This window comes from Paenibacillus sp. BAC0078 (assembly GCF_054483875.1).
In genome coordinates, this window is record NZ_JBTLRW010000013.1 from 115,343 (window position 1) to 159,919 (window position 44,577).

The 44,577-nt window shown below is 48.8% G+C and carries 37 protein-coding genes, 12 tRNA genes, 1 rRNA gene and 2 pseudogenes (1 of these 52 running past the window's edge); 4 read left to right on the plus strand and 48 right to left on the minus strand.

The window, feature by feature from the left end; translation table 11 throughout:
* From ACX1DY_RS21985 to ACX1DY_RS22000, 4 genes are all read right to left on the minus strand, one after another.
* A protein-coding gene (locus tag ACX1DY_RS21985) for a carbohydrate ABC transporter permease (protein WP_458966379.1) crosses the window boundary here: on the minus strand, positions 1–357 show its 5' portion. Its footprint begins 510 nt before the window's first position; 357 of the gene's 867 nt are visible here — the first part of the coding sequence; it begins with the start codon at positions 355–357; its stop codon lies off the left edge, out of view.
* Positions 358–489: 132 nt separating this feature from the next.
* Positions 490–1,791, minus strand: a complete 1,302-nt coding sequence (locus ACX1DY_RS21990) for an ABC transporter substrate-binding protein (RefSeq protein WP_458966342.1) — start codon at positions 1,789–1,791, stop codon at positions 490–492.
* 424 nt (positions 1,792–2,215) lie between these two features.
* Entirely contained in the window at positions 2,216–3,979 is a 1,764-nt protein-coding gene (locus ACX1DY_RS21995; protein WP_458966343.1) for a sensor histidine kinase, read from the minus strand.
* A gap of 21 nt (positions 3,980–4,000) precedes the next feature.
* Positions 4,001–5,536, minus strand: coding sequence for a response regulator (locus tag ACX1DY_RS22000; protein WP_458966344.1), 1,536 nt, complete (start codon positions 5,534–5,536; stop codon positions 4,001–4,003).
* A 468-nt stretch (positions 5,537–6,004) separates the two neighbouring features.
* Between ACX1DY_RS22000 and ACX1DY_RS22005 the strand changes: the two genes are divergently transcribed.
* Positions 6,005–6,358, plus strand: coding sequence for a GbsR/MarR family transcriptional regulator (locus ACX1DY_RS22005; protein WP_458966345.1), 354 nt, complete (start codon positions 6,005–6,007; stop codon positions 6,356–6,358).
* Between the two features lie 97 nt (positions 6,359–6,455).
* Here the strand turns inward: ACX1DY_RS22005 and ACX1DY_RS22010 are convergent, their stop codons facing one another.
* Positions 6,456–11,480, minus strand: coding sequence for a carbohydrate binding domain-containing protein (locus ACX1DY_RS22010; RefSeq protein ID WP_458966346.1), 5,025 nt, complete (start codon positions 11,478–11,480; stop codon positions 6,456–6,458).
* Positions 11,481–11,712: 232 nt separating this feature from the next.
* Here ACX1DY_RS22010 and ACX1DY_RS22015 point away from each other — a divergent pair.
* A pseudogene (locus tag ACX1DY_RS22015) lies at positions 11,713–12,654 on the plus strand (LacI family DNA-binding transcriptional regulator).
* A 560-nt stretch (positions 12,655–13,214) separates the two neighbouring features.
* Here the strand turns inward: ACX1DY_RS22015 and ACX1DY_RS22020 are convergent.
* The 30 genes and pseudogenes from ACX1DY_RS22020 to ACX1DY_RS22165 form a co-directional block, all read right to left on the minus strand.
* Positions 13,215–13,685, minus strand: a pseudogene (locus tag ACX1DY_RS22020) (3-oxoacyl-[acyl-carrier-protein] synthase III C-terminal domain-containing protein); the annotation flags it as partial.
* A 713-nt stretch (positions 13,686–14,398) separates the two neighbouring features.
* Positions 14,399–16,231 carry a glutamine--fructose-6-phosphate transaminase (isomerizing) gene (glmS, locus tag ACX1DY_RS22025; protein WP_458966347.1) on the minus strand — a complete coding sequence of 611 codons (1,833 nt, stop codon included), beginning with the start codon at positions 16,229–16,231 and terminating at the stop codon, positions 14,399–14,401.
* 669 nt (positions 16,232–16,900) lie between these two features.
* Positions 16,901–18,241, minus strand: coding sequence for a phosphoglucosamine mutase (glmM, locus tag ACX1DY_RS22030; protein WP_458966348.1), 1,341 nt, complete (start codon positions 18,239–18,241; stop codon positions 16,901–16,903).
* Positions 18,242–18,351: 110 nt separating this feature from the next.
* Positions 18,352–19,812 carry a CdaR family protein gene (locus ACX1DY_RS22035; protein WP_458966349.1) on the minus strand — a complete coding sequence of 487 codons (1,461 nt, stop codon included), beginning with the start codon at positions 19,810–19,812 and terminating at the stop codon, positions 18,352–18,354.
* Entirely contained in the window at positions 19,805–20,635 is an 831-nt protein-coding gene (cdaA, locus tag ACX1DY_RS22040; protein ID WP_458966350.1) for a diadenylate cyclase CdaA, read from the minus strand. Before cdaA ends, ACX1DY_RS22035 begins: the two co-directional genes overlap by 8 nt.
* Before the next feature lie 208 nt (positions 20,636–20,843).
* Positions 20,844–21,458, minus strand: coding sequence for a zf-HC2 domain-containing protein (locus ACX1DY_RS22045; RefSeq protein ID WP_458966351.1), 615 nt, complete (start codon positions 21,456–21,458; stop codon positions 20,844–20,846).
* 122 nt (positions 21,459–21,580) lie between these two features.
* On the minus strand, positions 21,581–22,147 hold the full coding sequence (gene sigW, locus ACX1DY_RS22050; protein ID WP_042239892.1) for an RNA polymerase sigma factor SigW: 567 nt from the start codon (positions 22,145–22,147) through the stop codon (positions 21,581–21,583).
* Between the two features lie 576 nt (positions 22,148–22,723).
* The gene (gene ppc / locus ACX1DY_RS22055) at positions 22,724–25,516 is read right to left on the minus strand and encodes a phosphoenolpyruvate carboxylase (protein ID WP_458966352.1); all 2,793 of its coding nucleotides are present in this window, start codon (positions 25,514–25,516) and stop codon (positions 22,724–22,726) included.
* A gap of 298 nt (positions 25,517–25,814) precedes the next feature.
* Positions 25,815–26,096 carry a holin gene (locus ACX1DY_RS22060; protein ID WP_458966353.1) on the minus strand — a complete coding sequence of 94 codons (282 nt, stop codon included), beginning with the start codon at positions 26,094–26,096 and terminating at the stop codon, positions 25,815–25,817.
* A gap of 75 nt (positions 26,097–26,171) precedes the next feature.
* On the minus strand, positions 26,172–26,903 hold the full coding sequence (locus ACX1DY_RS22065; RefSeq protein WP_458966354.1) for a M15 family metallopeptidase: 732 nt from the start codon (positions 26,901–26,903) through the stop codon (positions 26,172–26,174).
* A complete protein-coding gene (locus ACX1DY_RS22070; RefSeq protein ID WP_458966355.1) occupies positions 26,836–27,228 on the minus strand; it encodes a hypothetical protein in 393 nt (130 codons plus the stop codon). The genes ACX1DY_RS22065 and ACX1DY_RS22070 overlap by 68 nt, the downstream gene beginning before the upstream one ends.
* 185 nt (positions 27,229–27,413) lie before the next feature.
* Complete coding sequence (locus tag ACX1DY_RS22075; protein WP_458966356.1) at positions 27,414–27,722, minus strand: hypothetical protein; 309 nt, start codon at positions 27,720–27,722, stop codon at positions 27,414–27,416.
* A gap of 273 nt (positions 27,723–27,995) precedes the next feature.
* A complete protein-coding gene (locus tag ACX1DY_RS22080; RefSeq protein ID WP_458966357.1) occupies positions 27,996–28,460 on the minus strand; it encodes an XkdW family protein in 465 nt (154 codons plus the stop codon).
* Positions 28,461–28,470: 10 nt separating this feature from the next.
* Positions 28,471–30,060, minus strand: a complete 1,590-nt coding sequence (locus ACX1DY_RS22085) for a hypothetical protein (RefSeq protein WP_458966358.1) — start codon at positions 30,058–30,060, stop codon at positions 28,471–28,473.
* Between the two features lie 11 nt (positions 30,061–30,071).
* Positions 30,072–30,683, minus strand: a complete 612-nt coding sequence (locus ACX1DY_RS22090) for a YmfQ family protein (protein WP_458966359.1) — start codon at positions 30,681–30,683, stop codon at positions 30,072–30,074.
* A 2-nt stretch (positions 30,684–30,685) separates the two neighbouring features.
* Positions 30,686–31,021 carry a hyaluronate lyase N-terminal domain-containing protein gene (locus ACX1DY_RS22095; RefSeq protein WP_458966360.1) on the minus strand — a complete coding sequence of 112 codons (336 nt, stop codon included), beginning with the start codon at positions 31,019–31,021 and terminating at the stop codon, positions 30,686–30,688.
* A gap of 13 nt (positions 31,022–31,034) precedes the next feature.
* Positions 31,035–32,057, minus strand: a complete 1,023-nt coding sequence (locus ACX1DY_RS22100; RefSeq protein ID WP_458966361.1) for a DUF2793 domain-containing protein — start codon at positions 32,055–32,057, stop codon at positions 31,035–31,037.
* Between the two features lies 1 nt (position 32,058).
* The gene (locus ACX1DY_RS22105) at positions 32,059–32,472 is read right to left on the minus strand and encodes a phosphoglucomutase (RefSeq protein ID WP_458966362.1); all 414 of its coding nucleotides are present in this window, start codon (positions 32,470–32,472) and stop codon (positions 32,059–32,061) included.
* Positions 32,473–32,474: 2 nt separating this feature from the next.
* A complete protein-coding gene (locus ACX1DY_RS22110) occupies positions 32,475–33,539 on the minus strand; it encodes a baseplate J/gp47 family protein (RefSeq protein ID WP_458966363.1) in 1,065 nt (354 codons plus the stop codon).
* On the minus strand, positions 33,526–33,957 hold the full coding sequence (locus tag ACX1DY_RS22115; protein WP_458966364.1) for a DUF2634 domain-containing protein: 432 nt from the start codon (positions 33,955–33,957) through the stop codon (positions 33,526–33,528). The genes ACX1DY_RS22110 and ACX1DY_RS22115 overlap by 14 nt, the downstream gene beginning before the upstream one ends.
* The gene (locus ACX1DY_RS22120) at positions 33,954–34,247 is read right to left on the minus strand and encodes a DUF2577 domain-containing protein (protein WP_458966365.1); all 294 of its coding nucleotides are present in this window, start codon (positions 34,245–34,247) and stop codon (positions 33,954–33,956) included. The genes ACX1DY_RS22115 and ACX1DY_RS22120 overlap by 4 nt, the downstream gene beginning before the upstream one ends.
* Positions 34,248–34,253: 6 nt before the next feature.
* Positions 34,254–35,219, minus strand: coding sequence for an XkdQ/YqbQ family protein (locus ACX1DY_RS22125; protein WP_458966366.1), 966 nt, complete (start codon positions 35,217–35,219; stop codon positions 34,254–34,256).
* Positions 35,220–35,228: 9 nt separating this feature from the next.
* Positions 35,229–35,984, minus strand: coding sequence for a LysM peptidoglycan-binding domain-containing protein (locus ACX1DY_RS22130; protein ID WP_458966367.1), 756 nt, complete (start codon positions 35,982–35,984; stop codon positions 35,229–35,231).
* Position 35,985: 1 nt separating this feature from the next.
* Positions 35,986–37,908, minus strand: a complete 1,923-nt coding sequence (locus ACX1DY_RS22135) for a hypothetical protein (protein ID WP_458966368.1) — start codon at positions 37,906–37,908, stop codon at positions 35,986–35,988.
* 192 nt (positions 37,909–38,100) lie between these two features.
* Positions 38,101–38,523 (minus strand): phage tail assembly chaperone, encoded by a 423-nt coding sequence (locus ACX1DY_RS22140; RefSeq protein WP_458966369.1) that lies wholly within the window; start codon positions 38,521–38,523, stop codon positions 38,101–38,103.
* 113 nt (positions 38,524–38,636) lie between these two features.
* Positions 38,637–39,107, minus strand: a complete 471-nt coding sequence (locus ACX1DY_RS22145; RefSeq protein WP_458966370.1) for a phage tail tube protein — start codon at positions 39,105–39,107, stop codon at positions 38,637–38,639.
* A gap of 1 nt (position 39,108) precedes the next feature.
* Positions 39,109–40,431 (minus strand): phage tail sheath family protein, encoded by a 1,323-nt coding sequence (locus tag ACX1DY_RS22150; protein ID WP_458966371.1) that lies wholly within the window; start codon positions 40,429–40,431, stop codon positions 39,109–39,111.
* Complete coding sequence (locus tag ACX1DY_RS22155; RefSeq protein ID WP_458966372.1) at positions 40,431–40,607, minus strand: hypothetical protein; 177 nt, start codon at positions 40,605–40,607, stop codon at positions 40,431–40,433. The genes ACX1DY_RS22150 and ACX1DY_RS22155 overlap by 1 nt, the downstream gene beginning before the upstream one ends.
* Positions 40,604–41,026, minus strand: a complete 423-nt coding sequence (locus ACX1DY_RS22160; RefSeq protein WP_458966373.1) for a phage tail terminator family protein — start codon at positions 41,024–41,026, stop codon at positions 40,604–40,606. Before ACX1DY_RS22160 ends, ACX1DY_RS22155 begins: the two co-directional genes overlap by 4 nt.
* 485 nt (positions 41,027–41,511) lie before the next feature.
* Positions 41,512–42,036 carry an ArpU family phage packaging/lysis transcriptional regulator gene (locus tag ACX1DY_RS22165; protein WP_458966380.1) on the minus strand — a complete coding sequence of 175 codons (525 nt, stop codon included), beginning with the start codon at positions 42,034–42,036 and terminating at the stop codon, positions 41,512–41,514.
* A gap of 308 nt (positions 42,037–42,344) precedes the next feature.
* Between ACX1DY_RS22165 and ACX1DY_RS22170 the strand changes: the two genes are divergently transcribed.
* Positions 42,345–42,794 (plus strand): helix-turn-helix domain-containing protein, encoded by a 450-nt coding sequence (locus tag ACX1DY_RS22170; protein WP_458966374.1) that lies wholly within the window; start codon positions 42,345–42,347, stop codon positions 42,792–42,794.
* 38 nt (positions 42,795–42,832) lie between these two features.
* Positions 42,833–43,246 (plus strand): ImmA/IrrE family metallo-endopeptidase, encoded by a 414-nt coding sequence (locus tag ACX1DY_RS22175; protein WP_458966375.1) that lies wholly within the window; start codon positions 42,833–42,835, stop codon positions 43,244–43,246.
* A gap of 109 nt (positions 43,247–43,355) precedes the next feature.
* Here ACX1DY_RS22175 and ACX1DY_RS22180 read toward each other — a convergent pair.
* From ACX1DY_RS22180 to rrf, 13 genes are all read right to left on the minus strand, one after another.
* Positions 43,356–43,429, minus strand: a tRNA-Pro gene (locus ACX1DY_RS22180).
* Between the two features lie 16 nt (positions 43,430–43,445).
* Positions 43,446–43,519 (minus strand) — tRNA-Gly (locus ACX1DY_RS22185).
* 12 nt (positions 43,520–43,531) lie between these two features.
* A tRNA-Pro gene (locus ACX1DY_RS22190) sits at positions 43,532–43,605 on the minus strand.
* A 22-nt stretch (positions 43,606–43,627) separates the two neighbouring features.
* Positions 43,628–43,704, minus strand: a tRNA-Arg gene (locus tag ACX1DY_RS22195).
* Positions 43,705–43,712: 8 nt separating this feature from the next.
* Positions 43,713–43,787 (minus strand) — tRNA-Gly (locus tag ACX1DY_RS22200).
* 8 nt (positions 43,788–43,795) lie between these two features.
* Positions 43,796–43,879: transfer RNA gene (locus ACX1DY_RS22205), tRNA-Leu, on the minus strand.
* A 15-nt stretch (positions 43,880–43,894) separates the two neighbouring features.
* A tRNA-Lys gene (locus tag ACX1DY_RS22210) sits at positions 43,895–43,967 on the minus strand.
* A 5-nt stretch (positions 43,968–43,972) separates the two neighbouring features.
* Positions 43,973–44,046, minus strand: a tRNA-Gln gene (locus tag ACX1DY_RS22215).
* A 52-nt stretch (positions 44,047–44,098) separates the two neighbouring features.
* A tRNA-Val gene (locus ACX1DY_RS22220) sits at positions 44,099–44,174 on the minus strand.
* Between the two features lie 41 nt (positions 44,175–44,215).
* Positions 44,216–44,290, minus strand: a tRNA-Glu gene (locus tag ACX1DY_RS22225).
* 11 nt (positions 44,291–44,301) lie between these two features.
* A tRNA-Thr gene (locus ACX1DY_RS22230) sits at positions 44,302–44,377 on the minus strand.
* A gap of 1 nt (position 44,378) precedes the next feature.
* Positions 44,379–44,454: transfer RNA gene (locus ACX1DY_RS22235), tRNA-Asn, on the minus strand.
* 5 nt (positions 44,455–44,459) lie between these two features.
* A 5S ribosomal RNA gene (gene rrf / locus ACX1DY_RS22240) occupies positions 44,460–44,576 on the minus strand.
* Position 44,577: the final 1 nt, after the last annotated feature.

Sequence of the window (44,577 nt, forward strand, 5' to 3'; positions counted from 1 at the left end):
TACGACGGAATAGGCTACAAGCGAGGTTACGCAAGGCAAGAAAATCGCAGTACGGAAAAATCCCTTAAAGCGCAGCTTGCTGTCATTAAGCAGTACGGAAATAATCATCGCAAAGATAATCATGAGCGGTACTTGCACAATCAGGAACAGGAAAGTATTCTTGACTGCGGTAAAAAAGGTTTTGTCGCTGAACAGCCGTTTATAATTGCTTAATCCGTCAAAGTGAAGATTTGCTCCCGCGCCCGTTTTGAAGGACAGCAGCAAAGCCTGAATCATCGGATAGAAGTAGAACAGGCAAATCATGAGGACGGCCGCAGCAATAAATAACCACCCGGTAAGCTTTGCGCGGTTGCGCATTGTATGGTTCACAGCTCTCAATCCTTTCTCTATATAGGCGTGAGTCAAAAAAACAGAGAAACTGCCGTCTCCCGCCACGGCGCAACCGGCCGGAACGGGAGGACAGCAGAGCAATCATATGTTACTGGGAACTTACTGGATTTGTGACTCTGCCTGGGACTGGGCGTCGCTAAGTGCTTTATCTACAGACGTGCCGTTCAGGAAGTTCTGCATTTCAACCTTGAGGATATCTTCAATCGCATAAGTGTGCATGCCGTAGTTCACTTTAGGAATTTCTGCAGTCCATTTTGCGAAGTCGGAGATGACCTTTTGTCCGCCGAAGAAGTCGTCTGCAGCAGCATAAGCTTTGCCTGCAGCAGCCGGTTTGTAAGTACCGATAACACCTACGTCAGTCACAAGCTTCTGGTACAGGTCAGTGTTGGAACCAAGGGTTGCCGCCAGGAACTTAATGGCTGCTTCTTTGCCGTCGTTGTTAAGCACATACCAGGAGCTGCCGCCCAGGTTGGATGCATGTACGGAGTTTGCCACATTTTTGAGTTTAGGGAAAGGCACAACCGCCCATTTGCCGGACTGGTCAGCTGCTGATTTCACCGAAGGTGTAATCCAGTTACCGGTCGGAACGGAAGCAACAGCACCGCTGTTGAAGCCAGCCAGGAATGAGCTCCAGTCGGAGTTAATCTTGACGATATTCGCATTCATCAGCTCTTTGTAGGTTTCGAAGGCTGCCTTAAGGACCGTATTGTCCTTCAGGTCAGGTGTTTTACCGTCGCTCTTCAGGTACCAGGAGCCGGCGGACTGGATCATCATCCGGATCAGCCCCAGATCGTTCGGGTCCTGGGTCAGCATATCTTTGCCGGTCTTAGCTTTAACTGCTTTACCGATTTCAATGTACTTCTGCCAGTCGATATCCTGAAGATCGTCAACGGTATAGCCTGCCTCCTTCAGATAATCCGTACGGACATAGAGACCTACAACGCCGGAGTCGAATGGAACACCGTATTGCTTCCCGTTAAAGCTGGTTGGCCCGATCTTGTAGTCAGCAAAATCAGCCGGTTTGATCGCATCACCAAGCTCCTGGAAAGAGTCTGGATACGTTTGCAAGAAGCTTTGTGCACGGTAATCTTCGATCAGAACGATGTTCGGAAGACCGGAAGCTGTACCCGAGTTGAGGCCGGTGTTCAGCTTTTGGATAATATCATCCTGTGCATATTCAATAACGTTGATTTTGGCATCGGGATGGTCTTTCACATAAGCGTCCTTCGCCAGATTCATCGCAGCGATATTGAAATTTTTGTCCCATGCCCAGACCGTAATTTCCTTGGTGGCGCCTGTGTTCCCTTGATTCGCTGTATTTGCCTGGTTATTGGCGTTACTGGAGCAGGCCGTTAGCAGCATAAATCCTGCAAGCAGAAGCGCAGAAGCTGTTTTCTTCATGTTATATATCCCCCTAACGTATATTTGAAAGTGCTTTCTTTTAAAGAATATCATCCGGGTCCTTAATTTCGTTAGAAATTAATTTAGTTAAAATAGTGATATTATTGTCTTTGTATCCGCTTCCAGGGCGAATAAATTAGTACTTATTTTCTCCTTTCGCACTTTTTTTAGGTCAAATCCGTCCAAATCAAACCTCAACGATCAAGTAGAAACGGCTACGCCGTCCTTAAAAGAAGCCTATGCTTCCGAAGCAGCGATACTCTGTATCGCTTTCAGGTATCCGTTTCAGCGAGAAATATAAGGATGATTTATGGGGTAAAACATATCAATCCTTATATTTGCAAAAAACCGGCGCCTTTGATGCGGCGCCGGTTCACAGCGTGCTTAGCTAGTATGCTGCAAAAACAACGGTTCAATCCGTAATTCAGCAGGGAATTTTGATAGAAACTTTCGTCCCCTGGCCCGGTGTGCTGGAAATGGATACGCCATACGGCTCGCCGTACAGCAGTGTCAGCCGGTCATGAACGTTGCGGATGCCGATACCACTGAACAGCTGTCTGCTGACAGAAGAGGCCGGAATCTCCTTCTTGTTATCCAGATCCATCCCGTCCCCCGTATCAACCACCTCGCAATGCAACGTATCGCGGTCCCTCATAATGGTGACATAGATATTACCCGAGTTCTTTATATTAAACGCGTGAAAGAAGGCATTCTCGATAAAAGGCTGAAGAACCAGCTTCGGCACTTTGGCAGACATGCAGTCAGGTGAGACGAAATAATCCACCTTGATGCGGTTGCCGTTGCGGATCTGATTAATATATACATAATGCTTCAGATTGATCAGCTCTTCTTCCACCGTGATCGTCTCATTCACATTGCTGATGGTGTTCTGCAGCAGGGAGATCAGCGCATGAATCGTCTCAGTCGCCTGCTCCTTGCTCCCTCTCTGCACCAGAATATTGACCGACGCCAGCGTGTTATACAGAAAATGGGGATTAATCTGCTGCTGAAGCGCAGCCAGTTCAGCCTTCCGCTGCTCCTTCTGGGTCTCCACCAGCTGGCCGACATAATCATTCAGCTCTTTGAGCATGTAATTATATGCCGTACTCAGCTGCCTTGTTTCATAGGTACCGGTGACCGACATATAGTTATGAAAATTCTTTTTCGTGACATTGGACATTTTTTTGACCAGTGTGCGCAAGGATTGGGTCAGCTTCTTGGTCAGGAAATAGATGACAAGCACCGCTACGGCAGCAATTGCCGAAGCGATCAGAAATATCATCTTCTTGTTCAGCAGCGTGCCGATGGTCTCATTTTTATCAATCAGATTCACCAGATAAAAGTTGTAGGACGGCAAATAATTGGCCAGCACGATAACCTCCCGCCCGCCGATCGTCAGCTCCTCATTGGCGAGATTTGACCCGGCGATATGCTTCGCACTTTCCAGCAGGGCAGGAGACAACTGGCCGATCTGCTCAGTACGGTTGCTGGACACAATCCGGCCCTCAGTATCCAGAAACATTACATCATTGCCCTGGCTCGTAAAGCTGGCGTAGTTCTTGCGGAAATCACTTTCCCGGGTGAACATGTATAGCGTGCCGTAGGGGCTGGCAAGGCCGGGAGCGGTCAGTGCCTTGGCGGCAATCAAATAGCGGTTCTGCGAATTGAACGGGCTGGCATCCATGAAGCTGTAAAAGAGCTTTCCGTTATGCTCCTTTGCGGCTTGGGTAATCGGATTATTCTTCAGCTCCTCCGAGGAGCCCGACCAGTAGGTAGTATCGCTAGTATAGCTTCTTCCGTTCACCCCCAGAATAGAGAGGCCGATACCAGCTCCCATGCCGGATTGAATGCGGTCCATCTGATCACGCATACCGTAATACCGTTTGAAATTCGCCAGCGAATTGACATCCTTCTCGGTCATGAAGCTTTTGATCACACCGCTCTGCCCGACATTGATAGCTGTATTGACAGTTGCGTAATGGGAGTTATCCAGCGCGCTTTTGATCTGGTCGATAATTTTGGAATTCGTAATACTGAAGGTCTGCACGAACAGCTTTTGTGACATTTGCACCGTTACTCCGGTAATCAGAAGCGTTACGAGAATGATGCTGATCACCATGACGACGAATATTTTACTGAACAGGCTCTGATCCCTGAGCTTTCTAAGCCACTTCTCCACTAGTCCCATTTCGGGCGCCTCCCTGCTGCATTATCCTTTCCGGTATTGGCTGGGCGAGATGCCCATCAGCTTACGGAACACTCTGGTGAAATAGCTGTGGTCTGAATAACCCACGAGACTGCTGATATCGGAAATGGACAGACCGGGATTTTCTTTCAGCAGCAGGCATGACTTTTCGATCCGCACCCGGTTTAAATATTCGTTGAAGCCCTCTTTGTTATGTAACGCAAAATAGTTGGACAGATAGGACGGGTTGAAATGAAACTGCTTGGCGACCTCAGTCAGCGTAAGCTGGCCTGAATAATGCTCGTCGATGTACAGCAGAATCTTCTGCATCGCCGGTGTCCCGCTGCGGTTCTTGGTTACACATTCCGTGGCATCCTGCAAAAACTGCTCCAGCCGCGCCTCAGTTTCGCCGATATGCCGGGCTTCATGGATGATGCGGAAATACTCATATTTGCTGTCATCCAAGGTCCGGGCCTCGTAATGGAAATGCAGCAGCATCCCGATGATCTGGAACATGCTGTGGCACAGGAACGATTTGAACTCGAACACTCCCGTATCTCTCCGCCCGGACATCGACGACACATATGAGCTTAAGCGGCCAAAAGCTAAATCGAATTCCTGCCGGTTCAGCTCGGCAGCGAACGCCTCCTGATCAAAAACAAGGCCCGGCCGTTCTCCCTCTCCGTTATCCACCAGCAGACAGCGGTCCGGCAGGAAGAACCGGCGGTCCAGCAGCTTCATTAGATCATCTGTATAAACCGTATGCAGTTCATTCAGCTCCGTGAAGCTCCGGCTGACCGCCAGATTCTGGAACATATTCGCCCGTATGCCAGCCGTGAATACCTGATCCGCAAGCGTAAGCAGCAGCTCCCGCCCGTCAACATCCAGATTAAACAGCAGACGGATATGCCCCTCCAGCGGAGACAGCCGGCGGCAGGCCGCCCAGCCTCCGCTTTGCATCAGGGAGCGGAAGCTGCTCTCCAGCCATTCCTCCTTGCGGCTAATCCCTGCGGCATCGTCGCCAATGTCTGCAAGCAGCAGCACGTAGCACGGAAAGGGGAATATCGCCTGCAGCGCTTCCGCTTCGTACTCCACCGGAAAGCCGGAGACCAGCTTATCCAGAATGTAGTCGGCGGATTGCCGCTTGTCGCCCCGCCAGTCAAACTGAAGCAGCGGAATACGCTGTGCGGTCTTTTTCAGGACGGCCAGCAGGGATGCTGCCTCCAGCTTGGGCTTCAGAATATAGTCGGCCACCCCGTTCTGGAAGGTCGAACGCACATATTCGAATTCACTGAAGCTGCTGAGCACAATCACTTCAATCTCCGGATACATCCCCTTGACGAGCCGGATCAGCTCCTCACCGTCCATCACGGGCATAACGATATCGGTCAGAATAATATGCGGCCGCTGCAGCTCAATCAATTCCAGAGCCTCCCTGCCGTTCGTAGCCTCCCCCGTAATCTGAAACCCTTCCCCTTCCCAGTCCAGCAGATGAATAATCCCCTGCCGCACCAGCATCTCATCGTCCACCACCAATATTTTACAGAGCGTTGTTTCCATGGATTCTCCTTTTTGGAACGAAAATACGCTAAAAAATAAAAATGAACCCCGCTTAATTAAGGGGGCTTCATCTCGCAAATACATGTCTTTCCATCAGAAATGAAACAGCTTTCATAATCTGCTTTAAATTATAGGTATAGGTTGGGGGACTGTCAATTGAGGATCATTTACCTGCAATCGAGTAAGAGAGGGCGGTAAGCCCCCGTCCTCTCGCACCACTCAGGCTCTGTCTCATGAAAAAAGAATCAATACTCTTCATTCAAAACCCCTCCTCTACCGAATTTGTCACTTTGTACGAAATATCACCAATACCGTTTCAGTACAATGGACATCCGAGGAAAAGAGCGAAAAAAAGCCGCCCTGAAATCTCAGGACGGCTTTTGATGTTTGTATTATGATTCCAGACTTTTTTAGGGTCCTGTAACGCTGGACGAGCTTAGCCGGACTATGGGAATGAGCAAGACTTCCATGAGTACAGGAGTGCGCACCCTGCTGGATCTGAAGATGATTGATAAGGTATGGGGAAAAGGCACCCGGAAGGATTTGTTCGAGGTAGTTCCCAATTGGCATCAGAACTTCAGTGATTACTTCTCTATTAAATGGAGAAAAGCCGTTGAAGGAAATATGTCGGCGCTGAGCAAATCACTGAACGAAATCAAACAAATGAAAAGCGACTATGCGGATGAACCGGGAGTGGAACAGCTGCTCAATACTGATGAAGTCAAAATTGAGGAAGCGATTAAATATTACCGCTGGCTCCTGAAGCTGATTGAAGCACTGGAAACCGGCAAAATCTTCGAACTGATTCCTAAAGAATCCTAGAGCTTACTGCACCCGGGATATCCTATTGCCGCAAAAAAAGAAACAGCCGAGATCCTTAACCTAGGACTTCGGCTGTTTATTTTTGTGTGCTGTGCTCTTACGGAGCTTCAGTCAGACTCACGTTATCAATGTAAATATGATTGCCTGCCTGAATCGCGCTGTTCGTGCCTTCGCTGTTGCCCGCAATCAGACCCAGAAGGAAAACAAGATGTGCTCCCGCATCCGTCCCGCTATCCATGGTGAAGGTATAGCTGTAAGTGTTCATGCTGCCCGTCAGCGCTGCCGCTTTTGCCGGTAAATATTTGGTGTAGTCCCCGCCCTTATGCTCCACAGCTACTTCAATCAGACGGTCCACATCGGAGCGGGCTGCAAAAGCCAGCGTATACGTTTTGCCCTGTACAAGCTTCAGATTGGCATAATCCACCTGTGTGCTATAGTTGGCGGTTCCCGTACCTGTCAGTGCCACGGCCAGTTCTCCGTCCTGCGCGGCGGCTGAACCAGTCCCGTCAAAATATTGCGTCCAGCCTGTTAAACCCTTTGCCGGATCGAAGGTTCCATTATCCAGCTTACCGCTGGCCGGTTCCACTGGCGTGCCGCCCCCGCCTTCCACCTCCGTCACCCTAATGTCGTCAAAAGAGAGTGTATGCGGGATTCCATTCGCCGTCTTGTCTTCTCCCATTGCCGCACCGATCAGATAATTCAGCTTCAGCGGATTGCTGTTATCCACGGTAAACCGGGCACTGTAGGTCGCCCAGGTCGCGGTAACCTCGAACTTCGCCTGCGCCGCTGCGGCCGAGGTGCCGCTGTACTCCACGATAATCTGCCTTGGAACGGTCGATTTGGCTTTGAAGCTCAGCTCATACGTCTTTCCAGCCTCCAGCGGGATGCCCTCCTGGTAAAACTGCGTGTGCCAGGCCGCCGTACCGGCAACGTCAATTCTAATCTCCGCCACACCTTCATTCACGTTAAAAGATGACACGCCGCCTTCCCCGGACCAGGTGGACCAGCCCGTTGTACCGCTAACGAACGAACCGTTGACGACCAGATTATTGTCATTGGCCAGAATGGTTTGCGTTACCGTGGCGCTGACAAATCCTTCAGCTTCCACAGTGATCATGTAGCTGCCTTCAGCAGGGAAAGCGGCTGCTTCTATCGTAATTTTGCCTGCTTGGACGGTATACTGCCCTTCGGCAAGTGCTGTGCCGTTGACCTTCACGGCTGTGATGCTGCTCCGCCATGCTGCATTCTCGGTGAATGTCAGTTCTACCGGCTGCGATACCCGGTTGTTCGTACTGTCGCCGAGCAGCTCCTGCGGTTTGGCCGGGGCATTCTTGATCTCAAACCTCACATTGTCGATCACCAGCTCATGCGCCTGGGGTATACTCACACCGTCAACCTTGCCCAGCAGGAACTTCAGCGCCAGGGTATCATTCACACCTTGCCGGAATTCGAATCTGTAATGGTTGGTTTCCGGTGTGATCTTAATGATCTGTGTAAAAGAAGGCTGATACGAAGCATTCTCCGCATTGACGCTGATTCTGCGGGCAACACTTGAACTCGCGTCGAATTCAATAACATAGTCGGTGCCGCCGGCAACCTTCAGCCCATTCTGGAACAGCATTACCGAATAGGGCTGGTTGCCGGTATTGGCAATATTGAAGGTGGCTGCTCCCTCTGTAACCGCAGCGGTGGCCGCGCCGCCCTGCTCTGTCAGCAGCCGCTCCCAGCTATTGAAGCCAAAGCTGAAATCCCCGTTCACCAGCGGGTAATAGACCAGCGAAGGATCATAGTAGAAGCTGGTGCGCAGCAGCAGGAAGTTATCCAACTGGACGATACCCGCTGCATTGCCGAGATGGAGCACAAACCGGCCCAGCGTGTCAGTTGCTCCGGCGAGGTCGGGGAATACCGCCTCCACCTTCTGGGCTCCTGCCTTCAGCAGGACCGTTTCTGAAGCGTAGACGGTGCCGTCCCTGCCTTGCAGCTCGATTACCGCCGTGCGTGGTGACGGGACCTCAACGTCAAAGGCAAGCTTGTAATCCTGGCCCTGAACCAGGAATATTCCATTCTGCAGCAGACGGACATCCGCGCCATCGCCGCCATTCCCGCTGATCTGCAGATTTAACCGGCCGGCAGCGTCAACGCTTGGGCTGACCGCTGCACCTCCGGTGGCTTCGGCATGCCAGTAGCTGAGCCGGTCCGGCTCACCCAGATCAAAGGTGCCGTTATAGAGATGGTTGCCGCTGCCCAGCGGCGTTTTGGCGCTGTCATGGTCAAACGGAATGCTGTCGATCTCTTCGAGCCGTGCATTCCCGAGCCACACCGGCGAAGCATTCGTGCCCAAGTTGAATTCCACCCGGGCCGCAATGTCCGGGTTCTCCTTCATCTGGAACATCGTTTCGTAATGCTTCAGTGTTGAGGTCAATTCCGCCTTGAGCGTCGGAGAATAGGCCTGATACCCGCGGGATTCTCCGCCCGTGAGCCGGACGCCGATATTCCGCGAATGGTCTGTTTTCGCATCGAAGCTCAGCTTGTAAAATCTCCCCTTAGCCAGCGATACAATGGCCTGCGGCTGGATGGAGTACGAGTTCCCCCCAGGGCTGCTGATATTCACCTTGAGGTAATTCCGTCCGCTGATTGGTTCCAGTGATACCGCCGCATCCGCACCGGATTCCTTATACAGCACCCAATGCGCCGTATTCGGGATGCCCATTCCGGCGTCGCCTTCCTTGTGCTCGGTGAAACCGTTGTTGTAGATCAGGTTGCCGTCCGCAAGCGGCGGCAGTGAACCTTCAAGGTAAGGCTCCTTCGTAAGAGTAACCGGCACCGGCTGGCGGTAAGGCTGCCCTGTCAGCTCATAGACTCTGACGTAATCGATTTCCATCGATTGCGGGAACACGGTCTCCGCCGTCGGATTGCCGTCAAAATTACCGCCGACCGCCAGATTCATCAGCAGATGGAACTCCTGGTTGAACGGTGCCGGATAAGCATTGTTCGCCGGCTGTCCATTGCTCAGGCTGTACCAGTCATTTTTAGTTGAGTACAGTACACCGTCAACATACCAGCGAAGCTCTCCAGGCTCCCATTCCAGGGAATAGGTGTGGAACTGTTCAATTGTGGAGTTGCCTGGCAGCACATATTCCTTGCCGGAATACACATTATCCGGCCATTGGGAACCGTAATGGATTGTGCCTGCAACTGTACCCGGACGGCTGCCCCAGCCTTCCATAATGTCAATTTCCCCGGATGCCGCCCATGAACCGTAGACATAATCTTCAGGCAGCATCCAGATAGCTGGCCAATAGCCTTTGCCCGCAGGCGCTTTGGCCCGGATTTCGAATTTGCCATACTTCTTGCTGAACAAATCCTTGGTTTTGATCCGCGAGGAGGTGTATTCCTTGCCGCCCTGCGCCTCTTTGCGGGCGGTGATAATCAGCTTCCCGTCCGTTTCCTTCACATTCTTCTCCTCATTCGTGTACCATTCCAGCTCATTGTTGCCCCAGCCCGGATTCCCGACGGCCGTGCCATCGCCCAGGTCATACGTCCACTTCGCCGGATCAATGGTACCGTCATTGAACTCATCGTTCCACACCAGCGTCCAAGGATCAGCCGGAGACGTTGGCGTCGCCGTGGCTGTTGGCGTCGCCGTGGCTCTCGGCGTGGCCGTGGCCGTCGGCGTCACTGTGGCCGTTGCGGTCGGCGTCGCCGTCGGGGACGTGCCGGAGCCGCCGGCCGGCGCCTGGGTAGCGGCTGGCGGTACGGCCACCGGCCCGCTGCTGCCCGGCTTCAGCGGAACGCCGCTGACGGTGACGCCTTCGGCGTTGTTCACTACCGCGCCGAAGCTGCCGCTGCCCTGAAGGGCCGTGCCCTTGGCAGCCGCGGTAAGCAGCAGCTCCGCGACCTGCGCATGATCTGCAAGCACAACCTGGCCAGGACTGCCCAGGGTAAGCTTGCCGACCTTGCCGGAGAGCGTCAGCTTAACGCTGCCTGTGGCGGATGAAGCTGTGGAGACAGCGGTGAAGCTTCCTTTTAGCACTGCTGCTTTTACAGCGGCTGAGATTTCCACATCTGTGAAGCCCGTACCGGTCAACCCGGTCTCTTCCAGCGTGGCGCCGGAATTCAGCAGCACCGTTCCCACCGAGGTTGTCCCGCTGGCATACATACGGATATCTCCATCCGGCTTGCCCGCCTGGACTCTGCCAATCACACTGTTCTGGAGGCCCACGCCCTGCTCTCCGCCGCCGAGAATGAACGTCGTGCCCGTAACTTTTACTCCTTCAAGTATTATTTTACCCTCTCCAATCCCCTCCGAGAGATACAGATTGCCCTCAACTACAGTATCCTTTAGTGTGATACCGGCATGGTTCAGCACCACGTTTCCTTGTACCTTACCAAGGGTGACCTCCCCTGTAGAGCGCACCAGACCCGGCACCATCCGGTCTAGCGTTTGGGCGAGCTCTGCGCGGGTAATCCGTCCTTGCGGCTTAAATGAGCCGTCAGGATAGCCTTTTACATACCCCGCACCCGAAAGCGCTGCCGCTGCATTCCTAACCTCATTATCTGTCCCGGCCAGATCGCTATAAGCCGCTTGCCCCCCGGTGTCCAGCCGAAAAATCTTCTGCAAAGCCACAGCCGCCTCCGCACGCGTCAACGGAGCAGACGCTTCAATACGGCCGTCTTTGCCTGCGATTAAGTAACCTGCGGCAATGCCTTTGGCAATCTCACTGCTGAACCATGCGGCCGCAGGCACATCGTCAGGGAGGGCAGCCGACTTCGCGCTATAATTAAAAATACGGTTAATAATTACGGCAAACTCCGCCTTCGACACCGGAGCGTCCGGCCGGAATGAGCCGTCTCCATAGCCTGCGACAATTCCATTTTCAATCCAGCGCTGCACGGCACGGGCTGCCCAACTATCCGCCGGAACATCCGTAAACGCTTTCAACCCATTGTAACCGGAAGACTTGCCCTCTGCTGCCGTTACGCTGCCTGTCTGGACAGCTGAATCCGCAGCCTTGACAGACTGGCCTGAAGCAGCCCCGGCAATATGCCCGCCGCCCAGCGGGGACAGCAATCCTGAGAGCAGAGCCATGACCGTAAGCAGAGCGGATGCCTTTTTTTTCATTCTGTTCATTCCTCCTCGAAATCCTATGGTTCTTTCCAGATAAAACGAAAGCGGTTTCGGTAATATTTACGCCAACATACCTTAGCCCATCTCCACACACCCCGATTACCGAAGCTATCCTGCAAAACCGTTTGACTTGCTCCGGCAAGTTGAATAGACTTAAATTCATGAATAAGCGCGGTGTGGCCGTCTTTTTGGACTAAGTGCACTGAATAGCGGAGGGTGGATTTCCATGCAACTGAATATCAAAAAAATCGCAGAAATGGCGGGAGTCTCCGTCTCCACAGTTTCGAAAATCATAAACAATTACAGCGATGTTTCCGAAAAAACCAAAAAAAGGGTCATGGAAATTATCGAACAGACCGGATATTCCCCCTCCAACTCCGCCAAGACACTGGCCACTAAAAAGTCCAGCCTGATCGGGGTGATTTTTGCCGGCGAGCTGAATGTAGAGTTTACGCACCCTTTTTTTGTTGAGGTGCTGAATGCCTTCAAAAAGCAGATGGGTGTGCTGGGCTACGATCTGATCTTCTTTTCCAACGAGAAATTCATCAGCAGCGGGGATTATTACTCCCGTTGTCTGCATTTTAATGTCGACGGCTGTGTCATCATCTCCGGGCAAAAAATCCGGATACGTGATGTCGGACAATGTTCAGATCGCCTCCAAGGTGGTGGAGCATTTCTATCTGCTGGGCCACAGAGAGCTTGGTTTTATCGGCAGCACAGCCGACTCGGACATTTCCAATCAGCGGGAGGCCGGGTTCGTCAAGGCAGTTGAAAGCTTTGGACTGACGCTGAAAACTGGTTCGTACATGGGGATGATTTCTTCGAATCCAGCGGCTATACGGCTATGCGCCGGTTGCTGGAGAGCGGCAGTATGCCGCAAGCGGTCTTCGCCGCCTCAGACCTGCTTGCCCTCGGCGCAATCCGCGCCTTGAAGGAGCAGGGCCTGCGCATCCCGGAGGATGTTGCCATCATCGGCTGTGATGACATCGAAGCCTGCAAATACACCAACCCCACACTGACCACAATCCGCCAGAACAAAGAGCGCCTCGGCGTCCTCGCGGCACATATGCTTTACGACCTCATTAATAACCAATCGGACGGCGGCTCTTTTGTCGTCGAACCGGCACTGATCATCCGCGAATCCTGCGGGAGCAAGTTGACTGGCTAACCTGGGGGTGGCTTAAGGCAAAATTTAATTGTCAGATTCAATCCGGCCGCCCCGGCAACCGGAATTCCTGACGGGCGTTGCAAGCGCAGCAGCTAGGACACCAGCTACAACGGAAGCACCTTCATCATACGTTTCATAGCAGCAGCTCCAGACGCAGCCGGCCAATTGCATTTTGTACAACAGAAACGGGCCAAAATCAGCCAAATTGCGATTCTGCTGCACTTTGTGCAATTAGAAAGTGCCTATTGCCCAAAAAAGGAGGATTTCTTGATTTTCTACTGCACAAAGTGCAGTTGAAGCGAATCTTCCCCCCATTTTGAGCAATTTTTATTGTACAGAGTGCAATTACACCAGGAGAAAGCGCCCGGATAGTTAATTTCAAGGAATATTTTACTTACTTGCACTTACTCCAATTCACCTTTATGCAGCATCCCCCTCTCCAACGAAACTTTACTTTCACTAACAGCTAATACTAATCGAAATACTTTCGATAATATAATCGCCTATTTGATGGAAGGGTTCAAGGCGCTGTTTTTCTGGTTTTGGGCGTCATTTTTCGGTTATAGCGGAGTAGGCGACGAGACCTCGGGAGCCAGCTCCAGCTTCACCAGCTGACCGGTATGCGTCAGCCCGGCACCGAAGCCATAAAGCAGAATCTGCTGGCCGTTCACAACTTTGCCTTCGCGTACACCTAAGTCCAGAGCCAGCGGAATACTTGCGGCAGAAGTGTTGCCGAAATACTCAAGGCTATATAAGGCCTGCTCAAAAGGATAATTCAGCCGTTCACAAATCGGCTCAATCATCCGCAGATTGGCGCTGTGGGGAATGAACCAGTCCACCTGGTCCAAGCTGATTCCGGCGTTGTTCAGCACCTGCTGCACACCCTGCGGCACAGTCCGTACCGCCCAGCGGAACACTTCGCGGCCATTTTGCACCAGCTTGCCCGTATCTGATAGCTCAACCTCATTCACACGGTGCGACAGGCCTGTGCGGTATACATGATGCGCCCCGCTGCCGTCACTGCCCAGGTGGAAAAGGCTTGTCATGATGCGAAGACGGCAGCTTTGCCAATAATAAAAAAACCACTCTTGAGAGTGGTTAAATGACGTCTTTCACCTTCAGGATGAATTTCAGCGCGTCATTCTTTACGGAGCGAGAGTTATCGGATTGGACAACAGATATACTTGTTACGCCAATGACGTCTATCAAAGCGGTGCTTCTCCATGGCCTTGGGTATGGTCGGTACAGTAATGACCCCTGGTGAGCTTAGCCGCGGTCGTCCAGGAAATGGGGCTGCATCTTCCGAATCCATCAAAAATGTCCGTTCTCCCGCTTGGGGGAGCTTTGGTTACATCGATTTTCACCCGGTCAAAGCGGGAACATGATGCCGAATTGTGTTTATAATGTTAAGCAAGTCTTAGACTGCCGCTGTTATTCAACTAACGTTACCCATTAGCTTAATGAAGCGCCCGTCAGTTTAATATTTTATTTTCTCAGTCTACAACTTTATTTTCCCGATCTAACACTTTATTTTTCAGTCTAATGCTTTATTTTCTTTGAACACCTCTACCGAATTTGTCACTTTGTACGAAATATCACCAATACCGTTTCAGCACAATGGCCATCCGAGGAAAAGAGCGAAAAAAAGCCGCCCTGAAATCTCAGGACGGCTATTGATGTTTGTATTATGATTCCAGACTTTTTTATCACTGTGCATCTATCTGACAGGGATTACCCACACCTCTTACTCTACAGTTACACTTTTCGCCAAATTGCGTGGTTTATCGACATCGTGGCCCAGGGCCAGAGAAGCGTAGTATGCCAGCAATTGCAGCGCAACTACGGACAATGCAGGAGTCAGCATTGGCAGCGTCTTAGGAATGACGAAGGCCTGATCGACGGATTTCAATAGGTCGGTAACATGCTCTTCGTGAGTGATTGCCAGGACGTCTGCGCCGCGGGCTTTCACTTCCTTGATGTTGCTGACGGTTTTCTCCAGGACGGAATCTTGAGTAGCCAGGGCAATGACCGGAATGCCTTCTTCGATCAACGCCAGAGTTCCGTGCTTCAATTCACCCGCCGCATAAGCTTCGGAATGAATGTAGGAGATTTCTTTCAGCTTCAGCGAGCCTTCTTGAACTACTGCATAGTCTATGCCGCGTCCAATAAAGAACAGGTGCTCGTGCTCAGAGATTTGCTCAGCATAGGTTTTAATCGCTTCTTTTTTCTCCAGAATTTGTTCAACCTGCTCTGGCAATGCTTGCATAGCGGCCAGAATTCTGGTTACCTGCGCTTCACTTTGTGTTCCGCGCACTTCAGCCAAGTAGAGCGCAAGCAAAGCAAATGCGATCAACTGGGAAGTATAGGCTTTGGTAGAAGCTACTGCGATTTCCGGTCCTGCCAGGGTCACCAGCACATCGTTGGCTTCACGGGCAATGGAACTACCAACTACGTTAGTGATTGCCAGCACATGTGCACCGTTCGCTTGACCTTCGCGCAACGCTGCCAGCGTATCTGCAGTTTCACCCGATTGGCTGACTACAATCACCAGAGTTTCCGGGGTTACAATTGGTGACCGGTAACGGTACTCTGAAGCAATATCGTTCTCTACAGGAATGCGCACCAACGACTCAATCAGATTACGTCCAACGAGACCTGCGTTATAGGCAGTACCGCAAGCAACGATCTGGATGTTGCGAATGTTCTTGATCTGTTCTACAGTCAGGTTCAGCTCCGGCAAAATAACCTTGTTGCCTTCAGCATTCATCCGTCCGCGCATTGTATCGCGGTAAGCCTTTGGCTGCTCGTGGATTTCTTTCAGCATGAAATGCTCATAGCCGCCTTTTTCTGCGGTAACTGCATCCCAATCGACAGTAATCATTTCCCGAGAAATAAAATTGCCTTCAATCGTCATCAATTCGACAGCATCCCGTGTCAATACAGCCATTTCGCCGTCGTTCAAAATATATACCTTGCGGGTATATTTCAGCAAAGCTGGAATATCGGACCCGATAAAGTTTTCGCCATCCCCGAGACCAATAATCAGCGGGCTTGCTTGACGCACAGCCACCAGCTTATCAGGCTCATATTCAGTCAGAACGCCAAGCGCAAAAGCACCGCGCATGAAGGTAATCGCTTTTTGAACAGCCTTCACAATATCTCCTTCATACTCACGGGCGATCAGGTGGGAAATGACCTCTGTATCCGTTTCGGAAGTAAAGTGGCATCCTCCGGCAATCAGTTCTTCTTTGAGCTCCAGATAATTTTCAATAATCCCGTTGTGAACGACCGAGAACTTCTGGCTCTCATCGGTGTGAGGGTGGGAGTTCGCATCAGAAGGCTTGCCGTGTGTTGCCCAGCGGGTATGACCGATTCCGGCACTGCCTGTCAGCGGTGTAGCTTCCAGTCTCGATTCCAGATTCGCCATACGTCCCTGCGCTTTCACAACTTGAAGACCTTCCTTGGTAAATACGGCAATCCCTGCCGAATCGTACCCGCGATACTCCAGCTTCTTCAGACCCTCAATCAAGATCCCCTGCGAATTCTGATTCCCGATATATCCTACAATACCACACATTATATTTTCCTCCGTCCAAATTATCGTAGTGTGGGCGGCATAAGGAAAGAAACGTGCCGTGCGGCATGTTTTTGAGAAAAAGCAAATATTCTGTTGTCATTTCTACTCAACAAGTGGAACCGGCTGTACCATCCTTATAATGATAGCATCTGTTGCATATGGTTCATGAAATGCACAGTCTTCTCCTCTGCCGCGGCAGAATGCTCTGTGTTTCTTTCCGTTATTGCGCATACCCATGAATCGTGCGTTGCTGTCTGCACCCACAGAAACGTTGTGTGAAAGGTCGCCCTCGCATTTTCCGTTTCCATTTACGGCTCTGGTGCATCACCGGGAGGTCCCCGCCGAACATTTCGAACACCTCCACCTCGTCAGCTTACATCTGCCGTGATCCGTTCAAGCCTTGCCCTGATGGGCAACTTAAGGCCGTCCCTTCTCCCCCGCGCAAGATCAAGCTCTGGCGCTTACGGTTGTTAACCTTACTATCCCCGCTTTCCTTCTGGAATGACACTTAATCTATTATATGCACCTTACATCGTTTTGGCAATGCTGCAATAGAGAAATAATTTCCAGTTGCACAAGAAACTGAACAATCAAAACATTCAGCCGGTGAAGCCCATATCAAGCATTTCCTTCCACCGGCTGATCATTCACCACACTAACAGTACTGATTTATACCAATTCACGCTGTACCACATCAACAATTTGCCCTACGTAAAGATCCAATTCAGCCTTATCCGGCCCTTCCGCCATTACGCGGATCAGCGGCTCGGTTCCTGAAGGACGCACCAGCACACGGCCATTGTCGCCCAGCTTGCTCTCCACTTCCTCGATTGCGGCTTCAATCGCCGGATTGTTCGGGTAATTGCTCTTATCCTGCACACGCACATTTACGAGTACCTGCGGATATTTAGTCATCATTGATTTCAAGTCGCTGAGCTTCTTGCCCGATGACTTCATGGTATTTACCAGTTGAATCGCCGTCAGAATGCCGTCACCTGTGGTATTGTAATCCAGGAAAATAACATGGCCCGACTGCTCTCCGCCCAGGTTGTATCCGCCACGGCGCATTTCCTCCATGACATAACGGTCACCGACCGCGGTTTTCGCTGTATTCAGCGATAATTTCTCCGTTGCTTTATAGAAACCGATATTGCTCATAACTGTGGAAACAATCGTTCCATCCTTGAGCTTGCCGGCACGGTTCATGGCATCCCCGCAAATACAGAGGATAAAATCCCCGTCAACTTCTTCACCCTTGTCGTCGATCGCAATCAGCCGGTCGGCATCCCCGTCAAAAGCAAGCCCCAAATCCGCTCCTTGACGCAGCACTTCCTCACGCAGAGCTTCAGGATGCGTGGAGCCAAAGCCGTCATTAATGTTCAGCCCATCCGGTTCTGCCCCGATGGCAATCACTTCTGCTCCAAGCTCTCTGAACAGACGCGGCGCCAGCTCATAGGCTGCTCCATGAGCGCAGTCGAGCACAACCTTCATTCCCTTAAAGCTCTCGGAAATCGTAGTCTTAAGATATTCAAGATATAGATATTTAGCATCATTATCTACTGTAACTGTCCCGAGACCGGCTCCTACAGGCCGTGGCAGCTCATCCTTCTCTGCATCCATCAGCTCTTCAATCCGCAGCTCGGTTTCATCCGTAAGCTTGAAGCCGTCTCCGCCAAAGAACTTAATGCCGTTATCTTCGACCGGATTATGTGAGGCGGATATCATTACTCCGGCATCAGCCTTGAGCAATCTTGTAATATATGCCACAGCAGGTGTACTTACGACACCGAGCCGAATAACCTCAGCACCAATAGACAACATGCCGGCAACAAGCGCCGATTCCAGTAACGGGCCGGAAATACGCGTGTCCATGCCTATAACAACCTTCGGCTTCTCTACATTGCCTGCTAACACATATCCTCCGCAGCGGCCGATACTGTAGGCCATCTCTGCTGTTAATTCACGGTTTGCGACTCCGCGCACACCATCTGTTCCGAAATACTTACCCATTTGTTTTCTCCTTTGGATACGCTGCTATAGCTTATTGAATTATTGTATGAATGATTTTTTATTGCGTGTGCTTATAACACATATTATTAGACGTATTCTACTTTAAAAAGTTACGTCCCACCAGTACCGTTGGCACTATCGCCATTCCCATTAACGTCAGTTGTCCCATTGTTCTCCGCAGGGATATCGGATGGAGCCGGTGTTGTTGTAGCAGTATTTTCGCTGCTTTGTGTGGGAACTGTCACATTACCCTGTCCTGAAGCGGGTTCAGCGCTTGGCTCTGGGGTCGGTGCACTCACGCTTCCACCCTTATCCGTTGCCCCAGAGACCGCCGGCGTTGCCGCAGCCAACAGCTCTACGGTCGCCGTGAGCCGCTGTGAGGCGTTGCCCAGTGAGATGAATCTTGGCAAGGATACATGCAGAACTACCTCATGACTCCCGGCCCCAAGGCCAACCACATCCGCCACTACACTGATATTATTCTTGTCTAGTTGATTGAGCAGGTTCGGTGCTCCAGATACAGTCAGGGTAACAGCTTTACCGGCTGGGTCCGTGATCTGAGCGGTAAGCCCTTTATCTACGCCTTCGAGCTTGATCGGGATATTGTCGATGGTCTTCTCAGCAATTTCCGAAGTCACTACCGAGACATTCACTGCCCCCGGTTCAACCTTCTGAGTTCCTTTGGGCGGTGCCAGCTCCAGCTTCAACTGCTTCGTGCCTGCGGAATCAATAGTGCTGAGATCCAGCGTCGCTTCATAGGACGAAAGAGACGCTAGCGTCGCTTCTGTACCATATACCGTTACTGTATCCTGTTCAGGCGTTACCCGGGACAAAGCCAGCGAACCAGGCAACTGGCCGGTAAAGCTGATATCCAGCGGCAGGATTTTGGATGGGAGGGTTATCGGCAGCTCCACAGATACGGAAGATGGTTCAATGACCGCATCCTTAATCTCATTACCGCTGCTGTCATACGCATACAGCTTCAGCTTATTTTCCGTAATGTTGTCACTCTCGCCATTCAACTGAATGACTCCCTGCACCTTGGCAACCTTGCTCAGTTCGCTGTCAGCCATTGTAACCTCTGCTGTTCCCGCCGGCTCCACGACAGGGGTTCCCACCAGATAACCTGCAGCCGGCTGACCCTTGGTAATAACCGATATCGGAAAAGACTTGGTGTTTCGGAGCTCCACATGCACATTCACATCGTTCGGCGTAATCCCCTCCAGAATTACACCACTGGGCAATGAATAATGCAGCGGAAGTGTAGTATCCCCCGGCTGTACATTACTTAGATCAATCCACACTTTATAATCGTCCGAAAACTTGTAGGTGAGATCCGACTTTTTACCTCGAACCTCCAGCCTTACACTTTCGGCATCCTTAGTCATAACATACTTTTCCTCATCAAATCCTTTAACGTCTATATTAATATTTTCAATAATTTTGGATTCGGTGCTTACAGTAGTCTGACTAGTAGGCGCTGTATCTACATGGACAATCGTCCACAGGATGATGGCGAGAGCAAGAGCTAGAATTTTGTTGAAGTTATTATTCTTCATCCATTTATCCATTGCTCTTCTCCCCCTTCCGTTTCCAGAAAGCGGAGCGTTTCTCCTGCAGCATTGAAGTGACACGCAACTCCTGATACAGCTTGGATATCAAGGATTCTTCCTTAATATCACGCACGATCTGCCCGTTGATCGCCAGTGAAATCTGGCCGGTCTCTTCAGAAACTACAACAGATACTGAATCTGCCACCTCACTGATCCCAATCGCCGCACGGTGGCGTGTTCCCAGCTCCTTGCTGATGAACGGATTCTCCGACAGCGGCAAATAACAGGCAGCGGCAGCAATCTGCCCATCCTGCATAATCAGCGCCCCGTCATGCAGCGGCGTATTGGGGATGAAAATATTGATAAGCAGCTCGGAGCTGACCACTGAGCGCATTGGGATACCAGACTCCGTATATTCGTTAAGTCCCGTAGCTCTTTCGAAGACAATCAGCGCGCCAATTTTTCGCTGTGCCAAATAATTCACGGCTTTAATCACTTCACCGATCAGCTTGCTGAGCTCCTCGTCATTCTCGGTGGCCCGTCCAAAAATTTTACCCCGTCCAAGCTGCTCCAGCCCCCTTCGCAGTTCCGGCTGAAAGATGATAAATACCGCAAATATACCAAACGTAAAAATCTGGTTCATCAGCCATTTCAGCGTATACAGGTCCAGCAAAGTACTCACTGCCCAGATCACAACCAGCACCAGAATACCCTTAAGCAGTTGAACCGCCCTGGTTCCGCGCACCATATTGAGCACTTTGTAGATAATGTAGCTGACGATCAGAATGTCGATTATATCTTTAATGGAATCCTTCCATGTCATGTCGGAAAAATAACTCATGCCAAAACCCCCGTCATTTCATATTAGCTGGGTTTATGTAAAAGCTCTGTAAGCTCTGGTTCATATCTAGGTTATAACGTTCCAGCCCAGGTTGCAAGTTTGGGCGAGCAGAGATTGAGACAGTACGGTTTGCAGACAACAAAAAAGCGCCATCTTTCCGGAAAAAGAGGCGCAAATGATATTTCTGCTAAAAGCAACCAGGTGTTCCTTAACGGTAGGCAACTTCAGAGAACATGTTCGTCACTTTATACCAGAGCCAGCTTACCGCTTGGTCTATACTTTTGACTTGCCCGGAGATATGAGCTGTTGATGCCTGGTACAAAGAGCCGTCGATCACAGTCACATTGCCGTTAACTTCACCGTATACCTGAGTTTTACCATTCTCCACCGTAAGATCGCCGGATATTGTTTTGCCGGAAGGTACGATAACCGTATCTCCTTTGATGACAACCTGTTCCAGATCGGTTCCTCTGACCACAAGCTGTCTGTCCTGATTCCAAAAAGTAACAGAGCTCATCAGCATCACTAGAATAAATACTGACGCCGCCGTAAGCGCAGGATGCCGTTTAATCCAGGTAACAAACGCGCGTTCCTTCTTGGGTTTCGGTAGTGAATTCATAATCCGGTCTACAAGCTCCTCCGAGGCAACAGGATTCTGGTGCATCAGGGAAAACATCAGCATATCGGTCTGTTCCAATTCTTTGAACTTTGCACGGCAATCTGTACAGGATAAAAGATGCTCCTTCAATTCCCTCTGCTGCAGTTCGGGCAAGTCGTCATCCAGGTAGTCATGCATCATAGAGACGGCCAGTTTGCATTCCATAGGAGCCAATCCTTTCATGAGCGCTATTTAATTATTTCAAGGCAAAGGGGCAGGGCGCATAAGACTTGCTTAACTTACATACGTCGCTGCCAAGATGACGTTTCATAAAAAATAATCTATTTTTACAATTTGGGGCCTAATTTTTTACGCAAAAATTCTCGGCCGCGGTGAACGCGGGTCTTAATCGTTGTTACGGGCATATCCAGCACATCACTGATCTCCTGAAGCGACAAATCCTGCAAATAGCGCAAAATCATCACTGACCTGTATTTCACAGGTAAACTGTCAATGGCCTCATAGATCAGTCCCTGTGTCTCGGAGAGCAGCAGTTCCGTTTCCGGTGTCACATTATCACTTGGGATCATGGAATAGCCGTCAATGCCTTCCTGGTCGTTCATCTCGGCATCCAGTGAATACGTCGGCCGCCGCTTGCGAAGTCTGTCGATGCAAAGGTTAGTGCCGATGCGGTAGATCCAAGTCGAGAATTTCTGTTTGTCATCATAACGGTCCAAATTTCGATACACACGCAAAAAAGTCTCCTGAACGATATCCTCCGCTTCGTGGCGGTTGTTCAGCATCCGGTAAGCCAGATGATATATTTTGTCTTTATATAGTTCCACAAGCTCGGCAAACGCTCTTTGGTCGCCTTTCAAGGCGAGCTTTGTCAATCTGCCTTCCAGATTCTCCACCTGTTAACTCCCCCAGACTTGCCGCCCTTGGTATTTCATATCTTGAATGTCCACGGTACAAGCATTTAAATCGTAATTCATGTTTGTTCAAAAATCAAGGTATGGATTGTTACCTTCTATGTATATTGGGGGGATGCTGTGGCATTCGGGAAAATGTGTCCGCTCATTAGTCGCAGGCTTCGAGGAACATTTGGATTTCCGGTCGCTGTTATTGTCAGATTTCCTGATTGGAAACCGCTTCCCGCGGTAGAAATCTGACAATAAAGGCGAACGCTCCGCTCCTCCAATTCCAAATTTCCTCTACGCCGCTCCATTCGCGGAAGTTCCAATGCCTGTTGCTCGGCCCAAAATACATCTTGGCAACAATGGGGGGAGGGGCAAAAGACAGGAAGCTGCTTGGTTCCAGCGACTTCGATTTCACAAACAAAAAAAGCCCGTCCGGCCTCAATTACTGAGGCGAACGGGCTGGGAAGCGGCTTTGCCGACTTCAACTGCAATAACACAATATTTCAAAGACAAAAGATGTGAAGATTAAGATCATAAACAGCTAGCGTGCATAAGTGACCGGCAAGGGCGTCAGCCGGTATTCCGAAGACCGGCGGCAATGCCGTTGATGGTAAGCAGCACCTCACGCAGCAGATCGGCGTCATCGCCTTCGACCTCGCGAAGGGCTCTAAGCTCGGATAGGAGCTGCACCTGCAGATAGCTGAGCGGGTCCACGTAAGGATTCCGCAGGCGGATCGATTCCTGGATGACCGGAACGTTATCCAGAATTTCCTGCTGGCCGGTGATTTTGAGAATCAGCTCAGAGGTCAGCTTGAATTCAGCTTCGATTTGCCCAAAGATACGCTGACGCGCTTCCTCATTTTTGCCCATACCGGCATATTCTTTGGCGATAATTAGATCCGCTTTGGCTATCGCCATTTGAAGCGTATCAATCAGCGTGGTGAAGAACGAAAAATTAGCATACATATTCTGCATAATTTGCAGGTTCTCTTCTTTGTCGTCATAGAAACTCTGCAAGCCTGTTCCTGCGGCATACCAGGCCGGCAGCAGATAACGGCTCTGCGTCCAGGCGAAAACCCAAGGAATCGCACGCAGATCTTCGAACCGGTCGCTATTCTTCCGTTTGGAAGGGCGCGAGCCGATATTAAGCTCCCCGACCTCAGGAAGCGGAGTGGATTCCTTAAAGTAGCTTAAGAAATCGGGATCACGGAAGATCAGATCCTGATATTTGTTCAGCGAGACCTCAGAGATATTCGCTATAATTTGTTCCCATTTCTCTTCATTCAGGTCCGCCTGTGGTGATCTTGCATGCATCGCTGCCGTAACCAGAGCGGAAGTTGCCTGCTCGAGACTGCGATAGGCAATGCCCTGCATCGAATAGCGGGAGGAGATAACCTCCCCTTGCTCTGTAATTTTGATGCCGCCGCCAATCGTCGAAGCCGGTTGGGCAAGAATACTGCGGTTTAGCGGCATCCCCCCGCGGCCAAGCGCACCGCCGCGGCCATGGAAAAATTTCAGCTTGATGCCAAATTTATCAGCCGTGGCTGTAATTTCTTTTAGGGCAACACGCAATTCCCAGTTCGCGGTGACCACACCGCCGTCTTTGTTGCTGTCCGAATACCCCAGCATAATTTCCTGTAAATCATTCATCGCTCTTACCGCATCACGATAGATCGGCAGGCTAAGCAGTGTATGCATGATTTGCGGTGCATTATGGAGGTCATCAATCGTCTCAAACAACGGCACAGCCTGCAAGGTACACACGACGGTACCATCGTTGTCTTTACGGAATAAGCCTACTTCCTTGGCGAACACCATTACCTCGAGAATATCGCTTGTTGCTTCGGCCATACTGATCAGGTAACTCGTAATGCACTGTTTGCCGTACTCCTCTTGCGCCATAAAAATAGTACGGTATACCGAAAGACATTCTTCCGTACTCTCGGTGTATGTCTGGTATGGAGAAGTCAACGGGCGCGGATCGTTCAGCAGTTTTTCCAGAAGCACGATTTTCTCGTTCTCCTGCAGTTTGGCATAATCCTGCGTCACGTTCATTTTGGCCAGAATCTCCGTCATCGCATTCTCATGCTCTTGACTGTGCTGGCGAACATCCAGTGTTGCCGTATGAAATCCAAACAACTCTACCTGGCGGATCAGCTTCTTAATGTAGGTATCGGCTACATAATCCGCATAGTGATGCCGCAGACTGCGGTCGATCACATTCAAATCATCTATAAATTCTTCCGGAGAGGAGTAGCGCTCCGGCGTGCCTTTTTTCTCATCGTCCATAACGTTCTGCGTCTTGGCAATCATGTAGGTAAGCTTAATCCGGTAAGGCTCATTATCGTTATGCCAGGATTTCGCTTTATCCAGACTGATAACGCCCCGATCCGACTCAATGGATTCCAGCAGCTCAGACGTCACCTTGACGATACTTGTACTAAAGCTCAGGTACTGCATCAGCTCACGCATAATCCGCTGATATTCCCGAATAGCCAGCTTGCGCTGCAAACGCAGGGTCTGCATGGTAACAGAAGAAGTCACCGAGGGGTTACCGTCGCGGTCGCCGCCGATCCATGAACCAAAACGCAGATACGTCGGCACATGCCAGTTCTGGCCCGGATAGTATTTACTCAAACATCGTTCAAGTTCTTGATATACGTCCGGCAATACCTGGAAAATAGTCTCGTGGAAATAATACATCCCATTGCGTACTTCATCGAGCACCGTAGGCTTGCGGTCGCGCAGCTCATCCGTCTGCCATAAGGTAATGACCTCATTAAGCAGCTTCTCACGCAACTGTTCACGTTCGCGGAAGGTCAGGGTAGGATTGTCCAACCCCATAACATCGTCGGATATCCGCTTATGGATATCGAGAATTGCCCGGCGCATGGCTTCCGTAGGGTGAGCCGTCATGACCAGCTCCAGAGACAGAGCATTCATTATCTCATGAACATCCTCATGCGAGAAATCCCGCTCCCGGAGCTCCTGAATCGCGCTCTCTATGGAACCAGGCTGTACAGTCTCCCCGGCAGATCGTTCATAGTCGCGTTTGCGGCGAATCCGGTGATTCTGCTCGGCAATGTTCACCAATTGAAAATAAATGGCGAACGCCCGTATCACCTGGTGGCGATTCTCCGGATCCAGTGAATTAATTAGCTCCTTAAATTCATTGTGCAGTTCAGGCAAAAACAATGAGCGCAGCGATTTACTGGACTCACGGATTTTCTCCACGATCTCCAGCAGTTCGTTGCCGCCTTGGTGAACCAAGACCTCGCCCAAAATATTCCCCAGGAACCGTACGTCACGCCGCAGCAGATTATTAGAATTGCTTTTGCTGACGGCAGTCGTAAGTTCGGTCATGCTGCTCCCCCCATCCTCTTCCGGATCAATGCTTTTAACATTGTCTATTTGAAGCTTTCCTCATATCATACAATAAAACTGCCCGGAAATCTCCAACTTTATTGCGCTGTAAAGCGATACAGCAATTAAGATTATACACCAATCCGGCTATTTATACAGTGCTAAAAAAAATATGTATTTCTTCCTATTATAATGTCTGATCTGCGTCGGGTTTATGTAGCGATTATGTAATTATACATTACGTAAACACACAAAAAAAGCCGCCTCCGAAGAGCCGGCCGTCAATTAAATTTACGTATCACTTTCGAGTTGTTCCCTGACGATTATTGAAGGCCAGTTCAAATAAGCCTGTTGCGGACAAACCCGCCAGCCCTCCAGACCATAACCTGAGCGTTAGCTCCAGATTGGTAAAAGGATACGCAGCAGCCCCTATAAGCAGCCCAATTCCGAGTCCGATGAAAGGTACAGCATTACGTGGAAGATTAATATTATTTTTGATTAATTGTACCAGAGCAAGGATAAACACTGCCAATACCGATGCAAAGGCCATAACATTATCCAGAATATCGTTGTTGATCATAGAAATCATTCCTTTCAGTTTCGTCTTTATCTCAAAAACAGTGATCAGTATCAAAGTACAGATACTACGGATGTTCTAGCGGCTGCTAGTGATCTCTACGGTTCGGCTTACAGAATCATAACCAACCTTGGCGCCAAGCGCTTCCGCGACAGCACGCACCGGCACATAGGTTACACCGTTCTCCAAGAAGCAGTCGGCAATTTTAACTCCGTTTACTTTTACTACTGCAATCGCATTACTCTTCACAGCCTGCTCCTCCTTCGTGTTCACCAGCCTATATGCCGCCTCTACAGCTGCCTCTGAGGGCTTTGCTCCAGCGCGCAGACCAGCAAGCGTCAGTCCAAAGCTCATCTGAAAATGCGGATAATCCTTGAAGCTGCTCCAGTCCCCTCCCCATTCAAAACCCAAATCCTTGGCCTGCCGCACTACTTCCAGCCAATCCGATGTCTGGTCATTGTCTCCGTCTCGCTTCATATCCCAAGACACGTTTGAGCCATTCGGCAGCAGCAGCGCAAAGTCGATGGCCAGACCATAGTTATGGTAACTGTAACCGCCCTTGGCGTTGGTAACAATCGCTCCCGGCTTGGTGCGTCCTTGTGCATACAATTCGTCTTGCGCAGCAATCGTCCGCAGCCCCTGAGTAATCAGAACCGGAACACCGCATGAATAGCAGCGTTCAATTAACGTTTTTGCTGCTGCGAGTACTGCGGGATGCAGGCCGATCAGGCGGGGGGCGGATTTATTTTTGATTTGGGCTAGAGTCAGTATGGCTTGCTCCCCCTTTCTTGTTCTCCGATAGAACAACAAATAGATCGTGACGCTTAGTGAACATCAGCAAGGTTAGAATGAGCAGTCCTGCAGTAGTTCCAATCTGGGCAATGGCCCAGGCCTCTGTTTTGAGCGAAGCCAGCACGGAATCCGTTCCAGACACACTGCCGAACCTAATCCAAAAGGCAACAGCCATTTTCACGGTATAAGCACCTAGAAAGAAAAAAGCTGCAAGCATGAACAAGCTGACCACTTTCGCGCGAAGACGTCTGCGAAAATACAAAAAAAGCGCAGCTATCAACAGCAGCGCACAAACAAAAGATATGGTATAAGCAAATAAAAGCAAATAATCAATGACGCCCATTGTCGACACCTCGATCATAGATTAGAAATTCGGCAAACCCGTTATTTTGGATCTCTTCCTGAATCTCTTTGGATACATCCTTATATCGGAGAATAGAGAACATTACTCTGGCTGAAGCTTGAGCTAGTCCCCTCTCTCTCTCCCGGTGTAGGGGCGATAGTCGTTTGATCCATCCAGATAACACGTTATCCCCCCCTATCTTCTTCATTTACTTCATGAACACCGCCCTCAGTGTGATCAATTTTCAGCCTCTGCAGCACCTCAAGCGTAGGTGCCATAAAATCGGAACGCTCTTTATCAAGAATATTCTGCAGACGGTCTCTGTCTTCTTCAGCACGCTCGAGCAATTCACGCGGCACCAGATTCCCTTTGACAATCGAGCGCAGCAGCACAAGAAAAATCATAAGCAGAATCAAAGCCACGATATAGGCCAACCCATATTTATCAGCCAAAGGCAGGAGCTTCTCCAAGTTTGCAACGTCATTGCTGTCCATTGCCTCACTCCTTTCTGTCTGGTATATAAAGATAGCCCCCGGAGGGGGCCGGGGGCGAGATAAATATACTAGTTAAGTGTTACCTTTGATTTATTCTTCTGTCAGAAATTCAAAACTGCTATCAACCAAGATTTCTTTCACACCAGATTTCAGAGTGTTCGGAACCTCTGTGAACTTGGTCTTTCCCAAAATTACGCGTTGCGCAAAAAACATAGCCATTTATCCTCACCCTCTTCCCCTGTTGACATTCATCAGTAAAACCGACGAGCCATTCTAATAGATCTTCAAAGCCATTTCAGCAATAATGTCCTCAATAAAATCTGCTCTTTCGGAAAGGACAGTATTCTGCGCCTTAAGCAGCACATTCTCTTTCTGAAGCTTTTCAACTTCCGTTAGCTCCGGGAGCTTATTGGCTTCGGCTTCCTGGTAGGCTTCCCAGGCTGCTCGCAGTTCGGCTTCTGTTGGTTGGGGAACTTCTAGGTTCCAGACGGCAATGTATGGACCACGCTCTACAATGTCGTAATCCTCACCCTCGGTTAGGAGGTTATAGTCGATACCGTAACGAAAATGGACGTTCTCAATCGGTTCCTTGCCTTCTTCTGGTGACTTGATCTCGTAGCGTACACGGCCATCTACGCCTTTTCTCATTATCGGCTCCGGCCCGTTATCTCGGACGGAAAAATCTCGCATTGGATCAGCGTCCGGATACAGATGCACAATTGCTGCTGGTATGTTCATTTCCATCCTCCTAAGCCACTCTAATAATTTCAATAACGGTATTAATACTCAAAGATTGTAACGTCATAGCAACATTGGAATATACGTATATTTCAACGGCTTGTCCTGCGCTTAAGTAAGTGATATCCATCCCAGAAGCCGTTGACGATACGTTACCAGCCACAACTATGCCATCAAAAAGTCTGTTATTCTCCATGCCATCTACATTATATGTCACCACAACTCGGTTGTTTGCTGCCATACTCCCAACACCGACGGACCCTTTGATAACATAAATACCAGATTGTTTGGCAACAAATCGCGATAGGGTCGGTTCGTATTCGCTCAGATTATCCGACAACTCAACCTGAAAATTAACTTTAGTGTTAGTTGTAGCTAAGAGTGATTGAGCAGTACCTTGGTAGGCTCTTACAAAAGATCTGGAGGCCCACGTATTATCTCCCCAAGGGTTAATAACATTAGCCATTATATTACCACCGTTTTGTGTTGCAGTAAGAGATATTGTTGGGGAGGTCGGTATAGTACCGTTGTAAGTAAGAATTCCACCTTCCCCGGCATATAATGACACTTTGTTCGCTGTCCCATCTGCACTCCATACAAGCATTTGTGCATTTTGCCCTACATAAAAAGCAGCATATTTATTGGATACTCTACAACCGTAAGCGTACAGCTTTGAAGAAACTGAAACAAATCCATGACTAGCTGTTGTCGAAGCAGAAGCTTGACACCAATAAAACTCAACATTTGTACAATTTTCCACCATAAAAGCATGATTTGATGTTGTTTGAGCATTAATCCCTTTTGCAGAAATTTTAACACTACAATTTACAACCCTTAGTGATTGTATATTGTAAGTTGTATTTAAAGCACTTACATCAGGATTAATACTTACATTTCCAGAACCAGAGTAACCACCAATTGTTAATACCTCATTGTACAATCCAGGTGCAAAAACAATAATGACATTATGATTTACAATTGGTGGAATCATACTAAACGCCTTAGTAATTGTCTTGAATGCCCCGGCCGCCGTATTCGCCAACCCATTATTACTATCATTACCATCCGTTCGGACATAATAGGTGATATCTCCTGTCGTCTGCTGCGGCGTTGTTGTCAACAATGGTCGGGCATTAAGTTGCCCCTGTATCCCGCTCGTCACCCCATCTAAATACCCAAACTCCGTATTTGACACAACCCCAGTACCAATCTTCGATGCGTCAATCGCGGCAGCCGCATTGATGTCTGCATTTACAATAACGCCCGGAGCAATGGCTGTAACGCCATCCCCTGTACTTGTCACATCGCCCGTATGATTAGGATGCGAATAATTATTTGCCCCGGCCGCTACCCCATCCAGCTTAGCTTTATCGCTTGCTGCCATCAGCCCCGCTGTGCTGGCGGTTGCTGCAGCCGTAGAAGCTTTGGCGTTCCAAGCCGTGCGCTCTGCGGCTGTAATATGCTTAACCGAATCCGCTGCATGATCCTGCACATTTTTTACGGCGGTATCCAGAATATCCATATTGCCGTTCAAATCCGCGATATCTACAATGTCTGTGCCATCCGGCTTTTTCAGCCCCAAATTGCCCGTAGTCTGCATAGTTCACTCTCCTATTCGTATACTCTTAATTCGTTCCATGTTCTATCATGTGCACCATTCCAAGTGAGCGACTTTAATGAATCCCACCAGGTATAGCTGTACACAAACTTATAATCCAGATGCGCTGGCTTAATCTCTTCAATCATCTGAATCAGCCCTGCCATATTCGCCGGAATGCCCAACGTGCCTACAAAACGCACTTCAAAACTGTACTCCCCCGGCACCTCCACAACCTGAACATCTCCTCCAGAAAAAGCGGAGGCCGTCCGCTGGATCATCTCCGGTGTGGTGGTCCCGCTTCCGCGTAGCTTAGCCTTGATCATCTCTCTACGGGTAGCATAGGATTTCGTACTGTCCGTAGTTAATGCCAGTACATTCTCCCAACGCGCGAGTCCCCAGGTTGCCGATTCTACATTTGTCTGCAATGCAGAATCCTCAATTGAATAAGCGAGCCGTCCACATTCCACGGCGTTGCTCTCCTGAAGCTGCTCCATTTCAGGCACACCCTGGTAATACTCAGGAAGGTATTCCATCAGGTCTGGCTTACCGAGCTCGGGTCCTTCATGCGTGGACTGGCTGGAGGCATAACTCAATGTGCCATATAAATTCTCACCATAGGCCATAATTACACCCCTTTTAGCTGATTCCAGCTCAGCGGGCCTTTAGGCATGTATTCATGCGTATGTGCCGCTGGTGGAAATACCGTCGGCTTGCCATCCACACCGGACCAGGATACAGTATCCGCCACCTGGGCGTAATCCACTTTGCCATTGTTGTTTGTATCGTAGATGCTTTTCAGCATATCACCGGTGCTGTGTGAAGCTACGAGCAATTTGTTGACACTGTCCGTCCCGATGTACAGCTTGCCTGTATCGGTGCAATAGCCCAGTTCTCCAACAGCAAGCGTACCCAGCGCACTTTCGAGGCCGCGGCGGATTTGAATTAAAGTCTTCAGAGCCATAGTCGTCGCCTCCCTAAAATGTCCCGCCGTCAATACTAGCCACCATCAGTCGGTTGCCGTTTGAGGTGTCATAAACAATGCTGCTTCCGTCGATATTGGCCGCTACCCCGCCCGTATCTACAATGATCCCTTTGCCAGCGGTAACAGCAATCGCGTCTGAGGTAACGCCAATCCCGTAGCCTGCACCAATGTTCAGCGTCACCGAATCGGCTTGTCCACCGCCGGTAAGGCCATTGCCTGCCGTAATAGTCTGTAATGCCCCCCCTGTACGCACCCAATCACTGCCGTTCCAGCTATAAATTTTTTGCTCATCATCAACATAAGCAGTCCAGCCGACGGCGGGCGTATAGTACACCCATGCTGCAGATTGATACTCGGTAATTTGATTTATTTTCCCCGCCCAAGCCCCTGTTGCTGCAGCAGGAATAATGTATCGGTCACCTTCAACTGGGCTCACCGGGGGAACGGTCAGATTCTGATTCTTTACCGAAGCCTGAGGCTCAATGTTATGCTTGGCCAGCTCGATTTCGTTCTTAATTTTCTGCGCCGACCATAGGTCGGTAATTGCGGTTCCCGTATCGTTGATTACACGGTGCTTGAATGCATCATCAATATGGTTTTTAATCTCAGCAGCCGTTTTGACATTTGTACCGTCAGACACTTTATTGATATGTCCCGCTGTAACATCAGCTTTTAGTACCTTCGCATATGTTGTTCCATCGGCAAGGTCATCCACCGTTCCCGTCAGGTCACTCAGCTTCTGCGAATTGATCCGTCGCCAGGTTGAACCGTCGTCGAAGTATACATATCCGGTATTGGTGCCGCCAGTTACATAATATAAGCGCCCCGTGGATGCCGCTGCCGGACGCGTAGCCTCTGGACCTGACAGCGCATGGCCGACCATAAAATTGGAGGTACCGTCACCAATATAGACTTCCTTTGTATCCGTACAAAAGCCCATCTCACCTGTCTGCAAAACTCCATAAGCAGCAAGCTCTGCCCGTGTCCCGCGTTTAACCTGAATCGTTTGTGCCATTTTACACCTCTCTTCTAAATGTCCCTCCATCTATGTTTCCCTCAGTCTTATAGCGTTCCAACTCACTTTGAACGGCAGTAAGCCCCCATTGCAGGACATTGATATCATCCGCTTCCACGGTATCCCCTGGCGTTTCGTAGGTGACATACACCTCGGGAACCTCGGCAAAAATCCTTATGCTCCGCCGCCAAGGCGCGTCATCAGGGAAGGAAACTGAGAAATTCCGCAGCTCTATTCCGCTGTAATGAGGCCCTGTATACACAGCAATAGTCTGGTTGTTGATATTGTCATGCGCAAGCAAGCCTCTAAAAACTCCATCCGTAAGAATGAGCTTTTCTTCAATAACATAGCTGCCGCCGTTTGCTTTTTTGTTCAGCTTGTCCTTGAATACATCAATCTGCCCCGGGTAACCCATCGCTACACCTCCAGCTCTACATTGCTGAACACCGGCACTTCAATTTCTGTTAGTGTTACGTTTCCAACTCCGCCGTTCAGCTTCAATGCGCTATAGTCCACAACTCCCTCAGTATCCAGCAGCAACGAACCAATGACAGACTGGCTGATATAGGAAGCGGTAAAAGCCTTCTCCTTGCGATACTTTTCCAATAGCACCTTAAAAGCATCAATAACCGACTGCAGTGAATATCCGGAGGCAAGTATAACCTCGGCGCTTACACTGATGTTTTTTCCTGTTGCCGAGACTACGGTTACCACTGCGCCTACCGGTGCTTGTCCTTCACCTTGTCCCGAAACTGGATCAATGTGTTGCTGCACCTGAGAGACAAGCAGTTCGGAGGCAGGCTGCTTTTGCGAATCTACGATCACAACCTTCACCGTCTTAGGACCGTTCCAGAGCGGGAATACCCGGCTGCCCCCCACACCATCAATCTGCATCGCCCATTCCATATAATGATATTTATTTCCGCTCGTTGACGGGCGTCTCGCCGAGTCGAAATACCGTTGACGCAGCGAATCATCACTCTCCGCATTTTCACCGGGGATCAGCAGGGCCGCAATCTCTCCACGCGCCAGATCAGGGATGTAATCAAGGGGCAGCAAGGAGCCGAAATATCGGTTTCCTTCTTCCCCTGCTGCTTCACTTTCCATCCTGTAGGTTCCTGGAGCCAGCTTCTCCACTGCCGTATAATGCAGCAAATCAAGTGAAAAACGGCTGCCAAGCGGAATATCCAGCAACTCATTAGCGCTGTTATAGAAAATTCCTTTGAGCTCAGCTTTACTCGCGGCGCGCCTTGTAATTCCCGTCCAGGCAATGCTGCGTTCCAGGTACTCTCCAGTAGCCGTATCTGCAAAATACAAATTGTTGTTCACATCCAGCTCAATATACATCTGCGCCATCTCAGCCGCAGCCGGAGCCAGCGCATCATAGATAATGCTGCCTTCACGCTTGTCCAAACCTGGCGGCACCCGGTCCAGCATTCGTTCAAGCAAAGCTTCAAATGTCTGACCTTCATACACCCTCATTCCACTCCTTTCTGATCTCGAAATTGCCGTAATACGTGACGACAGTGCAATTGAGGATAACAGTGTCTCCGTTAAAAGAAATCTCCACATCCTCCAAACTACGAATTCGCTCATCCTCCAGCAAAGCTTCACTTATACTCCGCCTTAGCTCTGATCTGGCGAGCAGGCGGTCTCTGCCAAGCACCAGATTCCATTCAGTTCCGTAGTCCGAACTATAGATCAGATGCTCATAACGTTCGGTTTGAAGAACTTTCACTGCCGCCTGCTTGACGGCTTCCAGCGCATCAATAGTGCCTAATATCCGTTTGCGTTCCCAATCCATTCTATAAGTAAGGCTTGGGATTTCTAAACTCTCGCTAATGGTTTCGCTCTCCAGCGTTGACGTTATGGGACCTGCCTTTCCAATGACTGGTATCATGAATTCACCAGCCGATCCAGAACAATATAGCTTTGTCCTCCCTGCATGCGGATCAACAGCACACGGTCCCCGGATTCAAGGCCCCGTCGGATCAGATAGCTTTTGCCATCCAATTCAATTTTGCTTTCCATTACTGTTTCTGGTAGGACAAGTGCAGGGCCGGAAAGAATAAACCGTTGATCCACCTGAATCTGCAGAGGCTTTGTAGCCGTCACCATTCCATAGGAAAAAGCCACGGGATTCGTATTCGATACGGCTCCGAGGCTCGCTTTTTTGATAATATCCAACATGAACCTTTACACCACCTTTATATCTAGGGACATAGTATGCTCGCCACCGGAAATCTTATGGCTGCACTGATCCACCAGAAAAAGCTGCGTGTCGAACTCGTCCAGCAGCACATAGATGAAATTACCTGCCCTTACCCGCATGTCGCCGATTGCCTGCACAGAGAGACTGAGCTTTTCCCGGTTATGCATTTTCAGCAAATTATTAGCTTTTTCCTGAATCTGTGCAGCATTCGCCTTATCATCAGCCTTCTGGTATAAATGCAACAAGCCCCAGCGTTCCACATTTTCCTTATCCGATACTGGATAGATGTCTCTCTTACCTGTTGCCTCGTTGTCTTTGTATAGAAAAATTGTGTTGTACGTCTCCTCATCAATGCTTCGTTTCAATGAGTAGTCATACAGATAATGTCCTGCTCCTAGGATCACATTCAACAGCATATTCTCGCTACTACGCAGTGTCAGCTTGCCAAAGTCATCATAAAAAGCCAGCAGTTGCCCCTTATATTGAAGTTCGCTACCGATAGCCCCCATTATGATGTCGAGCAGTTTTTTGTCATCTTCAATCAAGGAGGGGATCTTGTACTTAGCGGCATCCAGCACACCTGTCTGCAATCCGTAGTCCTTGGCAATCTTTTGTATCAGTTCGCTTGCGGTAACATTCTGGAGTACGTAGCTACCGTTCCCCAGTAAATAACGGATCTGATCATACGCCGTCAGCTTAATTTCTTGGTCAATCCCCGTATCTATACTGAACACAAAACCATAAAACACGTTAATCCCATCTTTACTGAACTGTATAATATCCCCGTTGCTGATCCCAAACTTCGGATGCTGGTAAATACCACTGTCAACCAGAGTCAGATCCAGAGTAGAGGGCTTGCCGGAACGTGATGTTTTCCAAGTGATGTCCGTTGCGATACTAGAGATATCCCAAACCCTGCCTTCCTTGTTCTTCAAAAGCAGCTTCAACATCTTCCCCTCCTATGACAGCTTGATGACTCTGCCGACCTTAAGCTTCTTCAGCTCACTATCGGAAATGCCATTAAGCTTCTGGAGTATCTTATATTTGCTGCTGTCGCCGAGGAATTTCTGGGCTATCTTCCCAAGGGTATCCCCTGCTTTTATGGTATAGGTAGCTGGTGCAGTTTTATCACTAGAGCGCTTCTGCTGCGCCTTGACTTCGCCCTTTACTACCTTTGCAGCAACTGCCTGATAGAATACATATTTCTTAAGTGATAATGTGTATTCAATATCCCCGGAAGTTCCCGCGCTGAGCTTCCATGTAAAGCCTTCGATGCTAGCGGCCATATTAATTCCCATTTCACCTGTAAAAATCTTCCCCGCATTCGCTTTTGCCAGCGCGAGCCAATCTGGCTCTATGTTGCTCTGATCTGCGGCATGGTTATCCAGCGACTTCAGCCCGGTAAATACAAACCGTATTGGCCTACGGCTCACCATCCATTTTTTGATCAGCTTCACATATTCATAAGGCTTCAGCAGCTTACTCGCCTCATCTCTTCCGTACACAACAAACGGATAATACTGCGCCGGAAAAATACTCTCAATAGTGATTTCCGTCAGCTTGGGATAGGCAATGGTATTGATTTCACCCAAGTCAATGATAGAGTAGCTTTTTCCATCACCAGACTCCTTAATCTCCAACGTTTCGGGATTGACCGGCAGTCTGATAGCCTCTTGATAGTTGTTGTAGCTAAGAAAAAATCCATACTCTTCCACGTTACGTATACACCCCCTGGGCCGTTGAGACAAACTCCTCATTCAGCTTCTGCCCAATCTTTGTAATAATGGAGTCAATATCTCCAGCATTATTTATATTTCCCGTTGTTACCTGAACAGTTGGTGTTAGCTCTACGAAATTCTGAATCGCTTGAATCTCTGCCAGCTCACGCAGCATTTTCAGATCATCGCTGGAGATGTCTACGGTATCGTTAATAGCGCCAACTTCATTGACCCGGTTGACGTTGTTCACGTTCCCGTTTTGATTGGCAAGGATGTTTGTTGAGTTTAAAGGATTGCTTGCTGCAGGGTTTACGATATTCTTTACTTTCTCAGTAGCAGTTCTTCCCATATTGGAGAAATTATCGACAAAATCCCGGCCTGCTTGAGAACTTGCATTAATTGGCTGTATATAGTCTAAGTATTCTATCTTGTCACTATTCTTAACTGGCTTATCACTAGTAGGAGCAACTACACGGTCTCTTACATTTTTTATCAGCCCACTCACAGCATGGGGGTCTTCAGGGTTGATTGGATTCAATTGTAAATTTGCTAATTTCTCAAAGCCAGGTACTTTACTCAATAAATCTGTAAGCTTCTTTACACCCTTCATCGCAACATTAATAGCTTGTGCTATTACTTTCATAAAACCGCCAGCAAAGTTTTCGCCCCCTAAGGCCATCTGATAAAGAAGATCCAAAAAATTAATGAACATATCATAGAATAATTTTTTTACTGCGTACACTGGGTCTATAAATAAGTTTTGCAAGAAATCTTTGAAAGTGATAAATGCATTTTGCAAGGAGATAATTACGTTCTGTAGATGGACTTTCAGCCCCCCGAACACCCCCATAATGCCACCTACCACATCCCCTGCAGATACACCTAGCTGCTGTAAAATCAGCAATAAAAGCGCAATAACCCCAATAACAATCAGAATCGGCCAGTTGGCTGCTAACCAGGCAGCTGCGAGCATATACACTTGGACAATCATCGCTGCTAAGTACACAATAGCAATGGCTTCAAGAATCGGTTTAATATAGGACCAATTTTCCTGAACAACCCCAACCAGCCACAACAATCCATTGACCACCATAGAAATGACATTAGCAATGAAAAGAAAGCCGTTCGCCATAGCATCAATAATCGGCATTAATTGGCCTGAGGTCAGAGCCGTATTAAGCGTATCCATTACCGGACGCAGCGCTCCTAATGCCTTCGCTCCAATTTGACCGAGAGCCGCGTCAATATTCTTGTTGAGCTTATTCCAGTCCATGACATCACCATCACCTGGCTTTACCACAGATTTTACTGCTTTCTCTCCAAAGGATTTGACCCTATTAAAAGGGTTTACCACATTGGCTGTTTTGAGAAATTTCATTATTTTGGAATCCGCAGGGACTGGTGGCGGAGTTGGAGGTGCTGGCGGTTCCTTCCTAAGATTAATCTTGGGCTTGGGAGATGCATCAACTATCTCTTCCTTGCTTTTTTCCTGTGGCTTCTGCTCTACTTTCTTCTTTTCCTTAAGCCCTTTCCACCAGTTTACTTTTTTCGCCTTTTCTTCTTCAGGTGTTACAGCCTTCACTGACGGTGAGGCGCTCAGTGTGCGAACCGCTAACTGCTGAGATTGCGAGGCCTGTTGGCTTTGCTCCATTACAGTATCTCTAGACATACTTATCTTTGGAGGCATACGTTTAAATCCATCCAGCAAGGTGTCATTAATCTCTTGCAAGGACTGATTAAGTCTGTCCAGAGACCGATCCATTCCATCTGCTGACCGCTTTATAGCAGCCTGAACCCCTTTGATGGAGCGATTTACAATATCCAGGTTAGTATTCATACGCACACACTGCTTATTCATCGCTTTCCAGATCACAAGCGACTTACGCGACACTAATACCATTTTAGATACATCTATCTCCATTCATTCACCCCCTTCATCTTCTCTTGCCCTTGTTACGGGATTGCTCCCGTTTCTCTTTGTCCACCCGCACCGAAATCATCGCGTATATAGCCGCACGTTCACGCGTAGAGAACCTCATAAGCTCATGCGGCAAAATGTGCAGTTCGTGGAGGGCGTAGTAGGCCAGGTTAGCCTCACCATCACCCTCGTTGATCAGTTTTTTACTTCATCTACCAGTTCGTTCATGTCAGTATCGAATCCATTCAGTGCCTGTACACGTTCACCGAGCGCTGCAAATTCACCAGGAAGCAGCATTTTACGCAGCAGCGCTTCTGCTCCAAGTACCCCGTAAGACCGTTGGAGCTCAGAATTCTTCAGATCCGGGTATATCACACTTGAGGTCATCAGCTTGGCCATATAATCATTAGGATCAATCTCCGTTGAATATGTGCCATTTTTCCCTTTTATTTTTCGTGTAGCCGCTTTCCGGCATTCCTGGTTCTCATCCTCAGTCATACTGCGCAGTTTCCAAGCTACGGCTTTGCCCTCTTTATCTTTAAACCGCTGCGAGACCACAAATTCCTCCGTAGTGTCAGATGCTGCATTTTGTGCAAAAAACAAACTTAATTCGCTCATTGTCTTCCTCCTGTTATTCTGATTGTTTTAAGAAGACAGAGAAGAGACCCGCCGCTCATTTCACGTCCGGGCCATTCTTGCTCACGTCTATATTCACTTCAGGCACAGATCCTCTAGAGGCCAGAACCTGCCGGAGCGTTAAAGGATTGCATAAGCTCCACATCTTCAAAAGTAAAGCTCACTTCTTCTTCAAGGGCATCTGATTCCGTATCGAGCGAAGCCATAATAACACTGTCCAAATTCACAGATTTTAGCATAATCCGCTGTGCTCCCACACTAGACGAAGGATCTTCATTCGTGACTACAATGTCAAAATACTGATCCACTCCTGTTTTCATATATTCCAGCATCAACTGACGGAAACGGCTAGTCATATAGAAAATTGTCATCGACCCGCTGCCGGACCACCCCGTTGCTTTATGCTGTACCCCCCGGCGCCCGAGTGTCTTCACTTCCGCCTTCTGCTTCTCAACAGTTGCTTCGAGCGTCTTCACATAGAACATTTCTTCCGTTTGACCGTTGATAGTTGCAAAAGCACGGCCTTCTTGGCCGGAGAGGGTATCGCTGGCTTTCAAGAATGTCATCTTAGACCACCTTCACTTTCATGTATACTTTTTCTACGGAATCAACTGGCTTCACGGCAACATCCAGCACTACACTGTCACTATCCATTCCTGCTGTTACCACAATATCAGTCTGTGAATTGAAATTATCGATTGCGCCAAGGTTCTGCAGATCGTTCATATAAGAAACGCATTGGGACCAAAAAAGCGCACGTCCGTCTTCATTATTCGCTACCCTGCCAATGAAATAATTTTCGAAAATTCTTTTCAAATCACCGGAAATCCCATCCAGTACACGCAATACTCGATTTTTCGAAAAAACCTTGCCTTTATCCGGTGAAAATCCCGTGAAGGTGTTGATATCCTGCTCCACCACGGCACGGCCTCCATTATACGTAAAGAGCATTTCACCATTCGTCAGTGCTGTTACCGTTTCGATATGATTGAAGCGTACATCCGCATCAACAGCATCATCATATGTTTGGTAAGTCAACGATTCGTTTACTGCAGCTGCAGCAGTTGCGCCCGCTACCCATGCCACAGCATTCGTTTTATCAATGGTCGTACCATCGCTGAGCAATACACCGTTGGCTACGCTGATGATCCCTTCATGATTGGCTGCTGCGTAGTTGGACAATACTGCCTGTACCTTCTTGCCCTCTGTATCACGCAGACGCTTCACAAATGAGGTATACAGTGCCTTAAGGGAGTTATCCTGCGACAAAAGCCCAACCGTCTGGAAATCCTGGACCTCCAGCAGAGTCAAAAACTCACTGTGCTCCGCATTCGTTACCGTACCGTTAGCACCACCCGTCAGAGGCATGCCAGCAGTTAGTGTCAAGCCAGCCGAACCATTTTCCTTAAACTCCACATATTCGTTGGACGTAAGTTCCAGTGCGGACGCAACAGTTTGTTTATCCAATTTTGTACTGCCAAGCAGCGTATTAACATCGAACAGAGCGTTGTTATCAATATTTTTCTCAATGGTCACGGAAAGATCATTGCCACGTTCACCGCCGTATTTTGCCGTTACCTGCAGGCCGTTATTGGTCACTGCTGCTTTTACACCTTCATTCAAGCGGTAGAGCAGCAGAGTGCCTGCACGTTTCAGTGCTTCCCGTACCGGAAGCAGTACAGAATCAGTCAGATCATAACCAAGCAACTTCTTATAGTCATCCTGTGGCGTAAGCTTCAGAATAGATCCTGTTTTCCCCCAGGGTAAGGAAAGAGCGAGAGCTGTAATTCCACGTTCCCCCATTTTGCCTACTGTGCTTCCGCTCGATGCGACATTCACGTATACCCCCGGACGCACCTTGTTTTGTGTTGTCCATGTTCCTCCAGCCATTAGATAACCTCCTTAGTTAGAAAAAGCCCCAGTAATTTCTTTGCTTCAAGTAATGTGTAACCCTGATCTTCTTGCAGCATTACGTCCAGCACATCTTTTTCTTTAGGTGAAAATAATGCCGATTCCATAATCTGCTTTTTTCCAAAAATACTCAGGTTAGTATCATTTGTGCTCATTTCAGTCGTTCTCCTTCTGTCAAGTGCCCCATCATCTTAATCCCTGGTTCGGGCTGTATTTCTTTATGAAGATAGAGCATATAGTCCACTGTAAAAAGTGGCCCGCTTCCTTCTGTTCCAGCCTCCCAAGCCTGTCGCATCACCCGAAAAGAAGGTTGTTCTCTCTCTCTCATCGCAAGCGCCTCGCACAATCCGTCAGCCATACCTTCCGAATCCAGCAAACCACCCTGCTCATATCGGATACCATAACGATACACGGCCATATATTTGCCTTCCCTTTGCCGGTCATAAGTTGACGAGATTAATTCCACTCTGAAGTATGCAATTTGCGGTTTATTACCATCGACATATACGGGTACACCAGGAAAAGATTCTTCAAGTGCAGCAATAATGTTCTCCCTTAATTGTTGTACAGTCATGGTTGCATTCCTCTCCACAGCCTCAGCTGCAGCCGTTCCTTGATGCTATGAATCATTAAATCCATTAACATAATTGTGTACATCCCTCCAGTTTATATTGAAATAAAAAACGAATATACCCTTCACAGTGGGAATACTCGTCTTCGTTTGGCATCTGCCTGAAGAATCTTTCACCGCGAAAAGAATTATTTGACCTCACATAGGTACAATATCAGCGGGGCATTCATGCTCCTGCGGTGTCCTTCTGCTTCATTTGCCATGGTATAATCATACCTGCTTTATTTCCGCATGGAGCCGGTATTACGGCGGGTTATGGGAGAGCTTCGAGATGAACTAGGGAGGTTTTGAGCTGGTAAAAAGATGCCTTCCTTTATATATATATTTCGCACCTCATTTCTCCTCCGACAAAAAAAGACTGCATCATCCATCGGACGATACAGCCTTCGTATTACGCTCTATGTTCATACTTTCCTTCTATTCATAAATTAACCACCATTAATAGGAGCTGGCTCCCCCCTACTCTCCGACTCTTCTTTTTTCATAGACGATCCTTTTTTCAACAGCCCCCCCAGCGACAACAACCCAAGATCCGTCAGTGCCAGAGCCATCTTATAAAATGCCTTTGTGCGTATCTTAACGTAAGTATCCTTGCTGACCGGCGGATCGAACACATGATTATACACCGTGTAATCGTATATTTCGTCTCTACGCATGTATCGTTCTCTCACGAGCTGCTGCTCCCGGTTATCCAGCCTGTCCACTACAGAATCCAGTGCGGCACAGTAAGCTCTTCTTGCAGCAGGAACATCTACGTTATGAGTGGCAATGGCAGCAGTCTGATCAGTAATAGTATGGGTTTGGCCATGAAATCTCTCGATATAGGAATAAGTAATACCCGCTTCCTTGGCTTCAAAAGTAACCGTCTTAAAAATACGATATTTCTCCAGCATACTCTCTATTGCGACCTGAGTACGACGGCGATCCAGTTCGGGTAACGAGGATAAATTCATCATTATATGCACTCCTTTGCATTTAGGCTGAGTTAAGGTAATTACTGAGGAAATTTCCTGAGAAATGTGGTAAAATTCTTCTTGTTCGTATTTTGTTCGCCTTTTTCAATAATATACCACCTTATCTCCAATTCCGTAAAATCCCATTTTAGGCCGTTTAGGAGGAGAAAACACCTCTTATCACGCTTTATCTTACCATCACATCGCATATTACCTTTTGGCATTATTACTTGCTTTTTGTTTACCTATTGACAATTATGGCTTATATTATTATTAACAGGTTAATAGGTGATAAGGAGTGGTTAACGATGGCAGGAGATTTCGGGAATTATCTGAAACAGCTTCGAGAGCATAAAGGCCTGACAATCAGTCAACTGGCTTCACTTGCGGGTATCAGCGGAGCACAAATCTCACGAATCGAGAACGGATTAAGAGGGGTGCCTAAGCCGGCCACTTTGCGTAAGATCGCTGAGGCTGCTGAAGCATCCTATGAAGAGCTTATGGAACAAGCAGGATACTTAGCTGAAGATTTGTTGAGCAATACCGAAGGCAAAGTCCCTGAATGGGCTACAGGTAAGGATAAGCGGGATTTCCGCAAAATGCTGGAGGATGACGGGGAACTTATGTTTGACGGAATCCCTTTAAATAAGGAAGACAAACAGCGGATCAAGGATGTGCTGACCGGTCTTTTCTGGGAAGCCAAGCAGATGAATAAAAGAACCAAACCCAAGCACGAATCAGACACCGATCATAGCTAGGCGACATCACATACATTAACATGCTGCGGGTGAAGAATATGGATGAGATAATCAATAAGTTGATCAAAAAATATAAAACCAACAGCCCTTTCGAGCTCTGTGAGGCGCTGGGCATTCATATTCGATTCATAAACCTGGGAGAAAGTACAAAGGGTTTGTATTATCGCAAACTTAGAAGAAGATTTATTGTTATTCATAATGAACTGCCTATAGAGTGGCAGCGTTTTGTATGTGCGCATGAACTCGGCCATGATCGCCTGCATAAAGGAATAAACCGGTTCTTTTTAGAGGAGAATTCCTATTTTTCGCCTGGAAAGCTTGAGCGTCAAGCTAATTTATTCGCGATTAAGCTATTATCGTCAGGTATTCCTCCCGAACAAGACGAATCCTTAATAAGCTATTATCTTCGGATTGGCATCCCACCGGAAGTCATCTTTTTTTCAAGGGATTAAAACAACATATATTAAATTCAACTAAAATGAAAACATAAATTTTCAACTTAAAGAAAAACAAAAAACTCTTACCGAAGTAAGAGCTCATTGTCAGCTAAAAGCTAAATTATCGGGATGACACGATTTGAACATGCGACCCCCTGGTCCCAAACCAGGTGCTCTACCAAGCTGAGCTACATCCCGAAACGATATAAAATTATGGAGCGGGTGATGGGAATCGAACCCACGCTATCAGCTTGGAAGGCTGAAGTTCTACCATTGAACTACACCCGCGAAGATATAAAATCGGGATGACACGATTTGAACATGCGACCCCCTGGTCCCAAACCAGGTGCTCTACCAAGCTGAGCTACATCCCGTTATTTTGTAAAATAAATAAAATGGCGCGCCCTGAGAGATTCGAACTCCCGACCTTTTGATTCGTAGTCAAACGCTCTATCCAGCTGAGCTAAGGGCGCAAATATTATGGAGCGGACGACGGGAATCGAACCCGCGACCCTCGCCTTGGCAAGGCGATGCTCTACCGCTGAGCCACGTCCGCAAATTAGGTGGTGCGCGTGAAGGGACTTGAACCCCCACGTCGTAAGACGCCAGATCCTAAGTCTGGTGCGTCTGCCATTCCGCCACACGCGCACAATAATAATAAAGTGAGCCATGAAGGACTCGAACCTTCGACACCCTGATTAAAAGTCAGGTGCTCTACCAACTGAGCTAATGGCTCGCATTTGGCAGGGGATATAGGATTCGAACCTATGATGACGGAGTCAGAGTCCGTTGCCTTACCGCTTGGCTAATCCCCTTCGATGGATACCTATAAAATTCCCACAATCTCTTCCAACACGAGGACGATTATGGTGGAGGCTGAGGGGTTCGAACCCCCGACCCTCTGCTTGTAAGGCAGATGCTCTCCCAGCTGAGCTAAGCCTCCATATCTAAGGTTGTCCTCTAGGGAAAATGAAAAATCATAAATGGTGACCCGTATGGGATTCGAACCCATGTTACCTCCGTGAAAGGGAGGTGTCTTAACCCCTTGACCAACGGGCCTTAAAAACTTGTGGAGCTCTCAACCGGATTCGAACCGGTGACCTCTTCCTTACCATGGAAGCACTCTACCTACTGAGCTATGAGAGCATGGCTCCCCGAACAGGACTCGAACCTGTGACAACTCGATTAACAGTCGAGTGCTCTACCAACTGAGCTATCAGGGAATAATGCTTGGCGGCGTCCTACTCTCCCAGGACCCTTCGGTCCAAGTACCATCGGCGCTGGAGGGCTTAACGGTCGTGTTCGGGATGGGTACGCGTGGAACCCCTCCGCTATCGCCACCAAAC

What these genes read in the sequence shown, in the direction of transcription:
- ACX1DY_RS21990 (WP_458966342.1), bottom strand. Translation starts at nt 1,791, where the DNA reads ATGAAGAAAACAGCTTCTGCGCTTCTGCTTGCAGGATTTATGCTGCTA.
- ACX1DY_RS21995 (WP_458966343.1), bottom strand. Translation starts at nt 3,979, where the DNA reads ATGGGACTAGTGGAGAAGTGGCTTAGAAAGCTCAGGGATCAGAGCCTG.
- ACX1DY_RS22000 (WP_458966344.1), bottom strand. Translation starts at nt 5,536, where the DNA reads ATGGAAACAACGCTCTGTAAAATATTGGTGGTGGACGATGAGATGCTG.
- ACX1DY_RS22005 (WP_458966345.1), top strand. Translation starts at nt 6,005, where the DNA reads ATGAGTACAGGAGTGCGCACCCTGCTGGATCTGAAGATGATTGATAAG.
- ACX1DY_RS22010 (WP_458966346.1), bottom strand. Translation starts at nt 11,480, where the DNA reads ATGAAAAAAAAGGCATCCGCTCTGCTTACGGTCATGGCTCTGCTCTCA.
- glmS (WP_458966347.1), bottom strand. Translation starts at nt 16,231, where the DNA reads ATGTGTGGTATTGTAGGATATATCGGGAATCAGAATTCGCAGGGGATC.
- glmM (WP_458966348.1), bottom strand. Translation starts at nt 18,241, where the DNA reads ATGGGTAAGTATTTCGGAACAGATGGTGTGCGCGGAGTCGCAAACCGT.
- ACX1DY_RS22035 (WP_458966349.1), bottom strand. Translation starts at nt 19,812, where the DNA reads ATGGATAAATGGATGAAGAATAATAACTTCAACAAAATTCTAGCTCTT.
- cdaA (WP_458966350.1), bottom strand. Translation starts at nt 20,635, where the DNA reads ATGAGTTATTTTTCCGACATGACATGGAAGGATTCCATTAAAGATATA.
- ACX1DY_RS22045 (WP_458966351.1), bottom strand. Translation starts at nt 21,458, where the DNA reads ATGGAATGCAAACTGGCCGTCTCTATGATGCATGACTACCTGGATGAC.
- ppc (WP_458966352.1), bottom strand. Translation starts at nt 25,516, where the DNA reads ATGACCGAACTTACGACTGCCGTCAGCAAAAGCAATTCTAATAATCTG.
- ACX1DY_RS22060 (WP_458966353.1), bottom strand. Translation starts at nt 26,096, where the DNA reads ATGATCAACAACGATATTCTGGATAATGTTATGGCCTTTGCATCGGTA.
- ACX1DY_RS22070 (WP_458966355.1), bottom strand. Translation starts at nt 27,228, where the DNA reads ATGGGCGTCATTGATTATTTGCTTTTATTTGCTTATACCATATCTTTT.
- ACX1DY_RS22075 (WP_458966356.1), bottom strand. Translation starts at nt 27,722, where the DNA reads ATGGACAGCAATGACGTTGCAAACTTGGAGAAGCTCCTGCCTTTGGCT.
- ACX1DY_RS22080 (WP_458966357.1), bottom strand. Translation starts at nt 28,460, where the DNA reads ATGAACATACCAGCAGCAATTGTGCATCTGTATCCGGACGCTGATCCA.
- ACX1DY_RS22085 (WP_458966358.1), bottom strand. Translation starts at nt 30,060, where the DNA reads ATGCAGACTACGGGCAATTTGGGGCTGAAAAAGCCGGATGGCACAGAC.
- ACX1DY_RS22090 (WP_458966359.1), bottom strand. Translation starts at nt 30,683, where the DNA reads ATGGCCTATGGTGAGAATTTATATGGCACATTGAGTTATGCCTCCAGC.
- ACX1DY_RS22095 (WP_458966360.1), bottom strand. Translation starts at nt 31,021, where the DNA reads ATGGCTCTGAAGACTTTAATTCAAATCCGCCGCGGCCTCGAAAGTGCG.
- ACX1DY_RS22100 (WP_458966361.1), bottom strand. Translation starts at nt 32,057, where the DNA reads ATGGCACAAACGATTCAGGTTAAACGCGGGACACGGGCAGAGCTTGCT.
- ACX1DY_RS22105 (WP_458966362.1), bottom strand. Translation starts at nt 32,472, where the DNA reads ATGGGTTACCCGGGGCAGATTGATGTATTCAAGGACAAGCTGAACAAA.
- ACX1DY_RS22110 (WP_458966363.1), bottom strand. Translation starts at nt 33,539, where the DNA reads ATGAGGGTGTATGAAGGTCAGACATTTGAAGCTTTGCTTGAACGAATG.
- ACX1DY_RS22115 (WP_458966364.1), bottom strand. Translation starts at nt 33,957, where the DNA reads ATGATACCAGTCATTGGAAAGGCAGGTCCCATAACGTCAACGCTGGAG.
- ACX1DY_RS22120 (WP_458966365.1), bottom strand. Translation starts at nt 34,247, where the DNA reads ATGTTGGATATTATCAAAAAAGCGAGCCTCGGAGCCGTATCGAATACG.
- ACX1DY_RS22125 (WP_458966366.1), bottom strand. Translation starts at nt 35,219, where the DNA reads ATGTTGAAGCTGCTTTTGAAGAACAAGGAAGGCAGGGTTTGGGATATC.
- ACX1DY_RS22135 (WP_458966368.1), bottom strand. Translation starts at nt 37,908, where the DNA reads ATGGAGATAGATGTATCTAAAATGGTATTAGTGTCGCGTAAGTCGCTT.
- ACX1DY_RS22140 (WP_458966369.1), bottom strand. Translation starts at nt 38,523, where the DNA reads ATGAGCGAATTAAGTTTGTTTTTTGCACAAAATGCAGCATCTGACACT.
- ACX1DY_RS22145 (WP_458966370.1), bottom strand. Translation starts at nt 39,107, where the DNA reads ATGACATTCTTGAAAGCCAGCGATACCCTCTCCGGCCAAGAAGGCCGT.
- ACX1DY_RS22150 (WP_458966371.1), bottom strand. Translation starts at nt 40,431, where the DNA reads ATGGCTGGAGGAACATGGACAACACAAAACAAGGTGCGTCCGGGGGTA.
- ACX1DY_RS22155 (WP_458966372.1), bottom strand. Translation starts at nt 40,607, where the DNA reads ATGAGCACAAATGATACTAACCTGAGTATTTTTGGAAAAAAGCAGATT.
- ACX1DY_RS22160 (WP_458966373.1), bottom strand. Translation starts at nt 41,026, where the DNA reads ATGACTGTACAACAATTAAGGGAGAACATTATTGCTGCACTTGAAGAA.
- ACX1DY_RS22165 (WP_458966380.1), bottom strand. Translation starts at nt 42,036, where the DNA reads ATGAATTTATCCTCGTTACCCGAACTGGATCGCCGTCGTACTCAGGTC.
- ACX1DY_RS22170 (WP_458966374.1), top strand. Translation starts at nt 42,345, where the DNA reads ATGGCAGGAGATTTCGGGAATTATCTGAAACAGCTTCGAGAGCATAAA.
- ACX1DY_RS22175 (WP_458966375.1), top strand. Translation starts at nt 42,833, where the DNA reads ATGGATGAGATAATCAATAAGTTGATCAAAAAATATAAAACCAACAGC.